The 43,186-nt window shown below is 56.0% G+C and carries 34 protein-coding genes and 5 pseudogenes; 22 read left to right on the top strand and 17 right to left on the bottom strand.

Annotation, left to right across the window (positions count from 1 at the left end; translation table 11 throughout):
• Nucleotides 1–285: 285 nt before the first annotated feature.
• From xseB to DJ69_RS02430, 3 genes are all read right to left on the bottom strand, one after another.
• Entirely contained in the window at nucleotides 286–468 is a 183-nt protein-coding gene (gene xseB / locus DJ69_RS02440; RefSeq protein WP_099254154.1) for an exodeoxyribonuclease VII small subunit, read from the bottom strand.
• Between the two features lie 3 nt (nucleotides 469–471).
• A complete protein-coding gene (gene xseA, locus DJ69_RS02435) occupies nucleotides 472–1,524 on the bottom strand; it encodes an exodeoxyribonuclease VII large subunit (protein WP_099254153.1) in 1,053 nt (350 codons plus the stop codon).
• Between the two features lie 74 nt (nucleotides 1,525–1,598).
• Nucleotides 1,599–1,766, bottom strand: coding sequence for a DUF1931 domain-containing protein (locus tag DJ69_RS02430; RefSeq protein ID WP_099254152.1), 168 nt, complete (start codon nucleotides 1,764–1,766; stop codon nucleotides 1,599–1,601).
• Between the two features lie 260 nt (nucleotides 1,767–2,026).
• On the opposite strand from DJ69_RS02430, the gene DJ69_RS18170 reads away from it, so the two are divergent.
• The 6 genes and pseudogenes from DJ69_RS18170 to DJ69_RS19150 form a co-directional block, all read left to right on the top strand.
• Entirely contained in the window at nucleotides 2,027–2,341 is a 315-nt protein-coding gene (locus DJ69_RS18170; RefSeq protein ID WP_180271697.1) for a hypothetical protein, read from the top strand.
• A 134-nt stretch (nucleotides 2,342–2,475) separates the two neighbouring features.
• A complete protein-coding gene (locus DJ69_RS02425) occupies nucleotides 2,476–2,757 on the top strand; it encodes a helix-turn-helix transcriptional regulator (protein WP_099254151.1) in 282 nt (93 codons plus the stop codon).
• A gap of 72 nt (nucleotides 2,758–2,829) precedes the next feature.
• Nucleotides 2,830–3,636: a hypothetical protein gene (locus DJ69_RS02420; protein ID WP_099254150.1), complete on the top strand. Its 807-nt coding sequence runs from the start codon at nucleotides 2,830–2,832 to the stop codon at nucleotides 3,634–3,636.
• Between the two features lie 275 nt (nucleotides 3,637–3,911).
• Nucleotides 3,912–4,547 (top strand): IS6 family transposase, encoded by a 636-nt coding sequence (locus DJ69_RS02410; protein ID WP_099254149.1) that lies wholly within the window; start codon nucleotides 3,912–3,914, stop codon nucleotides 4,545–4,547.
• Nucleotides 4,529–5,112 (top strand): annotated as a pseudogene (locus DJ69_RS02405) (IS6 family transposase). The gene DJ69_RS02410 and the pseudogene DJ69_RS02405 overlap by 19 nt, the downstream one beginning before the upstream one ends.
• A gap of 22 nt (nucleotides 5,113–5,134) precedes the next feature.
• Nucleotides 5,135–5,787: pseudogene (locus DJ69_RS19150) on the top strand (site-specific integrase); the annotation flags it as partial.
• On the opposite strand, the gene DJ69_RS02400 reads toward DJ69_RS19150, so the two are convergent.
• Both DJ69_RS02400 and xacF read right to left on the bottom strand, forming a co-directional pair.
• The gene (locus tag DJ69_RS02400; protein ID WP_099254148.1) at nucleotides 5,774–6,730 is read right to left on the bottom strand and encodes a DUF7260 family protein; all 957 of its coding nucleotides are present in this window, start codon (nucleotides 6,728–6,730) and stop codon (nucleotides 5,774–5,776) included. The pseudogene DJ69_RS19150 and the gene DJ69_RS02400 overlap by 14 nt on opposite strands.
• Before the next feature lie 349 nt (nucleotides 6,731–7,079).
• Nucleotides 7,080–8,528, bottom strand: coding sequence for a 2,5-dioxovalerate dehydrogenase (gene xacF / locus DJ69_RS02395; protein WP_099254147.1), 1,449 nt, complete (start codon nucleotides 8,526–8,528; stop codon nucleotides 7,080–7,082).
• 188 nt (nucleotides 8,529–8,716) lie between these two features.
• Here xacF and DJ69_RS02390 point away from each other — a divergent pair, with 188 nt between their 5' ends.
• Nucleotides 8,717–9,793, top strand: coding sequence for a mannonate dehydratase (locus tag DJ69_RS02390; protein WP_099254146.1), 1,077 nt, complete (start codon nucleotides 8,717–8,719; stop codon nucleotides 9,791–9,793).
• Between the two features lie 150 nt (nucleotides 9,794–9,943).
• Here the strand turns inward: DJ69_RS02390 and DJ69_RS02385 are convergent, their stop codons facing one another.
• Complete coding sequence (locus DJ69_RS02385) at nucleotides 9,944–11,191, bottom strand: mandelate racemase/muconate lactonizing enzyme family protein (protein WP_099254145.1); 1,248 nt, start codon at nucleotides 11,189–11,191, stop codon at nucleotides 9,944–9,946.
• A gap of 478 nt (nucleotides 11,192–11,669) precedes the next feature.
• On the opposite strand from DJ69_RS02385, the gene DJ69_RS02380 reads away from it, so the two are divergent.
• Entirely contained in the window at nucleotides 11,670–12,443 is a 774-nt protein-coding gene (locus tag DJ69_RS02380) for an IclR family transcriptional regulator (RefSeq protein WP_099254144.1), read from the top strand.
• Between the two features lie 117 nt (nucleotides 12,444–12,560).
• On the opposite strand, the gene DJ69_RS02375 is transcribed toward DJ69_RS02380, so the two are convergent.
• On the bottom strand, nucleotides 12,561–13,514 hold the full coding sequence (locus DJ69_RS02375; protein ID WP_099254143.1) for a dihydrodipicolinate synthase family protein: 954 nt from the start codon (nucleotides 13,512–13,514) through the stop codon (nucleotides 12,561–12,563).
• A gap of 359 nt (nucleotides 13,515–13,873) precedes the next feature.
• On the opposite strand from DJ69_RS02375, the gene DJ69_RS02370 reads away from it, so the two are divergent.
• The 7 genes from DJ69_RS02370 (at nucleotide 13,874) to DJ69_RS02340 (ending at nucleotide 22,562) form a co-directional block, all read left to right on the top strand.
• Nucleotides 13,874–15,103, top strand: coding sequence for an enolase C-terminal domain-like protein (locus DJ69_RS02370; RefSeq protein ID WP_099254142.1), 1,230 nt, complete (start codon nucleotides 13,874–13,876; stop codon nucleotides 15,101–15,103).
• Nucleotides 15,104–15,173: 70 nt separating this feature from the next.
• Complete coding sequence (locus tag DJ69_RS02365) at nucleotides 15,174–16,148, top strand: D-2-hydroxyacid dehydrogenase (RefSeq protein ID WP_099254141.1); 975 nt, start codon at nucleotides 15,174–15,176, stop codon at nucleotides 16,146–16,148.
• A 556-nt stretch (nucleotides 16,149–16,704) separates the two neighbouring features.
• Nucleotides 16,705–17,562 (top strand): NAD-dependent epimerase/dehydratase family protein, encoded by an 858-nt coding sequence (locus tag DJ69_RS02360; RefSeq protein ID WP_099254140.1) that lies wholly within the window; start codon nucleotides 16,705–16,707, stop codon nucleotides 17,560–17,562.
• A 284-nt stretch (nucleotides 17,563–17,846) separates the two neighbouring features.
• Nucleotides 17,847–19,229, top strand: coding sequence for an ABC transporter substrate-binding protein (locus tag DJ69_RS02355; protein WP_144050370.1), 1,383 nt, complete (start codon nucleotides 17,847–17,849; stop codon nucleotides 19,227–19,229).
• 207 nt (nucleotides 19,230–19,436) lie between these two features.
• Nucleotides 19,437–20,405 (top strand): carbohydrate ABC transporter permease, encoded by a 969-nt coding sequence (locus DJ69_RS02350; RefSeq protein WP_099254138.1) that lies wholly within the window; start codon nucleotides 19,437–19,439, stop codon nucleotides 20,403–20,405.
• Between the two features lie 58 nt (nucleotides 20,406–20,463).
• Nucleotides 20,464–21,405 (top strand): carbohydrate ABC transporter permease, encoded by a 942-nt coding sequence (locus DJ69_RS02345; protein WP_099254137.1) that lies wholly within the window; start codon nucleotides 20,464–20,466, stop codon nucleotides 21,403–21,405.
• Nucleotides 21,406–21,419: 14 nt separating this feature from the next.
• Nucleotides 21,420–22,562, top strand: a complete 1,143-nt coding sequence (locus DJ69_RS02340; RefSeq protein ID WP_099254136.1) for an ABC transporter ATP-binding protein — start codon at nucleotides 21,420–21,422, stop codon at nucleotides 22,560–22,562.
• A 155-nt stretch (nucleotides 22,563–22,717) separates the two neighbouring features.
• On the opposite strand, the gene DJ69_RS02335 is transcribed toward DJ69_RS02340, so the two are convergent.
• Nucleotides 22,718–23,863, bottom strand: a complete 1,146-nt coding sequence (locus tag DJ69_RS02335; protein ID WP_099254135.1) for a mandelate racemase/muconate lactonizing enzyme family protein — start codon at nucleotides 23,861–23,863, stop codon at nucleotides 22,718–22,720.
• Nucleotides 23,864–23,989: 126 nt separating this feature from the next.
• On the opposite strand from DJ69_RS02335, the gene DJ69_RS02330 reads away from it, so the two are divergent.
• Complete coding sequence (locus DJ69_RS02330; protein ID WP_099254134.1) at nucleotides 23,990–24,856, top strand: MBL fold metallo-hydrolase; 867 nt, start codon at nucleotides 23,990–23,992, stop codon at nucleotides 24,854–24,856.
• 281 nt (nucleotides 24,857–25,137) lie between these two features.
• On the opposite strand, the pseudogene DJ69_RS02325 reads toward DJ69_RS02330, so the two are convergent.
• From DJ69_RS02325 to DJ69_RS02315, 3 genes and pseudogenes are all read right to left on the bottom strand, one after another.
• Nucleotides 25,138–25,776: pseudogene (locus DJ69_RS02325) on the bottom strand (IS6 family transposase).
• Between the two features lie 516 nt (nucleotides 25,777–26,292).
• A complete protein-coding gene (locus tag DJ69_RS02320; RefSeq protein ID WP_180271696.1) occupies nucleotides 26,293–27,126 on the bottom strand; it encodes an IclR family transcriptional regulator in 834 nt (277 codons plus the stop codon).
• A 98-nt stretch (nucleotides 27,127–27,224) separates the two neighbouring features.
• Nucleotides 27,225–29,099, bottom strand: coding sequence for a beta-L-arabinofuranosidase domain-containing protein (locus DJ69_RS02315; protein ID WP_099254132.1), 1,875 nt, complete (start codon nucleotides 29,097–29,099; stop codon nucleotides 27,225–27,227).
• 205 nt (nucleotides 29,100–29,304) lie between these two features.
• Between DJ69_RS02315 and DJ69_RS02310 the strand changes: the two genes are divergently transcribed.
• The 5 genes from DJ69_RS02310 (at nucleotide 29,305) to DJ69_RS02290 (ending at nucleotide 35,644) form a co-directional block, all read left to right on the top strand.
• Nucleotides 29,305–31,275: a glycoside hydrolase family 127 protein gene (locus tag DJ69_RS02310; RefSeq protein ID WP_099254131.1), complete on the top strand. Its 1,971-nt coding sequence runs from the start codon at nucleotides 29,305–29,307 to the stop codon at nucleotides 31,273–31,275.
• 86 nt (nucleotides 31,276–31,361) lie between these two features.
• Nucleotides 31,362–32,684 (top strand): extracellular solute-binding protein, encoded by a 1,323-nt coding sequence (locus DJ69_RS02305; RefSeq protein WP_099254130.1) that lies wholly within the window; start codon nucleotides 31,362–31,364, stop codon nucleotides 32,682–32,684.
• Nucleotides 32,685–32,750: 66 nt separating this feature from the next.
• Nucleotides 32,751–33,662 (top strand): carbohydrate ABC transporter permease, encoded by a 912-nt coding sequence (locus tag DJ69_RS02300; protein WP_099254129.1) that lies wholly within the window; start codon nucleotides 32,751–32,753, stop codon nucleotides 33,660–33,662.
• Entirely contained in the window at nucleotides 33,652–34,536 is an 885-nt protein-coding gene (locus DJ69_RS02295) for a carbohydrate ABC transporter permease (protein ID WP_099254128.1), read from the top strand. Before DJ69_RS02300 ends, DJ69_RS02295 begins: the two co-directional genes overlap by 11 nt.
• Nucleotides 34,537–34,540: 4 nt before the next feature.
• Nucleotides 34,541–35,644: an ABC transporter ATP-binding protein gene (locus DJ69_RS02290; protein WP_099254127.1), complete on the top strand. Its 1,104-nt coding sequence runs from the start codon at nucleotides 34,541–34,543 to the stop codon at nucleotides 35,642–35,644.
• Between the two features lie 135 nt (nucleotides 35,645–35,779).
• On the opposite strand, the gene DJ69_RS02285 is transcribed toward DJ69_RS02290, so the two are convergent.
• The 5 genes and pseudogenes from DJ69_RS02285 to DJ69_RS02265 form a co-directional block, all read right to left on the bottom strand.
• On the bottom strand, nucleotides 35,780–36,892 hold the full coding sequence (locus tag DJ69_RS02285) for a pyridoxal phosphate-dependent aminotransferase (protein WP_099254126.1): 1,113 nt from the start codon (nucleotides 36,890–36,892) through the stop codon (nucleotides 35,780–35,782).
• 195 nt (nucleotides 36,893–37,087) lie between these two features.
• A complete protein-coding gene (locus DJ69_RS02280) occupies nucleotides 37,088–38,536 on the bottom strand; it encodes a sulfatase family protein (protein ID WP_099254125.1) in 1,449 nt (482 codons plus the stop codon).
• 156 nt (nucleotides 38,537–38,692) lie between these two features.
• Nucleotides 38,693–39,887 (bottom strand): annotated as a pseudogene (locus tag DJ69_RS02275) (site-specific integrase).
• 345 nt (nucleotides 39,888–40,232) lie between these two features.
• The gene (locus tag DJ69_RS02270) at nucleotides 40,233–40,634 is read right to left on the bottom strand and encodes a hypothetical protein (protein ID WP_099254124.1); all 402 of its coding nucleotides are present in this window, start codon (nucleotides 40,632–40,634) and stop codon (nucleotides 40,233–40,235) included.
• A complete protein-coding gene (locus tag DJ69_RS02265; protein WP_099254155.1) occupies nucleotides 40,627–41,565 on the bottom strand; it encodes a ParA family protein in 939 nt (312 codons plus the stop codon). Before DJ69_RS02265 ends, DJ69_RS02270 begins: the two co-directional genes overlap by 8 nt.
• 371 nt (nucleotides 41,566–41,936) lie before the next feature.
• Here DJ69_RS02265 and DJ69_RS19090 point away from each other — a divergent pair.
• Nucleotides 41,937–42,557, top strand: a pseudogene (locus DJ69_RS19090) (RNA polymerase subunit sigma-70).
• Between the two features lie 10 nt (nucleotides 42,558–42,567).
• Here the strand turns inward: DJ69_RS19090 and DJ69_RS17725 are convergent.
• Complete coding sequence (locus tag DJ69_RS17725) at nucleotides 42,568–42,879, bottom strand: hypothetical protein (protein WP_144050369.1); 312 nt, start codon at nucleotides 42,877–42,879, stop codon at nucleotides 42,568–42,570.
• Nucleotides 42,880–43,186 lie beyond the last annotated feature (307 nt).

The raw sequence follows: 43,186 nt of genomic DNA, 5'->3' as shown, positions 1-43,186 counted from the left end.
GTGCTTTGTGAGGTACTGAGTATAGATCGTCAATCTCTTCGATGGTCACCGATCTGGTAATCATATTTGTGTGGATTTGGCCACCGACACTGTGTGTTGGCGCACGGTGGTCGATACTTCTGAGGAATTAAGTGAAAATCGTTAGTTAACTAGGATTAATCCGATATAATCCCAATTTAAACTTCAATAAACGCTAGAATAGCATCTGGTCTTAGAGGGTCTAGACGGAATTACCCAAGCTAGGCTTTTGATCAGTTGAGGTGACTGCCCCGACCCTCTCAGTGACTACTCAATCTCCAGTATCGTTCCCTCATCCTCGTTGAGCTGTTCACGGATTTTGTTCAACAGAGCTTTTCCTTCTTTGTGTAATTCCTCACCCTTCTCGAGTGATACGTCACCCGTATCGAGCTGGTCGATGATCTCTTCGACCTGGTCGACCCGACGGTTGATCTCTGGGTCTTTCGCCATTATTTAGATCACCCCTAGCCAAAGTGCGGTGATGAACAGCAACAGCACCAGTAGCACGGCGATTGCGGCTTTGTAGTAGACCGGCGACAGCCCCTCAGGAGCGGTCGCCTCCTCAACGGCCTCGGTCAGTTCCTGTTCGTGTTCGTGCGCCTGCTCAAAGGTCTCGTAGGCGGCCTCAAGCTGTTGTTCAAGTGGGTCGATTTCGCTGGCGAGGAACTCATTCCGAGACTTCGCGATGTACTCGCCGGCCGCTGTGGGTGTGATCGCGGCCATATCCGCTACCCGATCCGCGATTAGCCGGTCGTCAGTATGGCCGATAGCGGTCACAATCGGCGTGTTCGCGGTGAAGATTGCTTCTGCGACTCGCTCGGTGTTGAACGCCTGAAGGTTCGAATCGCTCCCGCCACCACGGCCGACGATGATCGCGTCGACGTCCTCCGAGCGGTCGAGATGGTGAATCCCGTTCGCGATGGACGTCGGTGCCTCTGACCCCTGGACGGTCGCATCCTTCACCAAGATGTCGACGGTGGGGTCCTGCTCGTGGATCGCGCTCTGGATGTCGTAGCGAGCGTCGCCCCGGAGTGAAGTTACGACACCGACCCGCTCCGGGAACGCCGGCGGACGCTGTTTCTGCTCGTCGTCGAACCAGCCACGCTCGTCGAGTTCCCTTCGGAGTCGCTCAACGGCAGCTGCTTGGTCACCGTCGCCGACAACGATCACCTCCCATGGTTTGAGATCGATTTTCCCACCTTCGACCCAGTAATCAATATCTCCCTCAAGGATGACCTCAGTGCCGTCTTCAAGATCGGCGTCCATATCCCGGTAGCGGTTCGCCCAGATCATACAGGGGAGCTCGGCGTCACCGTCAGTGAGAGTGAAATAGAGCGCCGTACTGTTCTGGTGGAGGTCGGTGACCTCCCCGATACAGCGGACGCCGTTGAGAGCAGGCGTGTCCTGGACGACCGATGCGATCCGGTCGTTCAGCTGTGACACACTGAGGACGTCTCCTGACTCAGGCTCGACTGCCTGCCGTTCAGTATCCGGTGCCTCTGCCATACACGTCTGGTAACTTTTGGACAAGAACCTCAAAAAGCTACGTCCGAAAGACGGATCTGCTGTGATACCCCGGTCTACAGGTCGCGAGGCTGGACCGTCTTCCGGCCGTTGGTCTCAGCACGCTCCGCAGCGTCGTCGAGCAGTTCGGCGACCTCCTCGTTAAGGGCATCGTAGAAATCCGCCGAGACGTTGTGATCCGAGAGTGCGTCCTTCACGGCTGCTTTGACGATTAGGTCAGACATTCCATCGCAGAGTTCTCCTGTCCACTATATAAAGGTTCGAAGTTCTCAGGCGGAGATCGGGACGATCTCCAGAGTTAGAGCCGCTCTTTTTGCGTTCTCGATTACGCTCCTTGAGGGGAGATTACTTGATAGCTGAGGTGGTCTGTTAGGGTATGCCCTTCCGGGGTCGCCTATTTGGCCTCGCTCTGTTTGGTGGTCTTCTGCATCTCTCTATCGCAGGGATGCTTTGGATACGGTTCGGTTTCACGACGCGCGTTGATTTGTTCCTCGTCTACAACGGTATCGGCGCTGTGTTGCTCGGAGCGATACCGACTCTGCTTCTGATTACGAAGCGGCTCGTCACCCCGTCTTTCATCGTTGCAGGGGCACTCACTGTCTCGGCGTATGGAACATGGTCTGTGTATGTTGCCCCACCTGTTACTCCAACTCCCGTTGATCCCACACCGTTCGGTTGGTATATGACTGGATGGATCATCGTGGTCGCACTGGCTCTTGTCGCAGGTGGAACGGAGTATGGAGTTCGCCACTTTAGAAGGGGTAAGAACAGATCAGACTCGGTACAAACCCACGACTGAGAAATATATCTCTGAACTGTACGATACGTACATCACCTGTACTGAGCGATTGAGGGTGCGAAACTATCAATTGCGAATGATTTCAACAAAGCCAGATCAGTAGTATTTCAAAACTTGAATACGAATATTGTGATATGTATGACCTCACTGGCTTTCAGCGGGACCTGCTGTACGTAATTGCCGGCCTTGATGACCCACATGGGCTCGCGATCAAAGACGAGCTTGAGGACTACTATGAAAAGGAGATCCACCATGGTCGGCTCTATCCAAATCTCGACACACTCGTTGAGAAGGGACTTGTCGAAAAAAGTCAGCGCGATCGACGAACCAACGAGTACACCACTACCCGTCGAGGTACCAGAGAGATCAAGGCTCGGGCTGAATGGGAAGCCGACTATATTGACCACAACAACTGAGAATCAAGCCACACAGACTTACTCTGGTGGACTTCTCGTTGTATATAAAGACGTTCGCGCGATGCTAAGAGTATGGTCGAGGTGGTGAGAACTACCATCGGATTAGTTCTGCTTGCCGGCTGCTTGTGGTTTGGTTCCCGAGCGTTCACTGCCAGCATGCTCTACCGGTCAGTGTCGACAGCCGATGAGGAACGTCCACCGACGCTTGTCGGCGGCGAGACAGTCGCTATTGAGGGGACGGTGAAGGTAAAGAAATCACCGCCACTGGGCAAGTCCCTGCCGATTGGTGAGGAGCATCCGATTGGCGCGTACGTGTGGCGGCTTACGGAGCACGAGAGTCATAATTACGGTGACGAAAGATCGAATTTGATCACGTACGCCTCTGGGGTGGAGTCGGGCACGTTCACTGTCGACGACGGGCGAGACGAAATCCGTATCGACACAGATTGGTTGGCCAAGGCCCACAACAGCAGCGATGTCACGACGGTGTCTCCGGAGTGGCAGGTATCGACGCCGCTGTCGAAGCTGAGTTGGATGTCGCAATACATTCAGTTAGACGAACACCGGGCTTTCATCCCTATTGCCGATATGGACGATGTCTTCGATGCAGACGCCGTTGGTGAAAGTCCGGACAATGGGTACTTCGAGGCGAGAGCTGTCCTTGACGGCGAAAAGTTGGCCGTCCGTGGGGAAGTCACGTTTGAGCAGGGCACCCCCGTGCTCGGTGGAAGTGACGAGACGCCGCTGACGCTTTCCGATCAGGGATTCGATAAGTTCGGCAGTCATCTTCGCCGCCAGAGCCTCAAGGCTGGAGTAATATCGGGCGGATTAGCAGCCATCGCTAGCCTTGCGCTGGCAAACGGATTGGGAATCGTATGAGGTGTGCTGCTGTGACTCCGTTGAAATCATCAGAACTTGATATATTTCAACCCGGTTGTGGTCAATACAGGAGACTCACGAATCGCTTAGTTTATGACAAACAGCGCGGTGTTAAGTTAAGAAAGGGGCGGTCGGTGGTTCGAATGTTCCATGTCCGAATCTAACCGCCTCAGCGAGTCTACCGAGTGGATCGACTTGGAATTTGTGGAGCGAGAGCGGACGACGGTGTTCAGATAAGGATTGAAAACTGAGGCGGTGCGTTTTCAAAGTGATCTATGCCCGAAAACGACCGCCTCAGCGGCTGTTTAGACGAGATCAACTTAGAGTTTGTGGAGCGAGAAGCAACACCGAAACTGTTGATGAAGCTCAGTATTCAGCTCCATCTGGCTGGATTATCTCTTTCGAATACTGTTTCGTTTCTTGAGGTATTCGGTGTTGATCGGGTTCGATCTACCGTTCATAACTGGGTTCACAAGGCCGATTTACAGCCGGAATCTGGTCGGTGTCCGAATCACGTTGCGGTCGATGAGACTGTGATTCAGCTTGACGATGAACAATATTGGCTGTACGCCGCCGTCGATCCCGACTCAAACGATTTACTCCATACAAACCTTGAGCCGACAAGAACGAACGTGATCGCAGATCAGTTTTTCGCGGAACTCTGTGAAAGACACGACGTAGATGACGCGATCTTCCTCGTTGATGGCGCGGTTCCACTTCACCGAGCCTGTGACAAACACAACCTCGATTTCAGATACGAACGACATGGAAATCGGAATAGCGTCGAACGTGTCTTTCGTGAGGTAAAACGGAGAACTACCAGTTTCTTAAACTGTTTCAGCAACGCCGGAGCAGAAACTGCTAATAAGTGGCTCAGATCGTTCGCGTTCGCATGGAACCAGCTTATCTGAACACGAGGGAGCGGACACCCCGCAAGCTTATAAAAAGGGTATTCGCCACCATCTTGCTGGTTTATCACTCTCGAATACAGTTATTCTTCTTGAGGAATTGGGTGTCGATCGAAGTCGGGTCGCTGTTCACAACTGGGTACAGAAAGCCGATCTACAGCCAGCTGACGGTGAGAGCCCGGATCGCGTTGCGGTCGATCAGAAAGCGATCCGAATCAACGACGAACAGTACTGGCTGTACGCTGCCGTCGATCCAGAAACGAATAGAATCCTTCATTCACGGCTGTTTCCGACATATACGATCCCGATCGCACGAGAATTTCTCACTGAATTGGCTGAGAAACACGATATCGAAGACACGCTGTTCCTCGTCGATGACGCAGACGATCTGATCGGTGGGCTCCGCCGCGAAAACTACAGCTCCCGCGTCGAACAACACGGCTTTAGAAATCCCGTCGAATGTATATTTAGTGAAGTAGAACGATGAACCCCTTCGTTTTCAAACTGTTTCAGCCACGTTGATCCACCGACCGCAGAGAGGTGGTTGCAAGCCTACGCCGTCTGGTAGAATCATGCTTAAGTTAACACGACAAGTTGAAGTGTTGCTTCGGAACCCGGATGACCCGCGCCGACGTGATGTTCGCTGGGAGAATATCTCGTTTGACGACGAGAGTATCGATGTCTATCGGAAAAAACAACAGTAGGACGCTGCAGATCTCCTCGAACCGGTAATTGCGCCGCTGCGGATTACCAGCAGCTCATGGGACCACCGGCCGAACACCGTCCGGTATTCCCGTCATTCGACCAACGCACGCTTGCAGGGCTCGTGCAGGAATAGCTAGCCGACCGCAGAGAGCGGTCGGATGCAATTGACGAGCGACGTGCTGCGTATGCTTGGGACCTCCTGTTGGCACTCGACAAGGATGTTCGCCGCCGTCGATCATGACGGACGGCGCAGGATCAATCCTTCAGCGTTGCTTTGAGGCTGCAGAGATTGGCATCGGCCGTCCGAAACACGATCACCTTGCTCCACACGGCGGCTGCCGTGGGATGAGTGAGGTCCTCGTTCACGCGTTCGGGTGTCGTCGCGGCTCAATATCTCGGTAATTTGGGGGAGATGTGGGAACGGCACCCATATATTAAGGTTAATAAAATCGGCGATGTCGCTACGGAAGACATTCGAGAGATGGACCCTTCAAATAAAAGAAATTTTACAGGTTCTAGTGCCATTAGTCACCGTTAGCGATCTGGGTGGCGACGTGATCGCGGTTGTCGCGAATCTCTGCAGTCAGATCGGCGATCTGTGCCAGGACGGGGTGGCTAGGGCCGTCGGTGGATCCGTATAAATAGTCATAAAATGCCATCTCACCAGTATCGACGATTCCGGTATCGATCTGCATCGGCGAGTTGCGCAGGGACCGCTGCCGTTCTGTAGCCACCTTTTCCGTCTCGATTTCAAGATCGTTAAGCTGGTGCCAGATGTCGAGGGCTGCACCAGTCTCGTCGACGTTGACCTCATCAAGATGAGATATAAGACGGCGACGACGCCGATCGATTGTGGACAGCTCCGACTCAACGTCGGCCAACGCGTCCAATTCCACCTCGATTGCGTCTGCCAGCGAGTCACGTGCATCCGCCGCCTCGCGGCTGCGAGACACGAGCGCGTTCTGGGCGGGTGGCGAGAGGTTCTTGTTCGCCGCTAGCGACATTACCGTGTCTGGACCGAGCTCGGCCGTAAGGCTCTCGGATACCGTCTCGTCGTATTCTCTTTCATAATGCGTTACCGACATCACCGTCTCCCTGTATATTGATATCACCCGCTGTAACGTGATACTGACCGGTTTCCCTGATTCCGTCGTCCGATGGAACCTTCTGACCGGACCGCCCGAGTCCGGGGTCAGGGATGGCACCGAACCAAGATCGAGCGCTGCCACGCGATCAGCAAACTCCGAGAATGCATCACGTTCGTCCAGTACACGTCGTTTCTCGCGGCGGCATTTTCCGGTCGCATCACGCACGTACGAAAGCGCGATCAGCGCTGCCAGTCCGGTAAGCATGAGGCCTGTAACAACGCTGGGATTGGTCACCACCTCCACGAGCTTACAGGTGAGACTCTCGCACCCGGCCACCGCTGCGTCGGTGTCCGCAATCCGAAATGTTGTCACCGATATAAGTCTAGGGGCCATGTGTGTAAATAACAAAGACTACTAATAAATATCCTGTGGCTCCATATTTCGATAAAGGTGTGATGAAACGATTGTCACACCAAAGAGCAGATAGGACGCTGAGGTGGTATGTGCCCAGCGGCCTTGTGAAATCATCGTACGGAAGATTCGTTTGTCACTATCGGTGACCGAGATGTCAGTATTGTTTAAGCAGTTTCCTTCGAATTTCTCAAAACGTTCGACGTGTCCGCACGGTGAAAACGGGGCAAATGCGAGAGCATTCCCCACCAGAACTGATGGGTGACTTCCTCTATTAGAAAACGCCACATCTCACCATTCAATCCCAATTTGAACTGCCACGCAACCGCCGTTAGTAGTTGTCGTAGACTGTCTTTTCGATGGTATAGAACTCCAAACCCTCGTCGCCTTGCTCGCGCCACGTTTCTGAGGAGGAGCGCTTGAACCCACCGAAGGGAACGTGAAGCTCCAATCCGGTTGTCTTCTCGTTAACCTTCACGACACCGGCCTCGGCCTTGTCGATGAACTGCTTGGCCTCGGTGTGGTCGTCGGTGACGACGCTGGCCGAGAGTCCGTACTCGACGTCGTTGGCGACGTGGAGCCCCTCGTCGAAGTCGCTGACCTTGATGACGGCGACGACCGGGCCGAAGACCTCCTCGCACGCGATCGTGTCGTCGTTATCAACATCGGTCAGGACGGTCGGTTCGACGAAGTGGCCGGTCTCAACCGCCTCACCGGTAGGCTTCCCGCCGCCCGCCGCAACCGTCGCGCCCTCGTCGCGAGCGATATCGATGTACTCCAGCGTCGACTCCAGTTCGTTGGCGCTGACCTGCGGGCCCATCTCGTGGTCGAGCCCCGGTCCGATGTCAATAGCCTCGGCCGCGTCGACGAGTTCATCGACGAACTCATCGTATACGTCCTCGTGAACGACGGCACGGGAACACGCAGTACATGACTGCCCGGTAGTCCCGAAGCCGCCGGTTGCGACAATCTCGGCGGCTTTCGCGGGGTCAGCCGAGTCGGTGACCAGCGTGGGGTTCTTGCCGCCCATCTCGGTCTGGACCCGCTTGCCGGCGTCCGTGGCCTGATCGTAGACCATCTCGCCGACCTGCCCGCTGCCGGTGAAGGAAACCACATCGGTCCCCTCGCTCGTGATGAACTCGTTGCCCACCGAGCTTCCGGGACCGGTCACGACGTTGAACACGCCGTCCGGGAGCCCGGCTTCGTCTAACGCCTCTGTGATTGCGAGGACGACGCCCGGAGCAGCGCTGGCTGGCTTGATAACTGCCGAATTACCCGCTGCAAGCGCAGGCGCAAGCTTCCACGCCGGGATGGCGATGGGGTAGTTCCATGGGGTGATCAGCGCCGCGACACCGACCGGTTCCTTGCGTGTGTAGAGCGTTGTGTCTCGACCGCTGGCACCTTTCACGGTGCCCCCAAGGTCAGACGCCTTCCCCGCGAAGTAGTGGAAGATGTCGATGGCGCGCTGCACCTCGCCGGCTGCCTCTGGGCGCGCCTTCCCCTCCTCCTCGACGAGAATGGTGGTGAGTTCGTCTTTTCGCCCGGCAAGGGTCGTCCCCGCCTGGTGGAGGATTCGGCCACGCTCCGGACCGGGCGTATTCGCCCACTCATCCTGAGCGGCAACAGATGCGGCAACGGCGTCGGCCGCGTCGTCGCGGCTGGACTGCTGGTATTTCGCGACTGTCTCGCTGGGATTTGCAGGATTCTTGACATCAAAGGTCTCACCTGTGTCTGAGGAGACCCACTCTCCGTTAACGTAGTTTTGCTTACTAACCGGCATATGAACATGGTCTTTATCCTCCTATACCATTCTTACGGTTTCATCATCTGTTACCTGACTTTCCGGGGGAGAGCTCTAACTGATGACTCTCGGATACCAGTTCCGTTAATCTAGAACACCAACTTATCGAATTGCTGAACGGGCAATCGTTCGAAATAATTTAGTAGGTAGAACAGATCCACGATAGTGTGTGTCAAAATAACAATTCTAGTGTTCGAGTAGGCGTTCGAACCCGATCACTTGCAAAATCTAGACTGCGGTACATCAAACAACTAGGTGCGACAGACATCTTCGTAGACCATGCTGACACCGAAGAAGAACCAGACGAATTCAACGATCGTGACGGGACGGATACTATTGCAGTGGGTCCAAATCAGATTCCGTCCGTGTCGGAACTCGAAGCTGCGAGAAGCCATATTGAGGATGCGGGACTCTCGTTTGCGGGTATCCAATCGTTGCCGTATTCGATGTACGGCGATATTATGTTCGACCGGGACGGCGCAACTGAGGCGATTGAACAGGTCAAGACTCTAATCAGGAATCTTGGAGAGGCTGATATTCCGATATTGGGCTATCAGTGGAATCCTCGGAGTGTAGTTCCGATGCGAACCAACCCTGTGCAGACGCGCGGTGGCGCCGAAGCTACGGCTTTCGATTATGATGAGCTCGACAATCCGGATGAGCTCCCACCCGGTATCAATCGAGAGTATACGGAAGAGGAGTTCTGGCAGTACTATCAACGGTTCCTTGAAGAGACACTTCCGGTCGCAGAGGAAGCAAGCGTAGATCTTGCACTACATCCCGCTGATCCACCCGGATTAGAGTCGCTTGGCGGAATCCCGAGACTGTTCCGTAACATCGAAAATTTCGAGAAAGCCATGGATCTCGTTCCGAGCGATAACCATGGATTGAAGCTCTGTCTGGGGTGTTTCTCTCAAATGGGCGAAGATATCCCGGAGGTAATCCGACGGTTTGGCGAGCGCGATGAAATTGTCTTTATCCACTTCCGAGATGTAATTGGAACGGTCCCAACATTTCATGAAACCTTTGTCGACATGGGGAACTTCGAAACTACTACTGTAATCAGGGCTCTTCATGATGTCGGATATGATGGCCCGGTCATTCCGGACCATGTGCCGAAAATGCAAGGAGATGATGATTGGCAACACCGTGCACGCGGTTTTACAGTCGGATATCTTCGTGGCGTTATTGATACTGTTCGGACGTCCCGTCAGCGGAAAGTCGGTGAGTATGAACTAAACTAATTGAGAGATAATCCCTCCTCTATCTGTCCTACCTATTAGAACTGAATAATGCAGGTGGGATTTCTACACACCTTGCGGAGATATATTCATTTCCTCTAAGACTTCTATCTTCCACCCTGATTGAGAGAGTGAACGCAGAGGTGTCAGTGACTATTGTCTGTTGTAATGAAATTCAGTCCATGGACCTTCGATAAAGGGATATTCCTCAACAACGTCCAGATCGATTTCGACTCCAAGTCCAGGGTCATCAGGAACAGTGAGTTGGCCGTTTTGCATCGACGGCTGGCCCTTCACCAGATCGAATGCGAGATCGAATTGATACATCCCGGGGTCGCCAGAGGCGTCCACAAGTGGGTCATTTTCGAAGATTGGGTACTCTACAAGGCTGACTTCAGGAGCAGCCGCAACGAGATGAGCGTTTGCGAGTAGGCCTAACCACGTACCGAAGTTATGTGGAACAAATTTGATATCTCGCCCTCTACAGAATTCAACCGCCCTCTGACAGCCGGTAAAGCCCCGGTGATGACGAACATCTCCTTGAAGAAAGTCAACAGCACCAGTCTTCCCAAGCGAAAGCAATCCCTCTGGGGATTGTTCGCTTTCTCCCCCGGCCAAAGCCGCACCGGTTTCAGCTAACCGCGTGTACCCACTGTAGTTATCAGGTGCAACCGGTTCTTCGACCCAATAGGCCCCGTTCTCATGGGCGTATGTGACGATGGCATCAACTGTGTCCTCCTCGTAACTGTCTTCTAATTTCCACCATGTATGAGAGTCAAGCATCATCTCCGTTTTATTGAGCGCATCAGAAACGAGATCAATCGTTTGTCGATCCGCATCAGGTCCGATCCCAGGTCGATATTTATAACCGAAAAAGCCCGCTTCCTCAACAAGACACGCTTGCTCAGCGAAACCTTCCGGATCCATGTACATCCCGGAACTGGCATAGAGTGGCAGTTCTGTCGTCGGCTCTGGCGGGTCCTCATATTGATCATGGAGAAGTTCGTAGACGGGAGTTCCTAGTTCCTTCCCCCGAATATCGTAGAGGGCCACGTTAATTGATGAGATAGCCTTTGTAATCAACCGATCTGATAAGCTTGTCTCCTCAATTAATTCATGGGCATCGATAATATCCTCGACCACTGCCCCCTCCAACGCATCAGCGACTTCATTTTCCAGAACATCAGCAAACGTTCCCTGAGAGTCGCCCTCAAAATACTCTCGCATCGACGAACTAGTTGCACCTGCGGTGGCTGCACCCCGTAGTCCACTGGCAGTTTCCACAACTACAAGTACAACATCTCGTTTCAGTAGACGACGAGTTCCTCCGTGGAAGTGACGTTCCTGTGGCGGATCAATAGGCGATGAGAGCGCGAACGCCTGTATCTCGGTAATGTGCATACTCGGACGGATGTTCGAAGGTATATAACCATTTGGTTAAATTTCTATCATTACTTATCACCTGTGCTGATTCAAACGAGCACGGTAGCCACATTACCAGCTGAAATTTAAAACACTAATGTCAGATTCCCCTCTACCGATCCATTACAAGTGTAGAGTTGTAATACGTGTCACGGTAGTCATTACAGTCATACTGATGTAATCCTAGAAATTATTATATATAAATATTTATATGATGATTGATAGAATGCAGTTATAGAACTACTCTAGGCTAATTACAGTGTTTAAGGAAGATTCCCGAGAACAGAACAGTAATGAGTAGGAGAGTATTCTTGGCTTATCTCAGACCAATATCACCTCTCATTTCGGTAGCGATCGACAATACGAGTATCAATATAATCATGAGACATACAAATCCAACGTTAAAGGTTCCCAAGACGGGAACAATTTTATACGGTTGGTCTTTAATCAATTCTATATGGCAAACACACACAAGACCGACGGCGGCCGACGAATACAATCAGTCGAGATCGCTCTCAATATTATCGATGTACTACAGGAGGAAGGGCAGAGTGGTGTCACAGATCTCGCGAGAAACCTTGATCACTCTAAAAGCACTATTCACAGCCATCTTCGAACCTTGGAAGACCGAAAGCTGATCGTCAAAAAAGACGCTGGGTATCGCCTGAGTCTCCAAATTCTTAGTATGGCGGAGAACGTCAAAAATCAGGTTGGGAATTACGATGTGATAAAGAGCCAAGTAGACGAACTGGTCGATGAAACCGGCGAAATTGTACAGTTTGGTATCGAAGAATATGGAAAAGTCTCATACCTGCATAAAGCGATGGGCGAGCAGTCTGTCGAAACAGTTTCGCAAGTCGGTATGCGACAGCCGATGTACTCTACATCGCTTGGGAAGGCGATCCTCACATACTTACCCGAAGACCGGACTGAAGAGATCATTCAATCGATGGAATTCGAGGCCAAAACAAGCGAGACAATCACATCCCCTACTGAATTACACGAGGAACTCAACCGAATCGAAGAGAACGGTTACGCGATAGATGATGAAGAGAATATAAATGGACTTCGGTGTATTGCAACCCCGGTTCGAGACGGTGAAACGGTACTTGGGGCAATTAGCATCACAGGTCCTTCAAGCCGAGTTACCGACGAACGACTCCACGGCGAACTGGCAGAGGCTGTCCAGCGAGCTGCAAATATTATTGAGCTCAATACAAAATTCTCCTAAGTAAACTCATATTGGCAATCGTTCGGATTTATTTCGACAAAATTCCCAATCAGTTGATCTACTGTGGCAACCAAATCGAAGCTACTCTAGCTTCAATTTTGTAGGTGGGAATTGTCCTCACTGAACCGCACCGGTGATTTTGAGGCGTCCAATATCTTTCTCAAGCTGATTGTACAGTTTTTCTGCTCGATCTTCATCAGCCGCAGAAAGTGGCCGAATTGGTTCGCGAACCTGACCACCGTGGAGTCCGGATAGGTCTAGGCCTTTTTTCACTGCTGGGACGCTAATTGCTCCTTCTATCTCATTATTTTTGCCAATCTCATCTCGGAAGTTCTGGAACGGAAGGCAGGCATTCCGTATTTTTCTTGCTCGCTCCCATTTACCCGCGGAGAGAGCATCGAACAGTTCTAGACCGACCTCAGGACGAAAGTTGCTGACGCCAGCAGAGAATCCCTCGGCACCTTCTGCCCAGAATGAAATCGCGAACGGTTCGGCCAGGCCATCCACCCAGACAACATCGTCATTACCAGCATCTACTGCATGACCGAGCTTGACAGGGTCTTTCAGAGCATATTTGATGCCAGCTACTCCGTCAATTTGTGTGAGTTGTTTGAGATATTCTACAGATGGGTCGAAACCACGTACATATGGAACAAGAGGGCGGTCAGTAATCGCATCAAGTTTCTCGTAGTATCGCAGAAGGCCCTGCTCATGCAAGTACGTATGATCTGGGGGCATAATCATCATCGCATCAGCTCCAACTGATTCATACCCACGAATAAGTTCTTGAGCGTTCGAAGTGCTGCCCCCAACGCCAGTGAGCACGCAGGCATCTTCCGGAAGATTCGTGATCGCCGATTCAGCAACTGAGATTCGTTCCTCCTGTGAGAGGGAGTGGTATTCGCTGATGTTTGCAGTTGCAAGAAAGGTTCTGATTCCATCACTGTAGAGACTCTTCGCATTCGCTCCGATTTTGTCGTACTCTACTTCGAGGTCGTCATCGAAAGGCGACAGGAGACCGGCCGCTACACCTCGAAGGTGCTCCTGCACCTTATTGGTTGACAATACCATGAATGGAATCTATAGTGGTACAAAAATAAATCCACCGACTAAGAAGAGTAGTCATCCAATACGTGACGATTTGAGTTAATCCAGTATTTGCTATCCTGCACGAGCACCCGACTATCAGATTTTCACTCTCCAAATTCATCACGTCTACTTAGCTCAGTTAGCAATATTCAGATCTATTAGCATTAAGTTAAGCAACCAACCAACTATTCGGTGATCTTCGCTGCCTTGGTTTGTCTGTGTCGGGGTAGATTGTCATTTATAGAGCTCAATCCGAGTAACTTTCACACTGAGGTTCACGCACGCCCGATCTTAACTAGTGCCACCCCAATCATTATACAACTCTACTTCAATCTAGTCTCATGCGAATCGCCGACGTTGATGTCGTTCCAGTAGCACATCGTGAACCGCCGCTTCGTAACTCGTGGGGTGCACACAGCGAACTTGCGGCGAGAACTATTGTCGTGGTCACGGCGGCCGACGGCACGCAAGGCGTCGCTGAGACTTACGGTGATTCCGAAGTTATCGAAGGGCTTGAGGACGCGCGGTCGCTGGTCGTGGGGATGAATCCGTATGAAACTCGACCACTCCGGTTGCAACTCCAAGACGAGATGGTGTTTGGCGCTATTGAGACGGCGATATACGATCTGCTTGGCAAGCTCACCGGGCAACCCGTCCATTCGCTGCTGGGGGGGAAGATCCGGGACAGCGTCGAGTACACTGGGTATTTATTCTATAAATACGCCGACTCTGACCCCGAGTCAGCAGCTATCGCGCCACAAGAGGTAATGAGTTCGGAGGCTATGGTCGATATGGCACGTGAATTCGTCGATAAACACGGCTTCCGGGTGCTCAAACTAAAGGCCGGTGTCCTCAAACCCGACTCCGAACTAGAGACTCTCCGCTTGCTTGCCGAGGAATTTGGACAGGAGACGCCGCTCAGGATAGACCCAAACGGTGCTTGGAGCGTCGAGACCGCGACCCGCCTCGCACGGGAACTCCGAGAGATGCCCCTCCGGGTGCAGTGGCTAGAGGACCCAGTTCCATCTCTACACGCCCATTCGCGGCTTAAACGCAACATCGACTACCCCATCGCGACCAACATGTTCGTTACCGAATTCGACGATATCGCCCCAGCCATCGAATCGGATGCCGTCGACGTGATCCTGAGCGATCACCATTACTGGGGCGGCCTCACCGGAAATCTGGAACTCGATTGCGTCGCCAACACGTTCGATTTGGGCGTCGGAATGCATTCGAACTCCCACCTCGGCGTCAGCATGGCAGCTATGACACACGTCGCGGCAGCGATGCCGACGGTCCGCTACACCTGTGACACCCACTATCCGTACATGTCGGAGGATGTTATTGAGGACGCTCCAATCGAGTTCGAAGACGGGCACGTTGCTGTACCGGATGACCCCGGCCTCGGAGTCGAACTAGACGAAGACGAGCTTGAGCGGATGAACGAGCGCTACGAGAACTCCGAGACCCTCGGTTACTCGACGGTCGGATCGATGGCCTCTGAGTACGCCGATGCCATGTCTGAGGTATCGACCGAACAATGGCTGCCCAACAAACCGATATGGTAATTGTGAACATGTTTTTGATCCCTGAATCTAATAAGAGTGCACCGCTACGCGAACATGAGGACATGATACGATGACAGCAAAGACGATACTCGCCCTTCGACAGGGAGTCCACGGAATGCCTGTTCAGGACTATGCGGACGCCATTCGCGAGCGACTCCCCGAGTACGATGTCTCGGTGGCAGAGTCGCGCAGGGATGAATTAGAGCAAATTCCCGACGCCTGGATCACGACCGACCGAGCCATCGACGCTGAATTGATCGACCGGGCCGAGAATCTCCGCCTCTTTGCGGGCCTTTCGGCCGGTTATGACCACGTCCCTCTGGACAAACTTCGGGAGGCAGGCGTCGCCTTCACAAATGCCTCCGGCGTTCACGGACCGAACATGGCCGAACAGACTATTGGGTGGATACTCACGTTCGCGCGTGGTCTCCACGAGGGGTGGCGGCGCCAGCAACAACGCGAGTGGCGCCACTTCCAAGTCAACGAGTTACAAGGGTCTACCGTGACTGTCGTCGGTCTCGGAGCGATCGGACGGGCAGTAATCGAGCGACTCGACGGCTTTGGGGTCGACACCATCGGAGTTCGATACAGTCCCGAGAAAGGGGGACCGACGGACACAGTCGTCGGGTTCGACTCTATGGATTTCGAACCCGCGCTCGCGCAAACGGACTACCTCGTTCTCGCGTGTCCGCTCACCGAATCGACCCGCGGGCTGATCGGAGACACGGAACTGACCAGCCTGCAGCCAGAGTCAGTGTTGATTAATGTGGCCCGTGGTAGGGTCGTGGACACCGACGCACTGGTGAGGGCTCTCCGTGGGAGCGGCGGCATTCGCGGCGCCGCCCTCGATGTGACCGATCCCGAACCGTTGCCGGAGGCCCATCCACTTTGGAATCTTGAAAATGCCCTCATTACGCCTCACATGGCTGGATACACGCCGAAGTACTACGAACGCCGGGCCGATATCCTCGCCCGCAACGTCAGGACTATCGAAGAGACGGACAGGTACGACGGCCTCGAAAACCAGATCGTTACCCCGGAGTGAATGAACGGCCCAGAGAACCGGGGAAGACTATTTTTGATACTAGAAAGTGTTATTGGGTTGATAGCAGATCAGCACTCAAATGCGGGATATTGAATCACGTTCTTGTCGGTGCTGGTAGTGAACTCCTCCTTGGACTACCGTGTTCCCTCTGTATCAAACCACGCCAACTGTGACGACACAGATTATGTCGTGGCCCAAATCATCACCAATTTGATGGCTTCAACGGCATCTTCTCACGTAGCAATCTGAAACTGTGAGTTGAATTTACCGATGCCTGCGAAGTCCCTGACGCAGGTCGTCATATCCACACTGATTCTGTCCTGGACCTGTCACGTCGTTCTCGTATGTCTCTGTCTATCACGTTCATGGGATACGAAACACGCGTTTTGCGAAGATTGTGATCCACCGTCATCATGTCCTTGTGGCATTTTATGCCCTCTGTACGACCGTTGGAAGTCGGTATACTAGGTGCAGAAACTCCGTAGGGTAACAGATGAGCGGATCAACTGTGCCCCCTCAGGGGGAGATTTATATGTCTAAGGTATATCCTTCCTGTATGGATGTCTTAGTGACAGGAGCATATGGACGCTGTGGCACGGCTATTATCGATCATCTTCACGACGAGGCCGATCTAGAGTTCACATATCTCAACCGATCGGACCGAGATAAAGATGACAAATATGGAGAGTATGACACTTTCGTTGCTAACGTCGCGGACTACGACGCGATCCGTCCCGCATTCGACGGTATCGATGCCGTGGTTCATCTCGCAGCGTATCCGTACGTCGATGGTACGTGGACAGATATCTTGGAGCCAAACGTCATCGGAACGTATAATATCCTTGAGGCTGCGCGTGATGCGGGTGTCGACTCCGTCGTCTTTGGTTCGACCAACCACGTCATGGGGATGTACGAGGAGGAGTTCGCACCCGACATCTACGAACTGGGATTCGACCTCGAACTCACCCACGAGGATCCGATCCGACCGGACTCCTTCTACGGGAGCAGCAAAGCTTTCGGCGAGGCAATCGGTCGCCAGTACGCCGAGCAGAACGATGGGATAGACCAATTTTATGCGATTCGTATTTGTTCGGTTCGGCACGCGCCATACGATCACCCGTACGGGGACGCTGAACGGATGGTCGACGAGGGCGAAACGGAGCGCGGCAGCGACGTGTATGATGAACAGGTCGCTCGGATGAAAGGGATGTGGCAGTCCCGTAGGGACTTCGCCCACCTGATCGAATGCTGTCTCCGCGACGAAGACGTCTCCTTCGGCATCTTCAACGGGGTAAGTAACAACGACCGCGGCTGGTTTGGTATCAACCATGCTCGCGAGCGACTCGGCTACAGTCCCCAGGACAACGGCGAAGAATGGGACGCACCTCCAACAGAAACCACCGACACTGACTGAGCAAATGCGCTAGACAAGGTCGTGTCGACTGAGAAAATTCAAAGTCAATCTTCGACTGGTTCGAGTTTCGTTCGCCTAACACGGTTCCACAGCCATGCGAGTCAGATACGTATGCATCGGAGTCAGTCTGATACGTTTCGTCGGGACGGAGCATCCTCTCTCCCGGTAATAGGCAAGGGCTTCGGGGGTTTTGTATGATATGTGACCACTGCTGCCGACCAGACTTATTGATGGAAACATAATCTTTATATGCCTCTGGAAGACGCACATTATTGTGGTAAATCATGACAGATAACACGGGTGACTCTGACTTTTCACGTCGGAGCTACGTGAAGCTATTCGGGAGTACAGCGGGTTCGATCGCCATCGCTGGCTGTGGTGGCGACAGTAATACCAGTAGCGGTGATGACGGCAGCGACGGTAATGACGGTAGTAGCGGTGATGGCGGTAGTAGCGACGGTGATGACGGTAGTAGCGACGGTGATGACGGTACCACCACGCTCGAGTTACAGCACTGGTGGACCGACGGTGGCGGAGCTATCGGAATGGAGGAGCTTCAAGAGGGGTTCACTGAGAAGTATCCCAACATCGAGATCAACGACAACCCAGTTGCGGGCGGTGGTGGGACGAACCTCCAAGCTGTCATCCGGCAAAAAGTTCTGGAAGGCGATCCGCCGAGCACCTGGCAAGACTGGCCCGGTGCTAATCTCCAAGACTACGTTGATGCGGGGGCGCTCAAGGACATTAGCTATATTTTCGAGGGTGAGATAGAGGAGAACTACGGAGATGGTGCTCTTCTCTCGGCCAGAGCGGGCGACGAGGAGAACCCATATGTAGCGATGCCGCTGAATATTCATCGCGTCAATAATGTCTTCTGGGACATAGCTTCCGTCGAGGAGGCAGGCGTCGATATGACGAGTATCGGGGACCCACGCGAGTACGTCGAAGTCCTCGAACAACTCGATGGCGAATTGGACATCGCTCCACTTGGATTGTCGATGGCCGTCCCGTGGACAATCCTCCAGCTCTGGAACGCGAATCTCGTTGGGTTGCACGGTGTTGAGGCCTACGAAGGTTTCCAGAACGGGGACGACGTCACGTCGGAGGTTGAGGAGGCTCTCGAAGTCACACAGACACAGATGGGGTTCGCCACCGAGGACGCGAGTTCGGTCGGGTCCGACGCTGCCCGTCTCAAGCTTCCCCAGGGTGATGCAGTGAGCCTGATGGAAGGTGACTGGGCCGCAGGGAACCTCTTCGCGGCCGAGAATTACGAGTACGGTGACGACTGGGGTCACGCCCCGTATCCCGGCACCGACGGCGTCTATACCATCAACACTGACGGGTTCCCCTATCCGAAACCGAATCCGACGCCGGATGCGACAGACAAGTGGATGGAGTGGGTCGGAAGCGCAGAAGCTCAGCGTCGTTTCTGTCAGCCGAAGGGAGCGATCCCATGTCGAACCGACGTCGACATGAGCGAATTCAGCGAACTGCTCCAGAATCAGGCGGACGACTATCAGAGTGGGACCGGAATCCTTACTCTCGCGCACGGTGATGGTGTCACCCCACAGCAGGGGACGTCACTGAAGAACGCGATGGCTCGCTTCCGGGATCAGGGCAACGTCCAAGCGACGGCACAATCATTAATGGACGCGATGACGCTGTAGATCCATCCGCTGGTTCTACCACTACCGTTTCGTTCAGTGCATACTTTTGTCGGAAGGCCGCCCGTCCGGACTCACACAGCAGGGAGCCTGCGTAAACAAAACTGAACGTTCTATGAAGCGCTACTCGTGTTCGAGCTTCGAGGGTATAGCTGCCGTGTCAGTTGTTACCGATGGGTTTATTATAATTGATTTAATCATGAACGATAGATGAGCGCAATCAACAAAATCAAATCAACACTGGAGAACGGGTCTAGCCCGGAGGAACACTCCAAAGAGGGAAGGATACGGTCGTATCTTCGGAGCGATTTTATCCGTTCAATGCCCTTCTGGTTGCCCCCGACGTTGTTGATGGGATTGTTCGTCTATGGGGGAATCTTCTGGAACTTCGTTATCTCTCTGACTGACTTCTCGGGGGTCGTCCGACCCGAGTATGCCCTTTCGAACTTCGATTTCGAGATGTACACGCGGATGCTCGGGGATCCGTCATTCCACGCCGCAGCTCGGAATACGATCCTTCTGTTGGTCGTGTTCACATTATTGTGTCTATTAGTCGGTCTCTTGCTTGCGATCCTTGTGGATAACCTCCTGAAATGGCAAAGCATCCTCCGCACCGTGTTTCTACTCCCCTTCGCACTGTCGTTCGTCGTGACGGGTGTCTTCTGGCAGTGGATGTACAATCCTGAGATCGGGACGATAAACACGATGTTCAACCTGCTCGGACTCGACGCTCTGGCACTCAACTGGTTGGGGAACCCGTCGTTACGTCTGGGCGCGGTCATGTTCGCTCTCATATGGCAATACGGCGGCTACGCGATGATAATTTACCTCGCTAGCCTCCGAACGATCCCCCAAGAGCACTACGAAGCAGCGAAGGTCGACGGGGCGGGGTTCTTCGTGACCTACTGGAAGGTTATCATTCCTCAGTTGAGCTCCGCCTCGGTGAGTATTGCGGTGGTTATCATGGTGTTCTCACTGAAAGCGTTCGCGTGGCTGTACACCGTCTTCGGGAGCAATCCGGGCCCGGCAGCCGACATCCTCGGCGTGATGATGTACCGGGTCGCCTTCTCAGCGAATCAATGGGCATACGGTGCGGCGATCGGGTCCGTGCTCTTCGTGGGTACGGTCATGATCGTGACCCCGTACCTCTACTACCAGTACAAGCGTGGTGAACTGTAATGTACGACGAGCAGACAGGAACGACTCTGTCACCTGATCTACGAGAGGAGGGACTCGCATGAAACTGACAACCACAGTGAAGAACGCAGTCGGATGGAACGATACAGACCTGAACGAGCGGTTCGAGCAGGTCCAACGCAAGCACGTCATCGCAACGATACTTACGGTCGCGTTGGCCGTCTTCTGGGTTTCCCCACTCTGGGGCGGGATCACGACGGCGTTCAAGACCCAGAGCGCGTTCATCAGCACGCTCCCGTTGACGCCTCCAACGGTGGATCAAGTCACTCTCAACGCGTGGGCGGTAGCTTGGGAAACGCTCAGCCCCACGCTCTGGAACAGTCTGATCTTCACCATCCCTGCGATGGTGTTCTCGGCTGTTCTCGGGAGTTTCGCCGCATACGGCCTCTCGATGGTCAACTGGCGTGGACAGGTCGCACTGATGACGGCGTTCATTCTCGCAATCTTCCTCCCAAAACAGGGTATCTTGCTCCCGCTGTCCCGGTTCTGGAACACCGTCGACCTAGAGGGCATATTGACAAGTCTGGGGTACTTTTCATTACCATTCGCCGATCCCAGTCACACGAACCTGATCATCTTGATCATAACCCATTCGGCTTATGGGATCAGTATTGCGACGCTTCTGTTCAGAGGCTACTATTTGACCCTTAACCACGATATCGTGGAGGCCGCGCGGATCGACGGCGCTGGTATTTACGCGATTTACCGTCACATCATTCTGCCGCTGTCCTATCCAATGTTCATGGTCGTGTTTATTTTCCAGTTCACACAGATATACAACGAATTTCTGTATGCGCTCATTCTGATTGGAGGCAGCGATCCGAGCGCGGGGGCACCGGTCACGCTCGCGTTGGCTGAGCTCAACAGCGGGTTCTCACAGAACTGGAACAACCAGATGGCGGGGGCGTTTATTACGGCCATCCCGACGCTCATCGTCTACATCGCGTTCGGTGAACAGTTCGCAAAAGGAGTGGAATACTGAGAGGTACGTTCAACATGGCAAACCTTACATTCGACGAAGTAACGAAGAAGTTCCGCGACGGTAACAGCGAGATCGTCGCGGTAGAGGAATTGAGCATGGAAATCAACGATGGCGAATTCCTCGTCATCGTCGGTCCCAGCGGCTGCGGGAAGACGACTTCTCTCCGCATGGTCGCTGGCCTCGAAACGATCACTGAAGGCGACCTCCGTATTGAAGGCAGGTCAATAAAAGGCCGGAGCCCCCAGGAGCGAAACGCCGCGATGGTGTTCCAGTCGTACGCGCTGTATCCACATATGAGCGTTCGTGAGAACATGAGTTTCGGGCTTAAGCAGTCGACGGACCTGTCTTCGGATGAGATACGCAAGCGGGTCGACGAGATCGGAGATGTCCTCGATATCCCCGAACTGTTGGACCGCAAACCGGATGATCTCTCAGGAGGTCAACAGCAGCGTGTCGCGTTGGGACGGGCTATCGTCCGTGATCCTGATGTCTTTTTGATGGACGAGCCTCTCAGCAACCTCGACGCCAAACTCCGTGCCGATATGCGGACCGAACTCCAGCGGTTACAGGAAGAACTAGGGGTAACAACCATCTACGTTACCCACGATCAGACCGAGGCAATGACGATGAGTGACCGCATCGCCATCATGAATAATGGGAAACTTCAACAGATCGGGACACCGATGGAGTGCTACTACGAACCGAACAACATCTTCGTCGGAGGATTCATCGGCGAACCGTCGATGAATTTCATCAACTGTTCGCGTGACGCGCAGACACTCAGCACTGACGACTTCGATTACGAGATCTCGGAATCGACGGCGATGGAACTCGAATCGGCGACTAATATTGTCCTTGGGATTCGACCCGAAGACGTCGTCGTCGTTCCAGAGCCTACGGAACCGAATGATATCGCCGTTGAAGTCGACGTGGTCGAACCGTTTGGTAAGGAGAACAACCTCTATCTCATCCCGAGAGATCGAGAGTCGAACGAGGCCGTTATTGGGACCGTTAACGGGCGTACACGTGTCGAGTCGGGAGATACCGTCGGTATGAGGTTCCCGGAGGAACACATCCATCTCTTCGACGGCAACAGTGGCGTCGCGTTGCGACACCCCGTCGCTGAACAGGAAGAGCTCACTCCATTCGTTGGGTGAACGTCGGCTAGTAGTTTTTTACTGTAAAATTGTATTTCGAAACGTATCGAAGAGAGAGCAATCCCGGATCGTCACGGAAGTACGAGACTAAGACTTCGCTGTCCCATGCTGGAATCTTTGTATTTCAACGAAGAAAGGATATCAAATGGGCAGCATTAGTCGACACGGTACTCGTCGACAGCGTCCTCGTCGATATCGATTCCTAGACCGGGTTCGTCGGGGACGTCGAGCGATCCGCCGGTCGGATCGAACGGCTCCGTCAAAATCTTGTGTCGAAGCGGATTCTCGCTCCGATCGAATTCGAAGAGAACGGGTTGGCCTGCCCGGCCGGATGGTTCCGGATACGAAGGTACCGTCGACGCGAACTGGAGGGCAGCTGCGAGGCCGACCCCGCTATTCCAGACGTGTGGACGAACCTGGACGTTTTCGGTTGTAGCAACCTGTGCGATGTAGCGTGCTTCGGCTAACCCGCCACAGCGTCCGAGGTTCGGCTGAATTATATCGACCGTCCCGTCGGTCACGAGGTCGGTGAACTCAAACCGTCCGAAGTGTGCTTCGCCGGCCGCGAGTGGAACGTCGACACGAGTTCGGATACGCTCGTATCCCTCACGGTTCTCCGGCGGAACGGGCTCTTCTACCCAAGTGAGATCGTACTGCTCGATAGCATGGATCGACTCGATCGCCTGACTCGGTGTATAATTGCCGTTGTAATCCACCATCAGGTGTGCGTCGTCGCCGAGTATCTCACGCGCAGTCTCGACGCGGTGAACGTCATCGTCGACAGAACGGCCTATCTTAATCTTCGCCGCGGTAAATCCCTCTTCGGCCGCCGCAGACATCGGTTCGGCCGGATCCTCTCCCCATTCTGTTATGTACATCGTCGATGCGTACGGGGTCACCTGCTCGCGGTTCTGGCCGCCCAGTAGTCTTCGGACCGGTTCTCCGAGCTGTTTCCCACGGAGGTCCCACATCGCTACCTCCACGCCAGTCAGAGCAGCTTGGACGACCCCTTCTCTACCGAAGTGATAGCCGACGATGTCACCAGTATAGACATCATCGGCGAGAGTGTCGGCGTTCATCGGATCGGTACCGACGACGGCATCGCGGAACACTTCCTCAACGAGCGTCGCTACCGTCCGTGGAGGCGCGAACGCTTCTCCCCAACCGACGGTTCCGTCGGTGGTCGTGAGCTTGACCAGCGTCGCAGTTCGGGTTGTCGTTACGCCACGCGTTCCGCCGAATCCACGACCGTCCTCAAGTGAGTGTTTGAGCGGAATAGCTTCGATGGTTGAGATCCGCATATACTGTGTTCAATAAACTATTGCAAATAGCTTCTTGTTATGCTGCTCGAGATCCTACTCTAGTTAGCGACGACCGCGCACGAACTGACCTGATTGTTTAAGTGTTCTTGTCTTCATCCTGTTGTTGTGATCACTTCGACGTGGTCTGACTGGTTCGTCCGAGAAGAGATCGAGGGCGCAGATCCCTCGGGAATGTCTGTCTGGTTCCTCGGCTGCAACGGGTTCGTTGTCCGCACAGCCGAGACGACGCTGTATGTCGATCCCTATTTCGGGACTGGAGAGCATCGTCGCTACGCTATACGGATGTGTCCGGTTCCGATGGATCCAACCGATGCGACGAAATGTGATGCCGTCCTGGCCACCCACGAACACACTGACCACCTCCATCCGCCTTCGTTCGAGCCGTTGTTGGACACGGGCGCGAACCTCTATGGTCCTCCAGCAGCGCTTGATACTCTCTCCGAAGAGTCGGAAGGTCCTCCCCAGACGCAGTACCGACGTGTGGTTCCCGATGATAAATTGACTATCGGTGACATTTCTGTGTACGTTCGTGGTGCTACCGATCCCGATTCCCACCAGCCGGTGTCGTACGTGTTTGAACACAAAGATGAGGTATTCTTTCATGGAGGGGACAGTCGACCGACTCACACGTTCGACGACATCGGCCGAGAGTTCGACATCGATCTTGGGGCTCTCGCGTTCGGCTCCATCGGGCACGTTTATCACGCGAAAACGGACTCCTCGAAACCGGAGAACTGGTATATGGACGAGAATGCCATCATTAAAGCCGCCAACCAGTTGCGACTCACTAGGCTGTTTCCGACCCACTGGAACATGTGGAAGGGGTTGGAAGCAGATCCCAGTGGCTTAACCCGTCATGCGACGACATTCTCGTATCCGAAGGTTGTCGAAATCGGGTCAGTCGGCGATCGCTACAACGTCGACAAACCGGGGAAGGTACCGCCGATGTTCGCTAAAACCAGTGACAGTTGATCCAGAATCACCTTGCTGAAACCAAGCGGTAGGGATTCTTCAAACTCCAGACCGTCCACATCTAGCCCCATGAGGTCTGAATCCCCAGTTGTTTAACCAACATTCGAACATTCCGGTGCGTATACCGTTGATTATCCAAACCTAATTAATTCGTGGTGCTGGCCAGTGAGCAACCCCGGGTTCTATCGGGCGCCGAGAGATGCACGAATACACCAGAGTACGAGTTCGGAACTATCCTCGTGATCCACGTCGTCCAGCCCGACAAGTGTTCAGCGGCCTTGTTAACTTAAGCATCTGTTCCAACAGACGGCGAAGGCTCGGAGCCATAATTCTGCCGCCGTCGGCTCCGCATTTTTAAACGTATTTGAAAACGGAGATATTCTGCGTTTTACTTCTCTGAAGACACGTTCGACAGCATTCCGATTTCCATGACGCGTGATTTGAAATCGGAGCGAGGTTCGTGAGAGCGCAGCTGTGAGGTGTCCGGCAGCATCGACAAGAAAGAGCGCATGGCCAACGTGGTGTTTCTCTTTAAGATCGCGGAGAAAAACCAGCGTGAATTGTTGATTTTTGACAGGAAAAACGTCAACATAGAGAAATTCGTTCGTTCGAGGATCAACAGCAGCGTACAGCCAGAATCGGTCTGAATCGACCTGAATCGCCGTCTCATCGACCGCAACGCGATTCGGGGTCACACCGTCGTCTGGCTGTAGATCGGCTTTTTGAATCCAGTTGTGAATTGCTGTTCGGCTTCGTTGGACTCCCAATCTTTCAATATACTGTCTTGTATTCGAAAGTTATAATTCAGCAAGATGGAGTTGAATACCAGTTTTAACGATCTCGTGGGGCGTCCGTTCTCGCTCGATAAATCCTAAGTCAATCCAGTTGCTAAGACCGCCGAGGCGTTCGATTTCGGGCATAGGAACGTAAAACCCGAACGCCTCATTCTCTAAGTTAACATCGCCGTGTTCAGCCTGACTGAATATTAATTAGGATCACGAATCGAACTGCCGACGGTTCCGGGAGAGGAACTCGCGGAAAAGTCGGCGGCGTCGACCGCTGTCGCGTCGAGATTATCTTACTGTTACAGCTGTAGTAATGTAATTGTTGTGTCCAGAACACGCGACGGTCCGTGGCAGGTTGGGCCTCTACTAGGCCCTCAAATTCGAATATTAACTTTTCATTCGGGTTTCTATATTAAATATTATATTGTGGCCAAGATTAGTATAAAAATATTAAAATATTTGCGGACTTGGGAATATTTCGATCTGGCGGTAAAGCGGTCGTATTCCTGAGGGGGAGTTGGTGTTCAACCTTGCTGAACGGATGTGGCAGAGGCCGTCGAGATTCGTGCATCAGGCCGTCGAACCAGCCATTATATTCCGAGCGGTCAGTCTCGCGTCGACAGCACGTCACGGTCCCAATTGTTGATCTGGCTATCGACCGTGCGTCAACTTCACCTCGATCATGTTCGTGGTGTTGATCACCCGTCGTGCGATCTCGTCGACGAGGTTGCCGTCCACGTATCCATTTGGGCCGCTGATACTCACTCCGCCGACAGGCCTGTCTTTGCGCGTGATCGCTGCGCCGATACAGGAGATGTCCGCGGCCCACTCTTCGGAGTCGATTGCGTAGCCCCGCTCACGAATGCGATCCAGTTCGTCGAACAGCGCGCTCTCGTCAGTGATCGTGTTCTCGGTGTACTGCGGGAGCCCGTGATGGTCGACGATTGATTCGACGGTGTCTCTGGACATTTCGGCCAGCACCGCTTTGCCGATAGCCGTGGCGTGAATGTTCATCTCCTTACCAAGCAGATTTCGGTACTCCCCGGTGTGATCCATCACGGTGGGGGTGTCCGCGTTGAATTCGGTCGAGATAGACTGTGCGGAGGACTCGGTGGCGTCGTCGGCGCGCTCCTTGACGTACGCTAGCCTGACGCTGTCGCCCTCGAGGACACCGAGTTTTGCGACTCCTCGGACGTTCGTGATCAGTTCGTCGACCTCGCCGCGACCCTTAACGTACACCTCGATCCCATTTCTGACCTTCTCACCCCACTCGAACAGCTGTAGCGACGGGTAATACTGGCCGTCGCGCTTGACAACGTAGCCGGTCGCGAGCAGCGACTGCAGGTGGAGGTGGGTCGTACTCTTGGCCAGCGATGTCTCGTCAGCGATCTCGGTTACTCCGCCACCCTCTTTCTCGATGACTTGTTCGAGGACCTGGAACAGTTTTTGTGAACTTTCGATGACCGGGGCGTCGTCCGTCTCCATGTCCGGACGTGGGGGAGGGCAGAACATAAGTGCCGGGGCCCCGACCGGGCGGACCGGCCGACGGGTGCTCCGGCTGTCCGGCTAGGAAATCGCGACGCTCAGATGAGAAGCGGGAATTCGGTCACCCGTAGATTTGTCGCTCCGTAGGGCACCAGCGTGAGTTCCGTCAAGGTTCCTTCGGTTCGCGTCGGACTGTGTGGAATCTCGCCCGCCCAGTTGTCCTCAAGGCACCACTCGGGGACGAGACCTCCCTCAACCGTGAGTTCGACGGGGGGGTCAGCGGGGGAAAACGGGATGTCGTCGATAGCTCCCATCTCGACCGTGACCGATCTCTCCAGGTCCTCTGTGTCGATAGCCAGTCCGTAGTTCCAGGGCTCCGCGGGGTGGTACTCCCAGTCGGCTGCCGGCGGGGTCCCCTCGATCACCTGCGCGTCCGCCTCGACAGGATACGAGTAGACGAGGGGACCCCGCAACACGACGACGCTCCCGTGGTGGCGGCGTTCGGTCGTGACCGCCGGTGACATCGAGAGGACCACCTCGTCACCAGGCTCCCACTCGCGGTCGACGACGTGGTACTCCCCGGATGTCGTCTCGTGAGCGTCCTCGCCGGGGGGACTGACGTGTGCGCTGTCGGCCCACGATGGTATCCGAAGGTGGAGCGGGAACGAGACCGGTTCGTCGGCCTCGACACGAAAGGTGATCGCGTCCTCGAAAGGGTAGTCTGTCTCCTCGACGACCGTAACATCCGTATTGTCGTCCAGTTCTACTGTTACTTCGCTGGGACCGTACGCGGTGGCTGCCAGGCCGTCGTCGACCGAGCGCATCCACATGCTGGCGACGAACTTTGGCCAGCCTTGGTGGAAGTTGGCGTGACAGCACCCGAAGTTGGGCCCCTGTCCGAAGATGTTGGCGTCCGGACCGTTCGTCCAAGAGCGTTCCGCGACGTTACACAGGACCTGGTTGGCCTGCTGGTCGTACTGGTGAGCCCACATGTCGGGGGTGAATGTCGCCGGGAGTGCGTTGTACGTAATCCGTTCGAGCCGATCGCCGAGAACGGCGTCACCCAGCGTCGAGACGAGATACTCCAGGGAGTACATGTACTCCACGACAGCGCACAGTTCGGTTCCCTGGGAGGGGTTCTTGCCGGAGAGGTGCTCGTCACCGGTGAACAGACCAGTCACCTGTCCGTGGAAGCGATCGAGGTTCCGGATCCCGTCGTAGACAGCCTGACTGGAGGCACTATCCCCGCGCTGGCGATAGTGAACCGCGGGGGCCTTTATTCCCATCGCGTTGTTGACGACGTGAGTACTCATCTTGGGGTCGTCTAGCTGTTTGCCGTCGAATGTGAAATCGGAGAAGTGGTCGATCCAGTCGAATCCCCTCCCGATCAGGAGGTCGACGACGTCAAGCACCCAGTCCTCGCCAGTCTCCTCGTAAAGCCAGTGGAGTTCGAGTGCGAGGTCCATCCACCGCATCTCGGCCCAGTCGTTGATCTCCCAGTCGTCGGGGTGTTCGAGCAGGTATTCGGCGAACGAGACGATCGCATCGAACACCCGCTCGTCGCCCGTCGCCTCGTAGTGCTGTCGTAGGACCTTGCAGATGACGTACCGCGACCAGGGGTCGTCGGGGTCGGCTCGTGCCCACACCTGCTCGGGCGTGAACCAGCCGTCCTCGTCCTGTGCGTCGAGAAAGCCGTCGACCCACCGCTGGGCCTTCGCGAGGAGGTCGTCATCGTCGAGCAGGTGCGCGAGCGGGACGAGTCCGTCGGCGTAGTAGGGCCCTCGCTCCCATCCGTCGTACTCCCCCCCTAGCCACGCGTTGTCGGCGAGGTCTTCCCACCGCTCGTCGATGTGTCCGCTCAGCCCGTCGGCTTGGATCGCCAGTTGCCGCCGGAGCCAGCCGCGGGGTTCGACCGCTCCCAGCGGGAGTCGTTCAAATGACCGAGGTTCTAGTCGCTGGCTTTCGCGAAGCATATGACCCTGTTTGCTACCTACTGGTACAAATTCTTTCCCGTCACTTGGATGAGGTGTCTATCCGACCTCTCGTCTCTGTGGAGAACTGTCTTCGGTGATTTCCCGCCGTTTGGGGACATCTCAGACGGCAACAGACCTGTCCGGTACACAGACCGACTGGCCGATCCCCAGAAATAAATCATCAGGGTGAGACCGATTAGCAGTCATGGCGGGCAAAAAGACGCCGAACCCGGAGCACGTGACGGTCGACGACGAGTTCTGGTCGCCGCGCGTGCGGAGGACGGACACCGCGACGGTCGATACAGTCTACAGACAGCTCGTCGAATCGGGACGCCTCGAGAATCTTCGGCGTGCGGCCAAGGGAATCTCCGGCGACGAGCAGGTCGCGCTCGAAAACCGGATGTACCGGGACGAATCGGACGTGTACAAATGGCTGGAAGCTGCGAGTTACGCGCTGTCGCGGCGTTCTGATCCCGACCTCGAATCCAGAGTTAACTACGTGATCTCCTTGCTGGAAGGTGCTCAGCGCGACGACGGGTACCTCAACTCCTACTTCTCGCTACACGCTCCAGAAGACAGGTGGACGAGGCTCACGTATATGCACGAACTCTACAGCGCGGGCCATCTCTTTGAGGCCGCGGTCGCTCACCACGAAGCAACCGGGGAATCTCGGTTACTGGACGTGGCGACGGAGTTCGCGGACCACGTCGTCGACATTTTCGCAGAGGGTGGCGGCGCGCCCGGCCACCAAGAAGTTGAACTCGCTCTGGTCAGGCTCTACCGGTGTACCGGCCAGCAGCGATACCTCGACCTCGCGCGAACGTTCCTCGACGAGCGAGGACGCGAGGACTCCCGGTTCGCACGTGAGATGGTAAACCCGGACGCGAGGCTGTGTACGGACGAGATCTACGAGGAGTACCGGGATCTCCTCTTCGACGAGGACGGGACCTACGACGGCAAGTACATCCAGGACCACCTGCCGGTCCGGGAACAGTCCACGGCGGTCGGCCACGCGGTGCGGGCGACGTACATGTACGCCGCGATGGCCGACGTGGCGACGGAGACCGGAGACGACGACCTGGCGGCGACGGTCGAGCGGATCTGGTCGAACACGGTGAGACGGCGGATGTACGTGACCGGTGGCCTCGGGAGCAGCCACGAGAACGAGGGGTTCACTTCGGACTACGACCTCCCCAACGACACAGCCTACGCCGAGACGTGTGCCGCCGTCGGGAGCGTCATGTGGAACCACAGGATGTTGCAGTTGACGGGTGAGGGGAAGTACGGTGACCTCATGGAACGAACGCTGTATAATGCCTTGCTCGCCGGTATCTCCCTGGACGGGACACGGTTTTTCTACGCCAATCCGCTGGAGAGCGACGGCGAGAAGCACCCGCTCGAACACGTCTCCAAGGTCAGATTCCCCCTCCAACGCGGGGAGTGGTACGACACGCCCTGCTGTCCGCCCAACGTTGCGCGACTTCTCGCCTCGCTGGGCGAGTATCTCTATTTGGTCGACGGGGATGAACTCTCGGTCGAACTCTACGCGGGAAGTTCGGTCCGGACTACGGTCGCGGGGTCGACAGTTACGGTCGAACAGACGACCGATTACCCCTGGGACAGAACCGTTGAGATCAGCGTACACACCGACACCCCGGTAGAGATGACACTCCGTCCGCGGATCCCGGCGTGGTGTTCGGATCCGACGATTGCTGTCGAGGGCGAGACGGTCACACCAGATGTGGAACGGGGACACGTCGAACTCCGGCGCACGTGGAGGGACGGCGACAAGCTGACTCTGGACCTCCCGATGCCGGTGAGACAGGTCGAAGCCCACCCAGAGATGACGGCGGCAGCCGGCAGAGTCGTTCTCCAGCGCGGGCCGGTCGTCTACTGTCTCGAAGGCGTCGACAACGACCACTCTCTGGAAAACGTCTGTCTCCGGGCGGACGCAAGGTTTTCGACAGAATACAACCCGGACCTCCTAGGCGGGACCGTCGTGGTCCGCGGTGAGGCGACGCTGACGGCGACGGCCGACGACGAGAGTCTCTACCGCTCCCGGACTTCACCCGCAAACGAGACGGTTACCGTTACAGCCGTCCCGTACTACGCTTGGGCCAACAGAGACGAGACCGAGATGCGGGTGTGGATGCGAGCCTGCGACTGCACGCACTGACACGTCGCCGCGATCAGGCACTCGAACAGATCGGTTTCATTTCCGCGATAAAAATTATTATATACTCTCGAATTCATGATAGTGTCATGCCAAGACAACAAGATGCGAGTCTTAGTGAGTTGAGCAGGCGCAAGTACTTGCTTCTGACCAGCGGAGCGCTCGCTGCGACGGCAGGGTGTTCCCAGCAGTCAGATAACGATGGCGACGGGACCAGCAACGACGGCTCCGGAGACGGCTCCAGCGGAAGCACACAGATAGCCTACTACGACCGATACGAGTGGTGTGGGGACTACGCCACTGAATACAGTGCCGAGAGCGAGGACTACAGCGTCGAGACGCAGGTGAACCCGACGACTTCGGGGGGGGCCTATCAGTCTGCCATCTCGCAAATAAGTGCGGGTGACGCGCCCGAGGTGATCGGGCTCGACGTCGTCCAGATCGCGAACTTCGCCCAGCTCGGTGCGCTCCGGGACATCGGGTCGTTCACGTCGGACCTGGAGTACCGAGACGACGTGTTCGAACCGCTCCGGGAGGATTTCGTTTCCTACAACGACACGACCTACGCGATGCCGTTCTGGATCGACCTCTCGGTGTACTACTACAACAAGGCACACTTCGAGGAGGCGGGACTGGATCCCGAGAATCCGCCGGCGACGTGGGACGATTTCCTCGCTGCCAACGAGCAACTCAGCACTTCCGACAGAGTGGGCACCGCGAGTTCCTTCGGCGGGTTCTTCTTCCTGCCGACCGCGTGGTCGAACGGCGCGAATCTGTTCAGCGAAGACGGTTCCGAGTGTGTCATCAACTCCGACGCTGGTGTCGAGACCCTAGAGTTCTGGGCCGAACTTAACCAGAGCGGAAACTCGACGGATCTCGTGTCGACCGAGTGGCAAGCCGCACACGACATGTTCATCTCGGGCGACGCGTCGATAGTCACTAGTGGTGGATACGCGCTTGGGTACGCCAGGGACAACAAACCCGACATGATCGAGAACGGCAATTTGGGTGTCGGACTGCTGCCGGCTCCGGATTCGAACGCCGAACGCACGTCGTTCCTCGGTGGAAACTCCATCGTTATCACCAAACAGGCCGAGGGCGAGGCACTCGAAGCAGCCCGGGATTTCGTCGAGTGGACCAACACTGACCCCGGGATGCAGGTCACGCTCGACAACGGGTACTTCCCGGCCCGGTCGTCCGGGTTCGACCTCGAGACGGCCCAGGAAAACGAGGACATCTTCAGTTCATTCGAGACAGCCCTCGAACAGGGGACGGCCCCGCCGATCAACCCGAACTACCGCGCCGTCTCCTCGGCACTGTACTCGGGGATGGCACCGGCACTCAACGGCGAAGAGTCCGCACAGTCGGTCCTCGACGACGTCGTCGACCGGATCAACAATAATGTCCTCTAACTCGAGATTGAGAACAGTGCCATCGACCGCACCGGTTTCGGCGTGCCCACGAGGACTGGTTCCAGCATGATAGCAACAATACGAGAGAGAGTACTCGACGTGTTGACCGATTCGGGACGGATTAGCCTCAAGCTGTACCTGTACGTCGTCCCCGCACTATTGCTGTACGCTGTCTTCATGCTCTACCCACTGGCTGAACTATTCTTGCTCAGTTTCCAGAATTTCTCTTTGGGCGGGTCCAACGAGTGGGTTGGACTGGCCAATTACCAGAACGTGCTGTCGGACCCGGTGTTCTGGCAGGCGGCACAGAACACTCTCGTCTACGGCGTCGTCGGGATCACGGTCCCGGTCGTCCTCGGCCTAATCATCGCCGCCATGCTCAACGTCGACGTGCCGGGTTCGACGACGGTGCGGTCTATCATCTTCACACCGCAAATAGTCCCCATCGTCGTCGCAGGAATCCTCTTTGTCTGGATATTCAACAACAACGGTATCCTGAACTCGGTCCTCGTCGGGACCGGCGTGGTCGATTCTAGGATCCGGTGGCTGAGTTCGCCCGTTCTCGCGCTCCCAGTCGTGTTACTGATGGTTATCTGGAAGCGCACCGGTTACTACATGGTCATCGTCCTGGCGGGTCTCCAGTCTATCCCCGACGAGGTCTACGACGCAGCAAAAGTACAGGGCAAGTCTCGCTGGCAGACGTTTCGGCACGTAACCGTCCCCATGGCCCGGTCAGCGCTCGTGATCGTTGTCGTCTTGGGGATCATCAACGCCGTGAAGTCCTTCGCTTCGGTGTTCGTCATGACCGAGGGGGGCCCCGGACACGCGACCGAAATACTCGGGACGTACTTCTACAAGCAGACCTTCGCTTTCTTCAACTACGGCGAGGGGGCCGCGATCGGGTTCATCCAGTTCCTGATCGTCCTCGTGCTAACGACTGCGTTCTTCTACGTCGAGGGTGAGTTTAATGTCAATTAGAGAATACTTCTCGGGCCGCGACCCGGCCACAGACGAGGACCCATCCGACCTCACGACGACCGAACGCGGACTGTTGTACGCCGCACTCGGACTGGTGACGCTGCTCGTCGTCTTCCCGTTCTACTGGATGGTCTCGACCTCTCTGAAGACCGGAGAGGCGGTGACACAGTTCCCGCCGACGCTGATCCCGGACAGTCCATCGCTGGTTCCCTACTTGGACGCGCTCGCAAACGGGATGTGGGTCGGCTGGTTCGTCAACACGATCATCGTCTCTGCCGGTGCGACGGTACTCGTCGTGGTCGTCTCGACGCCCGCGGCTTACGCGCTGTCCCGTCGCGAAATCCCCGGCGCACGGTTGTTTCTGATGCTGTTCCTGAGCACGTTGATGGTCCCGACCCAAGCGCTCGTGTTACCGCTTTTCGTTCTATTCTCGGACCTCGGGATCGTCAACACGCACGTCGGCCTGATCCTCTGTTACGCGATGCTGTTCACCGGGTTCGCCATCTTCCTGTTGTACGGATTCTTCAACTCACTCCCGAACAATCTCGAAGAGGCCGCTCGCGTGGGCGGTATCCCGGAGTGGAAAGTGTTCTTGCGCGTCATTCTCCCGCTGACGAAACCGGGGATCGCGACTGCCGCGATCTTCGTGTTCGTCTTCTCGTGGAACGAGTTCCTGTTCGCACTCGTGTTCATGCAGGACACCCCGATGTACACGATCAGCGTGGGACTGGCGACGTTCTTCGGGAATCGCGGAAGCGTCGTGTTGAATCAGTTGATGGCGGTCAGCATCCTAGCAGTCATTCCTGTTCTCCTGCTGTTCGCGGTCTCTCAGGAACGATTCATCAAAGGTATATCGGGCGGATTCGAGGACTAATACAATGAAAGTAGAACTCACGGACCTCACGAAGAAGTTTGACGACTTGGTCGCCGTCAACGGCGTCTCGTTGACGGTGAAAGACGGGGAGTTCCTCACGCTGGTCGGACCGAGTGGCTGTGGCAAGAGTACGATCCTCCGCTGTGTCACCGGCCTCGAAGTCCCGACCAGCGGGAGGATACTCTTCGATGGGAAGGACGTGACCGACCAGCAGCCCCAGGAACGCGGGATCGCGATGGTCTTCCAGAACTACGCGCTGTACCCGCACATGACCGCCCGGCGCAACATGTCCTTCGCGCTGGAAGACGAAAGTCTCTCCAAAGCCGAGATCGAGTCACGGATCTCCGAGACTGCGGAGATGCTTGGTATCGGCGACCACCTAGACCAGATCCCCGAAGAACTCAGCGGCGGCCAGAAACAGCGAGTCGCCCTCGGTCGGAGTCTTGTTCGGAACCCGGACATCATCCTCATGGATGAACCGCTCTCGAATCTCGACGCCAAACTCCGGATCGAGTTGCGGGCTGAACTTCAGAAGATCCACCAAGAACTAGAGACGACCACGGTCTACGTCACTCACGACCAGGAGGAGGCGATGACGATGAGCGACCGAATCGTCGTCTTGAACGACGGCGAGATTCAGCAGGTGAGTTCGCCGGAGGCGGCGTACAATCGACCGGAAAATCGCTTCGTCGCAGATTTCATCGGCAGCCCCGGAATGAACTTCATGCGCTGTCGCCTGCAAGGAGGGACGATACGTGCAGGACCGTTTAGCTTTGATCTCCCCGACGCCGCCGAAGGGAAACCCACGGAGATCGGCATTCGTCCCGAGGATATCTCTCTCGCGGAACGGGAGGGCGGTGATGGGACCGTCGGCGAAGTGAACGTCTTCGAACACATCGGGCCGTACAACATCGTCTACCTCGATGTCGAAGACATCGGCGAGATCGTTGCCCAAATCCCGGCCAGCCAGTACTTCGATATCGGTCAGTCCGTGTCGATATCGGTCCGCAACGACCGCATTCACCTGTTCAACGAGACTGGTCGCACGATCTACAATCCCCCACTCCCGAGCGACGCCGACGTGGAGACGACGGCGACCAGTCGGTGATCAGCCGCTCAGGATCGTGGAGCCGAACCGTCCGGGTAACCTCTCCGACACCGTCGATTCTTGGACCGATAGAAACTCGACCGACAAGCATTGCCCGAGTCCGGATCGACTTGACGGGATGATTACAGCCGGTCGTCACCCGAGCGACGCCAGTATCTCGCGGAGGACTTCGAGCCCCTCGGCCGTGTGGCCGGGGTCACGGGACAGGCTCAACCGGAAGCGTGACCGGTCACCAAAGAACCGCCCCGGTGCGACTCGCACTCCCGCCTCGAGAGCTGACTCTGCGACTGCGTCGCCGTCGTGGTCACCGTACTGGAGAAACGCCATCGAGTGTCCGGGGTCGACGACCCCAGCCAAGTGTTCGGTCCCGTCAACGAACTTGCCCAGCAGGGCGGCGTTCTCGCGTAGCAGATCACGTGACCGGTCGGCGAGTGTCCCGGCGTTGTCGAGGGCGACTCGTCCGAAGTGACGACTCGTCCGGGATACGTCGAGCAGGTGATGTTGCAGCCCCGAAAGGCGATCAACGAGTTCGGGGCCTCCGACGAGCCACCCGAGACGCAGCGAGTCGAGCCCGAAGAACTTCGTGAGCGAGTTAGTCACCACGGTTGAGGGGACGCCTGCAGCAGTGGGCCCCCCGAAGGCCGTCCCGGGGCCTGTCACTGGCGGATCGACGAACGGCGCGTAAACCTCGTCAACGAGGAGCAGTCCTCCGGCACGCGAAACGGTGGCGCCGAGTGATTCGAGCCTCTCCCGCGAGAGTAGCCGGCCCGACGGATTGTGCCGGTTCGTCAGCGACACCAGGCAGACGGTCTCGCCAAGGGCCTCCCGGAGCGCGTTCTGTGTGACTCCGTAGCCGGTCTCGGGGGTCCGTTCGACGTATGTCAGATTCGCTCGGAACGTCCAAGGAGTCGCCGAGAGTGGTTCGTATCCGGGTGTTTCGGTGACTACCCTCGGCGTCGACGCCCCGGCTCGGCTGACCGCGTCGGCCGTGAGCAACGTGTTCGCGGCGGTGGCACCCGGTGTGACGAGGACGTTCTCCGGCGAGACCTCGGGCCCGTAGCGAGCGGCCACGAATGACTCGAAGCTCCTGTCGGAGTCCGGGGGCGGGAGATCGGCGAGTACCTCGGGGATGCCGTCCGTTACGTCGCTAGCGAGGTCGCTGGCCGCGAAGTCGTACCGAACAGAATCCGGCCGGTCTATGGCCCACTCGATATAGTCGATCCCACCGTGTGACTGACTGGGTCGCATATTTGCCAGCCGGACAGTCGGCCCGGCCAGTATTCAGTCTACCGCCCGCAGCCGAGTGCCTTCGGCCCGTCGTGACGGGACCGCATCACCCCGCGCTTCCAGTTTTCTACCCCTTTCGCCCGGTCTGCTGTGAGTCAGTCCAGGAGTCCGTCGGATCGCTCGTCGAACTGCTGGGACATTAGATACCCGACCGTATCACTCGGTATCGGGTCGGTACTTTTCGGGGAGTTCCCGGGTCGCAGACCGGACGATGACGCGGTCTGTTTCCCACCGGTCCCGATACCAGGTCGTCCGTTCGAAGGGATCGTTCAACTCGGTCATCCGCTCGTCGACAAATGACGACAACCGCTCGTAGACGTCCCGGTGGTCCGGGTCGTCTACGAGGTTCGCGAGCTGGTAGGTGTCGTTGACGTTGTCGAAAAGCAACTCTTGCCCGTCGAGCCACCGGGCATACGTGTATCGTTCGTCGCGGGCTGCGCGCCACTCGTTGCCATCCTTCCACTGGTAGGTGTGCCCCATTCCCTGCATGAACGCGGCCTCGGGGGCCGGACCGTCTTCGCCCTGGGCGACGTGGCTCAGGTCTGTTCCTTCCATTAACTCCGGGACCGGGAGTCCGAACAGGCCGAGCAACGTCGGTGCGATGTCGGGCGTGTTCAACGGGGCAGTCCGGACACCCGGGTCGACAACGTCGGGGAGTCGAAGCAGGAACGGAACGCGGACTGCCTCCTCGTAGAAGACGTTCTTGGCAATCCGTCCGTGGGACCCGAACATTTCGCCGTGGTCGGAGGTGAACACGAATGCGGTTTCGTCGCGAACGCCCTGATCGTCGACCGTGTTCAGGAGACGCCCGATCTGCCAGTCGAGGCTTGCGGTCTGTGCGGCGTAGACCTGTCGGCGTCTGAGCCGGTCGGGCTTCCACTCGGTCCTGTACCACTCCTCGTCCCACTCGGGATGCCAGTAGCGGGCGTGTCCGTCCGCGAAGTTGGGCGGGTCCGGGAACTCCTCGTCGCGGAACAAGTGTGCGAACGTCTCGGGGCAGTTGTCCCAGGTCCAAGGGTCGTGTGGAGGGCCGTAACTGACGAAAAGCGCGAACGGTCGGTCATCGTTGCTCGCCCGCTCGAGGAACTCTATCGCGTGGTCTGTCATCGTGTGCGGCAGGTACCCGTCGACCTCCTGTTGGTTGGGTTCGTCCTCGTAGTAGTAGCCGTCGTAGTAGTCGTGGTTCATGTTGTAGGCCTTCCACTCGTCGTCGAACCCGAGACGGTAGGGGCCCGGCGGGACGAATTCCTGTGCGTCGTCGTCGATGTTTTCGGTCCCGTACATGTGCCACTTGCCGATGTACGCGGTGCGGTAGCCGTGTTCCGAGAGGACGTGCCCGATAGCGTCCGGGTCCGGCATCGTCCGGAGTTCGTTAATCACCATCCCGGTCGAACTCGCGTACTTCCCCGTGAACAGAGACGACCGGTACGGCGCACATATCGGGCTCCCGGAGACAGCGTTCCGGAAGTCCGCCGACTCGTCGGCGAGTCGGTCGATATTCGGCGTGTACGGTTCCGGGTCGTCCGCGTAGCCGTCGCTGTACCCACACGACTGGAGACGGAGCTGGTCAGCGAACGTAAAGATTAGGTTCGGTTTCTCGGGCATGTCACCGCCTCGTAGACCCAACAATTAACCTTTCGGGTTGGAGTCATCAGCGTTGTCCTCGCCTTTTGATTCAAATTGGTACCGCCACAACCTGTGACGACTTTCTCATTATTCTATTCTGGATGTTCTTCCATGGGTGTCGACTTCTTCCAGAGCTTATGTCGCTACATCACCAAGTTCACCACCTTCGATATGCGAGTACCGTTCGCGAATCATTTCCTCTGAGTTGTCGAGGTAACGGGCAGCCACAGTGTATCCGGATGCTCGGACGAGAACCTCACCCATTCCCCGACGACCACCGTGGGGGGCGAGATAGTCGTGTTTCGGGTGATCGATGTCGATCTCTGCCGCCCCCGAGAGTCGCTGGAGAATCGACCGGGCGCCGTCCGTCGTGATCGACGGCGGCTGAATATACTCGTCGAGCGCCAACAAGAGTCTCGGACGTATTCCTCGCGTCGTTCGTCAATTGAGTCCGGGCGTTCCCCTCGCTCGGCAAACTCATCCTGGACGAGCCCTGCGAGCGTCCGTTGGTCGAACGTCGGAAACACCGCCCAGCGGTCCGTTGGCGGGTCCATCAGCTGGCGGTAGCTTCGCAGCGGCGAGATCACCGGGTCGGGAAGACTCGCGGCGTCCCACTGCTGTTTCTTCCGGTAGACGTCCATACTCCCGTCATCAAGCGCGAGGTCCTCCCAGCGGACGCCGCGCCGACCCGGGTCGTTCGGGTCCCGGAGGAGTTCACCGACGCGGACAGCGGTGTACGCTAAGACGAACACCAGGGCCCGGTCACGAGCCGCCTTCAGCGCTTTGTAACGCGCTCGTTGTTTGTCCAGGGGGTCAGTATCCTCCGGGAGTGTCGTGTACGTCTCGATGGCGTCGCGGGCCTGTTCGTCGACGTGACGAGTGAGCGCGTCGCGCTGTTCGGACATCCAAGCCTGCTGGTCGCCGGGCTTGCGGCCGTCGTCCTCCGGCAGCGGCGCCATCGCACTCGCCCGATGCGCGTAGTGGGCCTCGAGGTAGCCCTCGTTGACACACCAGCCACACCACGCAGAGATATAACGGTAATAGGTTTTGACGGTGTTCTGCTTGAGTCCCCGATCTCCACCGAGATGCCGGGCATACTCCCGGAACACGCTTTCGTCGGGATCGTCGAAGGTCGGCTTACGGTCGACGTCGTCGGGAACGATGCCGGTCCAGTCGTCGCCGCGGTCGCCGGCGGCCCACTCGGCGAACCGCTCGAGCTCGCGGTCTGCGTTGCGTCGATAGTTCCCACCGTCCCCACCGCGGCCTTTCCCCTTGTCCTGGAGGTAGCGCTCGAGTCGTCGAGCGGCGTCGAAAGCGCGCGATCAGGCATCCATCGGCCCTCCACCATCCTTCGGCCCCGGTCTCGGTGCCTCTACCCCGGTGGAAGCGCCGTCATGAGGCGGTTGAAGCATTCGTGCTTCACCGACGGCGTCGGGATGCTTCAAAGTGGTCGTGATTACCAGTGTAATCAGGACCAAGCTGGTATTCGTCCAAAGTGCCGAATTTTGGTAGTAGAAGTGCTAATGGCCAAGAAAGCTGGTTGATAAATCATATATCGCTATACCAAAACTGAGCCGGCGGTCTCAATTGAGTCCACTGTTCAGAGGGAAAATTAGACTATTCTGAGGTTGTTGTTGGGGTATTGGAGAATAGTATTCTATTTTGGAATAGTAAGCTATTCTACCGATTCTGAAGAAGCGGACTCGCGGGCCTGTTCGAATCGTTCGGCCACCTCGTCCACGAGATCTTCTTCCACGACGGTTCGCAGGAGGGCATCAGTCATCTCCCGAACAACGATGTTCTGGTAGCCACGCTGGTTGAGCTCTCGTTCCAGTTCGTACTTCAGCCAGGAATCGAAGTCCTCAATCGTAGCCTCTCGAGCGTAGAAGGGCCGCTGTTTCGCGGCCTCGTAACTGAACGCTGAATCGGTCATCGGGTTCCGTCGTTCGACCGGATCCTGAGAGGGCGTCTCCTCGTCGCCCCCCGATTCAGACGTGTCATCCGTATCCTGTGGTTCGTCGTCCGGTTCATCTTCGAGTGTTTCCCCGAGGTCAGCGAACGGATCGTCGTCAGACATGGCGGACCACCTCCCCGGCCTCAACGATGTGGGCCAACTCGTCGAAACACTGCAACTGGTCACAATCGGGGTCGTAGTCCAGCAGCGGTTTGCGCTCGCCATAGGCCTTCGTAATACTGGTACGGTCACGGATGCCCGGTGAGGGGCTGAGATCGCCGGCGTCGACGGCCTCCCAGTCCGTAATCCGCGCGAAATTCGGGATGCGGTCTTGGAGGTTATCGTGTGAATTGAGGCGCTCAAGGAGTTGGCGATCCTGCGTCTGCTGGTCAATACGGCCGCTCAGCATATTTGGAACTAGCGCCAAGACGTCGACGTCCATATGCTGCCGGAGCGGTGAAATCTGTCGCTCGATGGTCCGTTCCAAGCCGGCTATCGCCTCGTTTCCGGGGGCGAGGGGAAGCACCAGATTCGCCGTTGCCACGAGAGCGTTGTCCGTGAGTCGGGATCGGTATGCCGGCGAATCTGTGACGATATAATCGTACGTGTCCCCGAGGAGTGGGTCAATAACTTTGCGTTTGAGCAGCGCAGAGGGTTGGAACACGTCGCCGACGACGATCTCCCGCTCAACCTGTTCTAAGTCCTCGCTGGATGGGAGAATATCGAACTCGTAGCTGGTATCGTAGACAACAGAAGTGGGGTCAGCATCGTCGAAGAAGACGTCGCCGATGGTTTCTTCGGTGTTGTGATACTGGTCGTCAAAACCCAGCCCGACGGACGCGTGGCCGTTCGGATCGAGATCGATGAGGAGCACATCATGGTCGTGTGCGGCCAGCTGTCGGGCAAGGTTGACAGCGATCGTCGATTTTCCGACGCCCCCCTTCAACATACAAACCGAAACAGCTCGAGAGTTCCCCTCGGCCTGTACCGGATCATACGGGCTATTCGGGCTATTCGTTCTATCTATGCTATTCTTGCTATCTGGGCCACTCATACTATTCAACAGTATCATCGCCTCTCAACTTAACTCTATGGCGAATAGTTTGAATAGTATACTATCTTTGTTGGTTAGACTATTCATAGATAGTATTATATTCCAAGATAGATTAGGTAGAAGAGTGGAACGTAGAATCAGGAAACGGGCTCTCACATCGACCGGATCTCATACTCGATAGCATCAGTTTACTGGAAGACCACTCAAACAGTACCTCGACACAACGAGGATCACGACCATCAGGAGGAGTGACCTCTCGCTACGGGGGTTCGGATTAATCATAGAGAAGCCTCGTCTACCTGTGGCTAAATATACTCAGCCATACATCTAGGTTGGTTTTTATTTTCCCTGGATTTTTGTAACCATCAGATGTGCGATATATTGACGACACGGCGGCGCAGGTCGTTCTTGCCATCGGGAGTAGTGACTCTGTTGCCCAACACCTCCACATGCCATACGAGACGATGCAACAGGCCGTGGACCGTCTCGAAGACTCAGGATACGTCAACTATGATGACGGGTTCTCAATATCGTCGACATGCGCGTAAGAGACACAGCTCGCGACCTCGTCGCTGCCAGCGCCGACGTCAGTCCTGCTTCGATCGAGGAGACCTGTCTTCCCACAGTTTGGTGACTGGCCGCTCGCGTTCACGTGGATCGAGACCGTCTACGCATGGACCCGAGCGGCTACCCGATTGGTCGGAATCCGGATAACTATCTGCTTTCCTCACTGACCGGGAGTAGGACGTCGCCTAGACAGCGTTTTTCAAGTCGTCCAGCCTCCCTACCGCATTCGATCGACAGCCACGGGACGAGCTGGATGGATCACTACAGGTCGTCCCCGAGCCACGCCCGTCACTCGACATCGAGCACGTCGAGAGGTACCCGGTGACCCCGAGAGCAGAGACAATCGGTATGTGTGCGAGAACTACGCCCAGTTCCAGTCAGCGCTGGCGGTACTTAGTCGGATGTGCGAAGATTTCGAGCCCTAGTGAGAACAGATTAGAAGTCTAGAGGAATTCCCTCACTATCCTCTGAGGAAAAGAGGAGATCGAATGCAGGATGCTTGTAGAGAATCTCACGGCACTCACGGCAGCTTGTGAATAAAGATTGATCAGCATCCCAAAAATCAGAACGCATTACGACAGCAGAATCACGTGATCCGTAGTGACCACCAGATACTGAAAAGTGGTTAAACTCAACGTCTCCACACTCCGGGCAGGGGTCATTCATATTTTCCCAGTCATCCCGCTTAATGCCTGTAATTATCTGTTCGGTACCATCTTGATCGATAACTCGTATCGAGAGTCTCATTAAATCTCGCCTCCGCCCATACTGGGGCATAATAAAATGACGTGTCAGTCGACCGTCGACAGCACACGGGGTTTAGACCAGAGTACCGCTCCAACTGAGAACGATCACCGTCGCGGGAAGGAATTCATCAGCAACCTAATCAGTAGGGTAGCTCTACGAGAGAGATCTCGAAGTTATTGAGTCGAGCCCCTCGATGCTGGCTGATTTCTCACCTGAGAAACGGGCCGAACATTTCCAGCGTCTAAATATGGCCGGCGTTTGGTTTGGGGGTAGCGCGGATTAGAGAGCTATAGTAGCCGTTAGAACT

Origin of the sequence: Halorubrum persicum (genome assembly GCF_002727125.1) — an archaeon.
In the GTDB taxonomy this organism is placed as follows: domain Archaea; phylum Halobacteriota; class Halobacteria; order Halobacteriales; family Haloferacaceae; genus Halorubrum; species Halorubrum persicum.
The sequence above is the reverse complement of the archived record's forward strand: the minus strand, read 5'-3'. Positions and strand labels throughout refer to the sequence as shown.

Coding starts and splice junctions, on each gene's coding strand:
- DJ69_RS17725 (WP_144050369.1), bottom strand. CDS start 42,879: ATGAGACTCTCGATACGAGTTATCGATCAAGATGGTACCGAACAGATA.
- xseA (WP_099254153.1), bottom strand. CDS start 1,524: ATGGCAGAGGCACCGGATACTGAACGGCAGGCAGTCGAGCCTGAGTCA.
- DJ69_RS02265 (WP_099254155.1), bottom strand. CDS start 41,565: ATGAGTGGCCCAGATAGCAAGAATAGCATAGATAGAACGAATAGCCCG.
- DJ69_RS02315 (WP_099254132.1), bottom strand. CDS start 29,099: ATGCTTCGCGAAAGCCAGCGACTAGAACCTCGGTCATTTGAACGACTC.
- DJ69_RS02420 (WP_099254150.1), top strand. CDS start 2,830: ATGGTCGAGGTGGTGAGAACTACCATCGGATTAGTTCTGCTTGCCGGC.
- DJ69_RS02380 (WP_099254144.1), top strand. CDS start 11,670: ATGGCAAACACACACAAGACCGACGGCGGCCGACGAATACAATCAGTC.
- DJ69_RS02375 (WP_099254143.1), bottom strand. CDS start 13,514: ATGGTATTGTCAACCAATAAGGTGCAGGAGCACCTTCGAGGTGTAGCG.
- xseB (WP_099254154.1), bottom strand. CDS start 468: ATGGCGAAAGACCCAGAGATCAACCGTCGGGTCGACCAGGTCGAAGAG.
- DJ69_RS02290 (WP_099254127.1), top strand. CDS start 34,541: ATGAAAGTAGAACTCACGGACCTCACGAAGAAGTTTGACGACTTGGTC.
- DJ69_RS02425 (WP_099254151.1), top strand. CDS start 2,476: ATGTATGACCTCACTGGCTTTCAGCGGGACCTGCTGTACGTAATTGCC.
- DJ69_RS02365 (WP_099254141.1), top strand. CDS start 15,174: ATGACAGCAAAGACGATACTCGCCCTTCGACAGGGAGTCCACGGAATG.
- DJ69_RS02385 (WP_099254145.1), bottom strand. CDS start 11,191: ATGCACATTACCGAGATACAGGCGTTCGCGCTCTCATCGCCTATTGAT.
- DJ69_RS02310 (WP_099254131.1), top strand. CDS start 29,305: ATGGCGGGCAAAAAGACGCCGAACCCGGAGCACGTGACGGTCGACGAC.
- xacF (WP_099254147.1), bottom strand. CDS start 8,528: ATGCCGGTTAGTAAGCAAAACTACGTTAACGGAGAGTGGGTCTCCTCA.
- DJ69_RS02335 (WP_099254135.1), bottom strand. CDS start 23,863: ATGCGGATCTCAACCATCGAAGCTATTCCGCTCAAACACTCACTTGAG.
- DJ69_RS02400 (WP_099254148.1), bottom strand. CDS start 6,730: ATGGCCCCTAGACTTATATCGGTGACAACATTTCGGATTGCGGACACC.
- DJ69_RS02360 (WP_099254140.1), top strand. CDS start 16,705: ATGGATGTCTTAGTGACAGGAGCATATGGACGCTGTGGCACGGCTATT.
- DJ69_RS02345 (WP_099254137.1), top strand. CDS start 20,464: ATGAAACTGACAACCACAGTGAAGAACGCAGTCGGATGGAACGATACA.
- DJ69_RS02410 (WP_099254149.1), top strand. CDS start 3,912: ATGCCCGAAAACGACCGCCTCAGCGGCTGTTTAGACGAGATCAACTTA.
- DJ69_RS02370 (WP_099254142.1), top strand. CDS start 13,874: ATGCGAATCGCCGACGTTGATGTCGTTCCAGTAGCACATCGTGAACCG.
- DJ69_RS02285 (WP_099254126.1), bottom strand. CDS start 36,892: ATGCGACCCAGTCAGTCACACGGTGGGATCGACTATATCGAGTGGGCC.
- DJ69_RS02350 (WP_099254138.1), top strand. CDS start 19,437: ATGAGCGCAATCAACAAAATCAAATCAACACTGGAGAACGGGTCTAGC.
- DJ69_RS02280 (WP_099254125.1), bottom strand. CDS start 38,536: ATGCCCGAGAAACCGAACCTAATCTTTACGTTCGCTGACCAGCTCCGT.
- DJ69_RS02320 (WP_180271696.1), bottom strand. CDS start 27,126: ATGGAGACGGACGACGCCCCGGTCATCGAAAGTTCACAAAAACTGTTC.
- DJ69_RS02430 (WP_099254152.1), bottom strand. CDS start 1,766: ATGTCTGACCTAATCGTCAAAGCAGCCGTGAAGGACGCACTCTCGGAT.
- DJ69_RS02300 (WP_099254129.1), top strand. CDS start 32,751: ATGATAGCAACAATACGAGAGAGAGTACTCGACGTGTTGACCGATTCG.
- DJ69_RS02340 (WP_099254136.1), top strand. CDS start 21,420: ATGGCAAACCTTACATTCGACGAAGTAACGAAGAAGTTCCGCGACGGT.
- DJ69_RS02295 (WP_099254128.1), top strand. CDS start 33,652: ATGTCAATTAGAGAATACTTCTCGGGCCGCGACCCGGCCACAGACGAG.
- DJ69_RS02270 (WP_099254124.1), bottom strand. CDS start 40,634: ATGTCTGACGACGATCCGTTCGCTGACCTCGGGGAAACACTCGAAGAT.
- DJ69_RS02305 (WP_099254130.1), top strand. CDS start 31,362: ATGCCAAGACAACAAGATGCGAGTCTTAGTGAGTTGAGCAGGCGCAAG.
- DJ69_RS02355 (WP_144050370.1), top strand. CDS start 17,847: ATGACAGATAACACGGGTGACTCTGACTTTTCACGTCGGAGCTACGTG.